Source organism: Shewanella septentrionalis (assembly GCF_025370265.1).
GTDB lineage: Bacteria > Pseudomonadota > Gammaproteobacteria > Enterobacterales > Shewanellaceae > Shewanella > Shewanella hafniensis.
The window spans coordinates 1-57,671 of record NZ_JAMTCC010000003.1; the positions used below are offsets into that span (position 1 = coordinate 1).

12 protein-coding genes (1 of these 12 running past the window's edge) are annotated in these 57,671 nt (G+C 46.9%); all 12 read right to left on the minus strand.

The window, feature by feature from the left end:
• Window positions 1–5,406: hypothetical protein (locus tag NE536_RS02170; protein ID WP_261271655.1), on the minus strand; the 5,406-nt coding region annotated here is incomplete at its 3' end.
• An 11-nt stretch (window positions 5,407–5,417) separates the two neighbouring features.
• Window positions 5,418–11,003, minus strand: a complete 5,586-nt coding sequence (locus NE536_RS22905; protein WP_342455067.1) for a thrombospondin type 3 repeat-containing protein — start codon at window positions 11,001–11,003, stop codon at window positions 5,418–5,420.
• Entirely contained in the window at window positions 10,990–11,841 is an 852-nt protein-coding gene (locus NE536_RS02180) for a peptidylprolyl isomerase (RefSeq protein ID WP_261271656.1), read from the minus strand. Before NE536_RS02180 ends, NE536_RS22905 begins: the two co-directional genes overlap by 14 nt.
• Window positions 11,838–12,656, minus strand: a complete 819-nt coding sequence (locus NE536_RS02185) for a peptidylprolyl isomerase (RefSeq protein ID WP_261271657.1) — start codon at window positions 12,654–12,656, stop codon at window positions 11,838–11,840. Before NE536_RS02185 ends, NE536_RS02180 begins: the two co-directional genes overlap by 4 nt.
• Window positions 12,657–12,706: 50 nt before the next feature.
• Complete coding sequence (locus NE536_RS02190) at window positions 12,707–49,828, minus strand: Ig-like domain-containing protein (RefSeq protein WP_261271658.1); 37,122 nt, start codon at window positions 49,826–49,828, stop codon at window positions 12,707–12,709.
• Window positions 49,829–50,296: 468 nt separating this feature from the next.
• Window positions 50,297–51,358: a type II toxin-antitoxin system antitoxin DNA ADP-ribosyl glycohydrolase DarG gene (gene darG / locus NE536_RS02195; protein ID WP_261271659.1), complete on the minus strand. Its 1,062-nt coding sequence runs from the start codon at window positions 51,356–51,358 to the stop codon at window positions 50,297–50,299.
• An 8-nt stretch (window positions 51,359–51,366) separates the two neighbouring features.
• Window positions 51,367–51,975: a type II toxin-antitoxin system toxin DNA ADP-ribosyl transferase DarT gene (gene darT / locus NE536_RS02200; protein ID WP_261271660.1), complete on the minus strand. Its 609-nt coding sequence runs from the start codon at window positions 51,973–51,975 to the stop codon at window positions 51,367–51,369.
• A 189-nt stretch (window positions 51,976–52,164) separates the two neighbouring features.
• A complete protein-coding gene (locus tag NE536_RS02205) occupies window positions 52,165–53,061 on the minus strand; it encodes a hypothetical protein (RefSeq protein WP_261271661.1) in 897 nt (298 codons plus the stop codon).
• A gap of 94 nt (window positions 53,062–53,155) precedes the next feature.
• Complete coding sequence (locus NE536_RS02210; RefSeq protein ID WP_261271662.1) at window positions 53,156–54,694, minus strand: class I SAM-dependent DNA methyltransferase; 1,539 nt, start codon at window positions 54,692–54,694, stop codon at window positions 53,156–53,158.
• 293 nt (window positions 54,695–54,987) lie between these two features.
• Window positions 54,988–56,046 carry a hypothetical protein gene (locus NE536_RS02215; RefSeq protein ID WP_261271663.1) on the minus strand — a complete coding sequence of 353 codons (1,059 nt, stop codon included), beginning with the start codon at window positions 56,044–56,046 and terminating at the stop codon, window positions 54,988–54,990.
• The gene (locus tag NE536_RS02220; protein WP_261271664.1) at window positions 56,046–57,656 is read right to left on the minus strand and encodes a restriction system-associated AAA family ATPase; all 1,611 of its coding nucleotides are present in this window, start codon (window positions 57,654–57,656) and stop codon (window positions 56,046–56,048) included. Before NE536_RS02220 ends, NE536_RS02215 begins: the two co-directional genes overlap by 1 nt.
• Window positions 57,653–57,671, minus strand: the 3' end of a protein-coding gene (locus tag NE536_RS02225; RefSeq protein ID WP_261271665.1) for a restriction endonuclease subunit S. The gene runs 1,739 nt beyond the window's last position; the window shows 19 of its 1,758 coding nt (coding positions 1,740–1,758); the start codon falls outside the window, past its right edge; the stop codon is at window positions 57,653–57,655. The genes NE536_RS02220 and NE536_RS02225 overlap by 4 nt, the downstream gene beginning before the upstream one ends.

Below are 57,671 nucleotides of genomic sequence, written 5' to 3' on the forward strand. Positions count from 1 at the left end.
GCCATCCAACAGTTTCCGAGCACGCTTGCTATCAAAGGTGAGCGACGCCGCATACGCTCGGGAGAATAATGACCAGTCAGCTTCTTGTGTGACAAGGTTTTCCGGTATGGTGGCCATGACACGGGCAATGTAGGCCGCCCAGCTTTCCAGGGTTTGCGGGTCGTTGATGGACGTGATCATGACCTCTTTCACTTGGGCAAACTCTTCGTGATAGAAAGCCACCATGGCCGTTACTTCTATCAAAGGTAGGATGTCGACCAATCGCTTGCCTATTGCATCAAAGTCGGTGAAGTCATCCTTGAGCACTTTATCATCAATATGGTCAGCGAAAGCCTCGATAAACTTGGTCGGCTTTCCATTGACCCTGAAAGCCTTGGGCAGCACCCTCATGACCGAAAACAGACCATCCGCTGCGGCACCGGCCCCCGAAGGCGTTATGAAAGTCCCCAATATCCCGAGCAAGGAAAATACATGGGTTACTTTATCGTATTTACCTTCTTCGTCGACAAAGTAGTAGGCACTTTGATATGCGAAATCCCTTATGTCACCTACAACAAACAGCCCAGAAATAAAATCACAGGTAAGGCCAACTTTAGAGCTATTGTTTCCCGTGAGTACCCCATCACGGCAATTCAACAGGGCAGCTAAGGAGTAACTGACCCCATGCAAAGCGCCATAAAGTGATGCATGCGCACCGTAATCAAGATAGGCTACTGTTGTTTCGTAATACCCCGATGCCGTTTCTACTCGGATCTTTGCCTGCTCAAGCCTTTGGAGCAACTTACAATCTATTAGTGCAGCTATCAGCTTCTCTCCAGCCGATATTTTATTATCAACTTCCCCAAAATCCGGGAGTTCAATCTCGCATTCAGAAAAGCCCGGTAAATTACTTCCTGCGGCATATGCCGATGGCATGGCATCTAGGAAAACTCTAACTGCAATAGGAAGAGCAACCATACGAATGGTTTCGTCGGCGACCCGCTTTAACAATACATGACGAGACTCACCATGATCATTCCGCTTCGCCTGAGCAATCTGGGGGTTTGGGGCGACAATTTGAAAACGTGCAAATCCATCTGCCGCCACCGATGCTTCGCCACTCGCGCTACCATCGGCCAACATGAGCTTTTTGTCTGCAATAGACCAGTCATAGACTTTGAAGTCCACCATTTGGCCAGAGAAATTGACTCCCAGCTTAAATGCTGGTCCACTTCGTTTTTCGAGTAACTTCCCCTGAAAGCTCTGTTTGTATTCCTTTTTTCCGACTGTTAAAACAAACTCCTGCTCCAGAACATGGGCACCAACTTCATGCCAGTCTCCGGCCGTGATAGGTGCTCTTATTTGATAGTCACCTTGATCGGTAGAAACTGTATAGACAAGACTTTCATCTTCAAAAGCCAACTTTTGCCCGCTGGAATCATAGTCAACCAAGTTACCTTGCAGAGACTCAGCTTTAAAGATCAGGGTAAAACCCAGATTGTCAGGTCTGTGAAGTTCTGGATAATTAAAACTGGAAACGTTCGCCTGGCCGTTAAAATTAAAGCTGGTGGAGTAGGGTTTGGTTGACTGAGCAGAAATAGTGACTCCCGATGCCTGACCGTTACGCTCAGAAACTCTGTCAGTAACCGCCATCCCAGCACTTAGGAACGTAAGCTCATAGTCGAGGATTGGTGCTACGTTTGGTGATAACCAATCTCCCAGCGTCAAGGTTACTGATTCGCCAACTGTACCAGGCACTCGAACTTCTGTAGTGTTGGTATATTGGATTACGGCCCCATTTACCTCGTAGCTGCCCGATGCCGCTGGCGCATTACGCACCAACATTTGATCAAGCACTATTACTTCGTTTTCTTTCTGTAACACTTCATAGTGATGGACAGCTACTGAACCGCCCATCTTGGCATAGAGTGAGCCGTAACCGGAAAAAGCTCCGGTATCGAGGGAGAAACTTGCGGAACCCGCAGCATCCAGAGCAATTTGATTCTTATCCAAACGGCCTCGATGGACTGATAAATCTACAGTTTCGCCGGCTAATGAACCATAAGAGCTGGTTGCAGTCACCACCCCGCTATAGTTTTCGTTGATAAGTGTTGATGTTGGAAAACTAAAAGATAGGTTGATGTTATGAACTGGAATGAAAAGCTCATTCATCGCTTCACCGGCGCTAATTAGCAAGGCGTGAGAGCCTGCATCAGATGCACCCGAGACAATAAGCCTTACCTTGCCATTTTCGGTTGCCAAGTCACCACTAACAAATAGCTTAGGCGCGTCAACAGAAACAGCAGTGCCATCTGACACAAGATTACCGTGCTTATCAGTTATAGTTATATCGAGAGTTACACCACCGATATTACTGATGGCTGTCTTTCCCTCTGTTTTAACTTCAATATGCTCTGGTTTACCCGGTGTAACCTTGAAAATTGCAAAATCTACTGACGATTGCCCACCATCTAAACTTGCACTGACCAGAACTTGGTTTCCAGAAATCGGTGCAATGCTTAAATTGGATGAAAAAATACCGTCTGAGTTTGTTTCTTTTTGCTTCGACAGGGAAGCTGTACCAGATTGGATATGCCAATCCAGGGTGTTTGGTTTATCCTGTCCAGCTGAAAGCAGTGCTGCAAATAAGGTATTTGGCTCTTCAAATGCCCTGTCGGCGGAAATATCAAGAACATCCGCTCCCCTCGCAGGTAATAAAAACAAACTCTCAAACGCGTACTCCCAGAGCACATTGTAGGGATCTGTGTTGTTGTAAAGACTCAGGGTGACAAAGTCTTCCACATCTAGGGAGGCAATATGGTCAAGATTCTCGAAAATCAGCTGATTACCCTCACCCATTGTGGCTTTCAGCTCGGTAGCACCCAGGGCGAATACCAGCTCCTGACCGGCACCGAGGAACTCCAGCGCCTGTTGGTCGCTCTCGATAAGGGTGTAGAGCAGCTTCACAGCACTGTCGTTGGTGCCAATGAGAGGCACTTCTTTGTCGAACAGACTGGAGGTTTGCCCTTCAGACTGACGGCGAATAATGTCTTTTACTTTTAAGTCATAGGAGCTGAACTGCAGTTCAGGGCGATAGGCCCAACGATAGACAGGCTCAGGTTTTTCCAGGCCTTCATCTTTACCTTCGTCTTTCAGCTTGCCGTAGAGGTACTCGTTTTCACGGGTTTTGGCCTCATCGATAAGCGGCACTTTGAAAGGCACATAATGCTTTGGACGTTGCGCCATTGGGCCGGATTCCGCAGCGCCGCTATCGGCGAATGAAGGGTTTTCATGCTTGGGCTTGCCGTTAACCTGCACGTAGAAGTGATCGGCAGCATTGGCCATGTCGGCCAGGCGGATTTGTTGGAGCTGTTTTCCGGGCCGGATGGCAAAGTTTGCCATCTCACCGCCGCTGGCCACCAGCACTCCCGGGCCAGCCACCTTGGCAAGTCGCCCGGTATAGCCATAATCAGATAAACCTTCCGGCAGGGGGCTACCGTCATGATCGTACCATTCAGTAGTGATGGTGAGCATTTCATCATCACCCATGGCGGAGCCTTCGTAGCCTATAAGCTGGGTTTGGGTTTCCGACGAGGCTGATAGCCCCTCTTTGATGGTGAAACGGCGCTCGGCACTTATCTTAAGATTAGGCGGCACCATCTGAATGTTGTTCAGCGCAAACTGCACCATGCCGCCGGAGTAACCCTGAACATAATGGGTTCTCTTGGTACCGATATAACCGGTTTTGCGGTTGATGAGCACCAGTCGCAGTGCTTCTCCTGGCTTGAGGTGGTCTGAATTTCGGGCATGCAAAGCCGGATTCATACTTGCCTGGGATTGGAACTTGTTAAAGCCAGCGTCACCAGTTCCTTTACCATGAAGCGAAAAGGCATTACCTACTGGGCCACGGATCATCATCTGAAACACAAAGGCATCAGCCTCAGTGCCATAGAAGCTACTGTTTACGGGTAGTTCGTTACCATTGAGCCCCTTTCGATGGGTAATCAACATGCCAGTGGATTCACGGAAGACCATGATATCGGTGTCCTTTAGATCCTGGAGAGAGATTTCCCCTACCAGCCCTTGAGGACCAAACTCACCTACGTTGTCCGCCAACCTGATTATATCCGGCTGTGATGCCTCAGGCTCTTCGTCGGTGCAATCGAGCATCAAGGCTTCTTGCCCTCGTGAACTTAAGAACACTCCCTGATATTCTGCGCTTTCAGCATCGGCTTTACAGACGAACTTACCTTCTTTGAGGCCACCCAAGAACACCTTGTCGAATATATGGTCACCATCAAAGTCTACATTATCCATGGCGATGGGTTTGAGATCTGGCTGTTTATAGACATAACTGGTCTTAGCACCAATTGGAGCCAATTTAGCAACCCCACTGATAAAGCCTGTATCTACATAGAAATTGGTTGGGTAAATTGGTGTAGAACTTGCTGCTTCGATACCCATGATAGTTATTTTGGTCATTGCAGAAACCAAATCAATGGGTTGAATCGCTTCAGAAATTCCTGAACAAAAGTCCGAACCTGGATAAATTTGTGCATCCATCAATGGACGTACACCATTCGCAGTAAACCCAGCATAACGGTACGTCATGATGATAGGCACGTTGTCATAAAAGAAGCTGAAACCCGGACAAGGCACTATATTGTAGGAAGCTGTAAATTTCCCCTCTTTGTCTGAAAAAGTTGCCCCGTCTATCCAAGCTTCGATCTCTGCGCCAGAAAATGGCGCATAGGCCTTGTAATCACGGAGATTTTCAAAAATCGGTGGTTGGTTTCCTTTGCCATCGGGGCCATCGAAAAACGCCGACTCAAACGCAATATTATTATCCGATGCATATATCAAACTGCCTTCGGCATCAAATAGTACTGAGCTTGCACTACTCGATAACACAGGAGGAACATTGAGATTAAAGCGACTTAATAGTAAGACATGGCTGTCAAAGGCATCCTTTACTGCCTCTGTAGATTTGACAACCACAGACTTATATACCGGCGATAGGTTAATCTTTTTGATCGGCTCGCCGAATCGTGACTTGAATTCACCAGCATTATAAGCCTCACGAGACAGAATGAGCAGCTTGTTGTTATGCTCAGTTTTTAACTCTTCTATCAACGTCATAGTGGCCCTGACCTGCTCAGCCGACATAACAAAGGCACCCTGGGCCGACGATAGTGGCTGCGCCCAACCACCAACTCGAGCACCTGTATCGTCGTACTCTACATAGGTGGGAAAACCGCTGTCATCAAGCACCATACCTCGCGCCAACACATGACCATATTTAACCCTATAAATATCCCAAGCTCCCCCACACCAAGCGGTGTGGGGACTGAATATCCCCAACAACAATACCATCAGGGTCACTAATGTGACTAAAGACCTCGTTGATACTTGTTTAACCCAATCCATGTTTCAATTCCCTAGGGCCTGATGCTTGCCTTGAGCTGCATAAGTGACAGCTCTCCATTAGCGTAATCGGCCAATACTTGCTGCTTGTTTTCTGCAGTTGTTGCAAAACCTATGTAATCAAGGTTTTCAAGCGCGGTAAAGCTGCGTGAGCGGATCCAAATACCATCACGCTGGCCAACACCTACAACATCCAATTCATTGGTACCTGCGCGACGGCCAACCAGTACCAAGTAACTTTTATCTGGGGGCAAATAGTGATAACTGCCCAGCAGGCTCGGAGCTTTAATGGCAATATCCACATGCCCAGACACAGCAATACCCTGTGGCTGTGACGAGTACACGAATAGAGCAGGAGCGATTTCCGAAACCTTCATTCCAATCTGGGTGACTTCCTGCAGCACAAACTGAGCACTCTCGTCTGCAGTCTGAGCGGCAAATTTGACGTTGGCGTTTGCAAAAGACAATGCCAGTTCCCCATTGGCATAATAGGTATTACCTTGGCCAGAACGCACTGGCACAAAAGGAACTTCGCGGTTGATAATAGGCAACAGAAAAACCCTGAGCTTATTACGCTCGCCAGCAACAATGTTGACCTGATGTATAAGGTTACCGAACTGTGGATTCTCTCTTCCTGGATTGATTTCCATGGTGTAGTCACCAGATGGAATAGTAAAAGCACCAGACTCGAGATAGCCAAAACTGAAGGTGCTATCCTGATCTGTTACTTCGTCCCTTGCCAGTTCCTTAATTCGGACCCTGATGCCCGGAATACTCTGATACAAGGTGTCTTTAACGTGGCCATCAATGAGTGTCGGTAGAGGTCTGACATTAAAGCTGAATCTGTGGATTTCCAACTCACCCAGACTGATGCTGACCCGTATATTCGCCCCATAACCAAAATCTCTTTCGGGGTAGAAGGCATAGCTGTGGTCACCTGGCAACGAGGCGATATTGCCGGGCACAACTTCATTGATACGGTTGACCTTAGCTTTGGCTTCCCCTGCAATCCCAAGCAAGCTGCTGCCTTGCTCACTAGACTCAAGATAGGTTTCACCGTGCAATGTTTCGGTTACCTTCACTTTTAACTGCCCGCGATCTACGGGACGATTAAAATAGAAGGCGATAAACTGATTCTGATCCACGTTTATCTGCCCCAATTCAGGGGTAGTCTTTATAATTTGAGTGGGCACGTCTTCCATGCGAACAATACTGAACTTTTGCTCGGAGGTTGCCAGCAGTTGACCATTGGCAGCAATCACCTGCAATTCAACTTTATGCAGGCCCGTGTTGGCTGTCATTTGCAGCACTTCATTAACTAAGCCATTTTGCACTAGCAGGTTTTGGAAGGGACCGCTATCTATCCGAGCTTGAGCGAAGGCGCCAGCTGGCAAGGGAGACAGTTCAGCAACTAACTGTAAATTGAAGTCTGACTCTTTGAGTACAAACTCTCGCTGTGCAGAGGGAGCAATGATTTCTGCCGTTACCGCTGCAGTGCTCTTGAGCAGGTATTCCTGCTGTAAACCATTACCTGCAGCATCTTTGGCCATGAAAACCAATTTGAAGACCTCGTCCCTTACAAGCGAAAGCGGGGTGGTAAACAAATATTGATTATTTGCATTACCCGGCTGGAGCGCCAGCGGTTTTCCATTGAGCGTCAAGGTGACAGCCTGCTCATCGCTGACCACTCCTTCGAGGTGCAGATATGACGACGGAACCTCATTAATATAAGGTGCCTGTTTCCATCCACTGAAAAGAGCGAGAGTCGGTGCAACAGTATCGAAATTAAACGATAGTACCTCGATATCAGTACCAGTGCTGTTGCTAGCCTGAATCCTCCACTGTGCCTGCTCACGCTTAGCGCTGTAACTGAACAGATATAGCCCTGATTGCTGCAAATAAGCCTGCACAGCTACGCCGTTGACTGAGATATTGGGCATCTCTGCAGAATGAACCACACCGCGCAGAATGAAGCTGTCGCTGTTAATCCAACTGCCGTTGAGTGGCTCGCTGATTTGGATTTCAGGTGCCGTAAGGCTACTGGGTTCGATGTATACCAGGGTTAAGTTACGCCTTACCACACCCTGGTTAGTTTGCACGACGAAGGAAAGCTCATTGTTCCCAAGCGCCAGACTGATAGACGGCCATTGGACCTGGTATTCGCCATTCTTCACGAATGACAGCGTGCCCGGAATCCCATTTACATATGCCCGAAGAGAGTCCTTCGCCAATTCGGTTTTGATAAGCGCCCTTAGTGCAACATCAGGTGAGTTGACCACCTGTCCTTGGGTATGACTGACGATACTAAGCTCAGGAAGCGATTCACCAGCACGCTCAACAACCACTATGACCGTTCCAGAATTACCATGTTTATCAACTGCTTTTATCTGGAATGTATTATTCCCCCACAGCAACGGCAGCTCACCGCTGAATTTGCCGTCAGCAGAAAACAAGAGGCCAAATTCGGTGCCTACAAAGCGGTCACTGGTCGCCGCAAGGCTTTCCAATTCGGTTGCGGCCAAGATACTGCCAGTCACAAAGTAGCGAGATGACTGAACGGTTGCCTGAGTCACATCCGGCACAACCACGACTTCCCCACTTCCCATATTAAACAGCAGCAACACATCCTGTGCGCCGTACTGAGTGCGCTCACCAACGGGTGCACTGAGCTTCACCTGCCAAACCTTATGCACTCTATCGACCGGCAGTTGCAAGCTGAATTCGCTGACAACGGTTTGCGAGAGAAATAGATTGCCTGAACTGAACTCAAGAGTCACTGGTCCCAGCGCTTCAGTCAGCGTGCCCGTCACTCTGACTGACTCACCGGAAGCCTTGACTCTTCTAACCCAGCGGTAGCTGTTACCTTCTGCTGCAGTAGCGTTAGTAAACGCTATCTGGATCCGAGGGAGCAGTGTCAGTGCCTGACTTTGGGTGTAATCACTGTCCAGTATCAAGTTTTCACCGTTAAGTGGATTGGTAACTGCCAATCTGGTTTTCGCCCTATATAGATACTCTTTTGCGGCATGAACCTGTTGGTCCAAAAACGAATTCAAATCGCTGCTGACAACAGCCAGCTCTCTCCAATCGGCGCCAGCTTGTTTACGCTCCAATACAACTGAGGCTGCTACCAACGAATTGTTCCACTTAATCTCAACACCCGGTTGAACTTCGGTTGCAGTGAGTCCAGTCAGCGGTGAGTTATTGTAAGCAACAAAATATGCCTGTACCGGAGAAGTGCCTATTTCCCGGCCGGTGCTATCAATAAGAGACAAGCGGTATCTTAAAACCTGAAAGTTACCAGGGTCTTGGTCACGCACCGATTGAACACTGGCAGCGAGCGTTCGCCATTTAATGAAACTGTTGTTACCACTGGCACGCCAAATGACCAATTGTTGTAAACGCTCATGACTGGGCAATTTCCAGCTTAAATCCAGATGTGGTAGTGCAGGACTGACGACCAGACTGGCAGCCAGCTCCAAGCGCCAACGGTTTGGGTCATCCGGAAAGTCATCTTCATCATTGAGATAGCCATCGCCATCCCGGTCGGGATCGCTGTTATCCCCGATACCATCGCCATCGAGGTCGCTCCACTCGTTGGGATTAGTTGGAAACACATCGTCCTCGTTCGCGACACCATCACCATCTTTATCCGGGTCACTGTTGTCACCAATACCATCTCCATCAAAATCACTCCACTCATTGGGATCATTGGGGAAGGCATCGATATTGTCAGGGTAACCATCACCATCGGTATCTATTGCATTCGGATCCTTTGTCCAGCGGGCAGGATCATCCGGATAAGCATCCTGTTCGTTGGCTACGCCATCACCGTCACGGTCCGGGTCGCTATTGTCCCCGATACCGTCACGATCAAGGTCACGCCACTCGTTGGGGTCCAGCGGAAAGGCGTCCTTTTCGTTGACCACGCCATCTCCATCGATATCCGGATCGGCATTGTCGCCAATACCATCACCATCGGTGTCACGCCATTCTGCAGGATCCCGCGGAAAGCGGTCTTGTTCGTTCGGAAATCCATCACCATCGATATCATCGTCACTGTTATCACCGATGCCATCACCATCGAGATCAGCCCACTCCGTCGGGTCTTGGGGAAACGAGTCATCTGGGTCCGGCACACCATCACCATCGTAATCTGCCAGGGGAACATCGGAGGGCGTAAAAAAGCTAAAATGGAATACTCCAGCCGCTCGCTTACCCGGGGCCGCAATTTCCATGCGGCTGAAATCTGTAGTGGACGCTGCCAACCAACGCAAAGAGTAATAACCCGCATTTAGACGGATACTAACAACCCTCTTTTCACCAACAGCAACCATTTGCTGTGCAGAAAATAGATGCTCGCCAACCGCCATCAGCGCCACCGTTTCAGGGACGTAAAAGCTATAAACGCCATCTTTTTCCGCTTTGAAGAATGTGGCGAGGTATAACCACGGAGAAGAAGGGTCCTGTGACAGAGTTTCTGCCAGATGGCTGAGTAACCCTGCTCTAACCGGCATCTCTGATTCGGCAACATCAAGTGCGACTGATGAGCGAAAACTCTTATAAATAGCACCTTGCTGCCAGTTGCCCTGCTTGTCGGTACCCTGGGCAGTGAGCAGTTGTTCAGTTTTCGAGGTGACAACCTCGGCACCCAACGGCACAAATTTTACTGAAGTCGAGTTTGCTTCATTATGAACAGCCCACTCCAGATTAACGAAGTCTCTATCATCTCTATGGGTCAGCAAGACGGTGACGGGATAGTGACCAGCTTCAAGCCAGTAGCTGCGAATCATGCTGTCGGCAAAAACAGGAGAGGATGAATGTATTTGAGTACCGGCTATTGTTAGCGTTGCCAGCAGTTCATTGGCGAGCCTGAAACTGTAGAGTCCCGAGTTATCTATCCGAATACTACCACTATATAGAGACATCGCTTGCTGGTCCCGATTACGCTCAGTGGGAGTTTGCACATATGCGACATTGGTATATTCAATGGAACGAATGTTGTTTAACAACTCAGAAGAAAGCTGGGGCCCTTCAAAAAAGTTGTAAGAAAATCCAGGACTTAATGGTTCTAATAGTGGTTCAGAAGCGGGAAGGGTTTCGACCTGTGATTTGGGAATAAACAGCTCACCAAGTGAAAGTTCTGTGCGAATTCCATCAATGTTGCTCATCCACAGTTGGGGCTGAATATCTTGGGTGCTAGGTTTCAATATCAGTGTAATTTTGTGGAATCCGGAGGACAAATACAGCAAATCAGTTTCAGTAATTAAAGTGTCATTTATGAATAGTTCCCCATCACCTTTCATATTTAAATCAAATGTATACTGGCCTTTATCTTGGATGTGGAGATAAGCATCAAACGTATACTGACCACTTTTTTGCAATCCAGGACCAAACAAGGACAATCGGTATAACGTCCCCTGCTGCGGCACTGATACGTCATCAGGAAAGTAGCGAAATGAAACAGCTCTGACAGGCTGTTCAAGCTCAGTGGCCTGTTGATATTCGGGCTCAGAGATCGGAGGTGTCCAGTCAGAACAACTAGCCAGAAACAGCAAACAGAAGGCAATCCCCCCTCTGAGTCCAAAATTAATCCAGGGCATAGCGCTCTATCTCCCTATTGCGCTTTAACAACTCAGCTTCCTTTTGAATCGCCTTTTTCAGTTGTATTGGAGCCAAAGATTTCCGAATGTCCGCCCGAACTTCATCCAAAGTTTTTGGTTCGATGATAACTTCGTCGGTCACTCTGATACGTACCATTGAGCCATTGATCAGATGTGTATCGGAAACCTTCCCCTTGGTAAGAGGAGACAGTACTTGCCGATACTCATCACTCAACCCTTGTTCGGCCGAGTTACCTGAAATAATTAACAGTTTACCTTGATCATTTTGGGCAAGAGCCCGCCAATCACTATGAGGCGTAAAAGCCTGTAATCTGAGACTCATCGCGTGATCAACCACTTCACTGCCTACGCTGGGAGCTCGAACCAAATCAAACACTTTATAGTTAACCTGACCGTATTTTTGGGGGTGTTTACGGTAGTAATCCGCCACCATTTCGTCTGATACAGGCTCAGCGACAACATTTTGTTGAATATAAGCTTTAGTGAGCAACTCTTCACGGTAGCTTTGTATCTTAAGCTCAAGCTCGCTCAAAGCTTCTGGCGACATGTCTTTTTCGTATGCTTGTGCCATCAGCTTACGCAAGATGATACTGTCCAGCACCTTATCTTTTACCTCTGCCGATGCTAAAAATATCCCCGAATCCCCTAGAGTTTGCTGCATCGCCAACTCTAATTCCGAGGCACTGATGCCCTCTCCATCAATACGTGCAACCCAATTATCAGCCAGTTCGGCATCTACAGACTTTACAGGTTCAGGCTGATTACAACCCGCCAACAGGGTTAAGGTAATACAAAGCAGGACGACTCTTGTAATCATGATTTTGTGACTTCCACAGTTTCACGAAGACGCTTGAGTTCAGCCTCTTTTGCCATAGCTCTGAGAATGCGTCTGATATCTCCATTCACTTTTTCAAAGGGGATCTTGGCAGTAGAAGGTGCTTGCTCCAATAAAATGATGTGGTAGCCAAAAGACGTCAGCACTGGAGATGAGAATTGCCCTTGCTGCAACTCGGAAAAAACTGTTTGGGAAAATTCGGGTGAAATTGTACCTTTGGTCATCCAACCAAGCTGCCCACCCTTAGCCGCCGATACCTTATCATTTGAATAAGTAACTGCCACATCTGCGAAGTTCTCACCCGCTTTTAGCCGGCTGTATGCTTCCAGTGCTTTACTAAATATAACCTGCCTTTCTTGTTCACTGATATTAGGTTCAACACGCAAAAGTATATGCGAAACTTTCGCTTTGGTTTCCTCATATTTACTTTGATTTTCGGCATAATAATTACGGACTGCCGTATCATTTACAGCCTGATCCAAATAGGTTAATAAATACTTATTAAGTAACAAATCTTTTTTCAGTTCGAATAATTCTGCTTCGAAAGCCTGTTCATTAAAGCTATCCTGCTTTTGAATAGCCTTCATTAAAACTAGATTATCTAGATAAATCTGTTGCCCCTTAGCCTTCATATCAGGGTTGAGTTTATTGATATTTTTGTAATCGAGGTACGAATCCAAAGCGACTGATAATACGGGTTCTCCGTCAATTTTGGCTATATATTCAGGACTATCGCTACAAGCGGATATATACATTGCAGATAAAATACTAAGCGAAACAAATACGATTTTTTTCATTGGACCGACTTCCCTATTAATCTCAAAAACGAGCGAATTCTATCTTTTTACTAATTCACTGTCCAAGTAACTTGCGCACCAGAAGCATTCAAAAATTCGATTAGCTCAGGATTAGCATTACCAAGCGATATGCTAATTGTTGCATCTATCTCAGATTCATCGACGTGCTCAACTTCAACCCTGTCCTGACCAAAATTAACTTGTGCAAAGTTATTAAGTTTTAATGCTCTTAGTAAATGTATTCCTTGGAATCTGCGGCCTGCAAAATCGGAAATATCAGAGCCTGTCTCAACAATTAGGCTATCACTGCCATTAGCAACAATTTTAACTTCCGCATTGGAATCATCGTCGATATCCAAGTCGACCCAATTTCCAACCAAACTCTTTTGTGTCTGCTCGGTGGAATCATTCCAAATGGACTGAGCCCCCAAGTTGCCACAACTGCCATCTATGGTCACTCGCCACAAACCCGTTCCAGCAGGTTCAACGCAACCAATAACTCCCAAACCGACTTCGCGAATATAGGTCGATGCACTGGGATAATTTGGGTAAGGGTTGTCGATAATGAGCTTTCTATGTTGCCCAGCCCTGTCAGATATAAATACGGTACCAGCACCGGCATTATAACGCTGGTTATAACCTGTTGCCCCAGGAGAGTATGCCGTTAGATAGCCATTGAAGGCGCTGGTGTCATCAATTGCAAAAACAATTCTGCCTGGTGCACCTTTGTCATAGCTCGTACTACCACCTTCTACGGTGACCCGACCTTCACCAGAAATGGAGTCAGCCTCAATGCGAATGCTGCCACCAGCAGTCTCCCAGTAACTATTTCCAAATCCTCTAGCTTCAATATTACCATCCAGAATCACTATCTTTGCGAAGAGATGCAGTACCCCTGCTCCTCGATAGCTGCCGTTCCCAAGTCCAGCGGTGTCTGCATGACGGTAGTTACCCAACTCACATCCAGCAACCGAACTCGTCGAGTGTCCACCATGGCAGCTATTACTATCAAACAAGGTACTCAATGCATAGCCAGTTTGATTCACTGAGATAGTGGCGTTTTGCGCAAGGGTCACTTGATTTACAACCTTCAGAGTCAACTTACCAAATTCCAACTGGCTATCCATATCGGTGATAAACCTACTGCTTTGACCCAATATAAGGTCATTACCTATATGAATAAGACCCGGCTTAACTCTGGACTCTTTATTGTCAGCTACCTGCCAAGTACCTCCGATAGATAACTCACGCGCATGCAAAGTAGCATTGCTGTTTTGAAACATTGCACCAACAATAGCAATCTTATTTGATATCAAATTCAAATAAGAATTGTTTGCCTGAGTTACTGACCCTTCTATCCTGATGGCGTCAGCCGTAGCACTAAACGATGCTCCTGACAATAGTTGAAGATTACCCCGCACTGTTAAAGTCTTCATTCTACCAAGTGAAAAGTCTGCGACTGCTGACTCTTTTAAAAGCAAATTACCAATAATTTCTACTTCAGCGCCATCGAACTGCCCGTGCCACTTAGCAAGATTTGCCAGGCTGACATCACCATAAATAGTGACCCTTCCCATAGACTGATTATTCAGAATAGCTCTGCTGCCAATATTCAATGCTCCGTTGATATCGATGATATTGGCGGCAACATTGAGCTGTACTGAATTGGGGATATTTAGTGCCGAATCATATTTTTTTTCAGGCATGTACAGTGTCACACCCCGGATTTGTAACCAAGATACTATCGATGGTTCCAGCTCACCAGCAAACAGGGTCACATTAGAGCCTACTGTCGAACCTGCGGTATTCAACACTCTCAGACGATCGACACCTATATCAAGTCTGGCTCCAGCACCGAGCAAAATTGTGTCAAACACGTGAACACCAATCAAACGACCGTGCTCAAAGGTCTTTATAGACTGAGAGCTTTCGACCACTAACCAGTCCTCACCGTGGTCTAGAATCTGCAAGCTCTGCAAACTCTGCGCATCTTTTTCCAGATCGATAAATTCGCCTGTGATGCTCATGCTTTGACCACTTAGCCAAGTTGCGCCATTGACCCAAATCTTCCAGCGGTTGTTTGCCATGGCCTCAATGGTGGTGATCTGACGATCACCTATTCCTGGCAGCTTAGTTCGTTGACTACTGCAGGGCAGTTGACAATTGCTGCCAGCACCTATTTCCAAGCGGCCATATGAGGCATTTTGGGTGGAAATATAACTGGTCCCCATAGCTGCAAAATACTGACTGCCTGTACTCTGATAAACATCTTTAACTGAGGTAGTGGTCAACTTACCAGTAAAACTATTGGCCTCCGCATCTATTGCAATTCGCCCAGCCCCGCCCAGTAGCACGTTGTTGTTCAGTGCCTGTGAGGCAGGCGCAGCAGATATTTCTCCGGCACCAGAGAACGCTTGAGTTTCAATCCAGACAGAGCCCGATGCTGGCAACATGAGGTAATCTGAATCTGGGTTACTGATACTTGGGGAGACATTAATTGTTCCATCCAACTGCACGCTACCTGCCTTGATGTAGATGGCACCACCAGAAGAGTTTCGATTGAGTGAATTTGTCATCACCGATCCACCGCCGGCGCTGATGGGGTGTTTGTAATCACCGAACACCTGACTACTGCTACTCAGGTTGGCTCTTGGCTGTGTAGCATGTACACCGTAACCCGTGGTATCAGCCCCCTCGGTATAGTTGAGGCTATTGTTACCAACATAGATTTTATTCAGATTACCACTCAGGTTTAGGGCGCCATCAACGATAATCCTCGACGTTAATGTGCCCAGACTGTCCGTGTTATATTCGTAGGGCCCCTGCAAGGACAATGTTGATTGGATCTCCGCATCGCCAAATACTCGGATTTCACCACCAGCTAGCATGTCTACACTATTTTTCACCCAAAAATCACCTTGGATAATGATATCTGTAGCAGAATAGACTGAGGCAATCCAATCCATCGTCAATCCAGAGTTAAAACTCACTTTATTGCCATAAATTTTGGCTTCATTTAAGGTTACCTCTTGGGTGAATTGAATGGACGCCGCTTCAATTCGTTTATCTTCTAGCAGTGTATGATCAACGACCAGATCACCTTTTATGTGCAATCCAGAATGTTCAGGTTCCAGCAATTGGCTTATCAACGTCTGAGGCAGAATGTAAGCCCAAACCTCAGCTTCGATGAGTCGTACCTCTTCAGCTTCAAATAAATCATCGCCAAAGAACGCACCACCAGAAATATCGGCTCGAGTAAAGCTATGTATCCCCTGTATCCAAGGCGAAGAAATAACAGACAGATCATTAGTACTTGTAACCTTCAGACTATCGGCGTCGTTGGCGATTACTCGAACCTGGATCTTGTCACCAAATTCACTGTAAACCAGAGCGTTGTAACCTTTAAGATTAGCGCGATTAGCCCAGGTTCCTTGTTCAGCAATAAGCAACCATTCTCCATTCCCCAGATCAACAACGGATTGAAGCGGCTGGTTGCCCAAATCCAGAATTTGAACTGTACTTTCAGAAGGCTGTGACACGAAGCGATGACTCTCACGTCTGACATCGGACACTCTTTGCAGTTGTTCCTGCTCTGCTTCAATATTAAACGCTGTCAAGCTTGCTACACTGTCATCAGCAGATCGTATTGGTGCCGCCATAGGTCCTCCAATAGGTCCGCCTTCTCCTCCAGTTGAAGAGCCACCAATCATCAGGTAATCAATGCCAGATTCAATGTTATTCACATAGAAGGTACCAGGACCATATACCCTGCTTCCAAGAGAAATCATGGTTGCTAATTCAGCGCCTTGCTCGGGAGATCGAGACATTGGAGCGACAGAAGGTAGTGGATAACCTTCATCTCCGCCTCCGCCTTCACCCAACACCTCTAGCTGTGCTGCATAAACAGCAACCCGACCAGAACTATTACCTTTTGCCCTAACAAACTCCGGCACATGTAAGAGTCTGATGCTGTCCGCCTCAACTAATGCACTGCCTGACGCTGATGGGTAGTCATTGGTATCTATAACCCAATTCCCCCCAATATTAAGCCAGGTGTACTCATCTTCAGGCAATTCAACCTCAATACGGTTAGCGTTGATATGGATAATTCCACCGCCTTCAGACCTATCTCCGCCCGCCCCTGCTTCAGTTGGCAACAAGTAGTTGCCATAGGGACAATCGCTCCTTATTGACTTTGCATGACTACCAAGACATTCACCCAATTTAAATCCACGACCATAGCCTTCGGGATAACCGGCAATTTCTGCACTGACGGTGGCGGTTGAACGATACAGCTGGCCAATCTGAAGTTGCAATGGGTATAACTGATTATTCTCGATATCTGCTTTCTGTGCGAACAGAGGAGCATTCTGGGTCAGATCTCCAGTAATTTTCCATGGTTCTAACAAGGCTAGTGTCAATCCTAATCCTTCGACACGGGCATCCCCAAAGCTGTTAACAGCCTGAGCCTCAAGAGTGCTTTCACCCGAAATAAGAGTATCACCAGCAACACTCAGCGATTGTTGCGGCAACAGGAGTTGGGTATGACCAAGAGTCAAGTTGGTACCGACTGATACTTGTGAGTCAGTGATAACCTTTACCTTAGTCTGCGGCAACTGCCCCGACGCAGACAAAGTGACATCTATGCCCTGTTCATCGACACCTTCATATTGCTTGATAAGCACATGGTAAGTTCCTGCCTCTGGATCAGTGATAAAACACCCGTTATCTGCATAATGGCATATATTGCCCGAGCCATAGATGTCCGGGGGCGTACTTTTCGCGACATATAAGCCTGGAGTATCTGTTCCTGGGTGCAACACATAAGAAACCTTGAACTCGTCTACCCCCTCGGGTATCTCAAACTCAAATCGAATACCAGCTTCTAATCCAGCAGGCAGCATCTGATCCTTATATTCAACCTCTTTGGCATAGACATATTCAGAGTTACCTATACGCATATCACCATCGATGGTCAATTCCGCTACAGTCAGTTGCAGCGTGGCACCAGGTTCAACAATCAAGTCATGACTAACAGACAGCGAGCCTTCAACAAAGACGGTGACATCTCCACGTACAGTAACGCTGTTGGCAAAGGCATCACCATAGAGTTCAACTGTCTCGTTTTCCCAAACTACGTCGCCAAGATCAATCGACTCTGATACAGTCAGTTCCGCAGAATCTGAATAAGCACCATAACTAACCTTCAGGGTCGTTTTACCTACTGATAAAGGAGTAAATCCCTGGAAGGAAGGAGCTGCAACCGAATGGTCTTCACTAGAAAACACAAGGTCAAAGTAACCTGGGTCAGAAACATCTACCAGATAGTTACGACTATTTAGGCTCACCAGCCCCTGAACTTTAAGTAATACATCACCAATCTGACTACCTAGATTGTACTTAACAACCTTGGGTGTAACCTGAATACCCTTAATTAATGCTGGATCAACGGCTCGACTATTCGAATCGAGAGGGTCTGCACCAGAGGCCAGCTCAACTGCATCACTGATGCCATCACCATCTGTATCTTCCTTGATGAGACTGGTCCCCAGTTCATATTCAAGTCCATCTGCCAAACCATCACCATCTGAATCTGCAGATTGCAGACTAGAACCCAAACTCAGCTCAAGAACATTGGATACACCATCTTTATCGTAGTCTTCCTGACCATCAGGCACTCCATTGCTATCAGAGTCTCTCTGAGTGGGGGCCAAACCCAACTCATGTTCAACAATATTTGGCAGGCCATCCCCATCATAATCCCCATTTTTAGACAATAGAGGCAAGTCAATGCTGTTTGCGGACGGAACATCTAGTACAAACCATGCACCAACCTCTTCATCTGGCTGGGGCGGCAAATAGATTTTCTTAGCAACTTTAATATCCAATTTCACCAGTTTGCCGTCATCAACTGGATCAACCGCTCCGACGACTACATACCGATCTGTCAAAGAAAAGTCCTGACTCTGTTCATCAAGCCAAATTTTACTGGAACTGATTTGGTTGATATCAAAGCCTTGGCCGATGTCCAGATCCAATTGCATCCGGTGATTCTCGAGCAGATATGGCTTTGTTTGTACGGCAAAGGCAAATGCAGCACTTCGGAAATCCAGCACTTGTGGCAACAGGGAGTCATTGACGGCAACACCAACCATGTCAGAGCTATTGGTAGATACACGATATGGTGCATACAAAGGGGTAGCTTGAGCTGGCGTAAATACCAATTTTGAACCATTATCTAGCTCCCAATAACCAACAACCTCTACACCATCAGGTGTCATAATCTGTGGATATCGTCCGGCATTTCCATACGTTACGGGCTCCGACATTTCAAACACTATCGGTGTAATAAGCGAGTTATGAGCGGTCTCGGTCCATATCGCTGAAATGGCTGGCAATCGTTTGGCAAAATGTAAATCAATCGCCGCATAGGTATCGATAGCCCAGTCACCTCCAACACCGGAAATTGACAAAGTTATGTTCTCAATTGACTCGTCTGAAACCAACACCTCACCCCAACCAGCGTCGAGGGTGATGACATCTGTATTAAGTGAAGCTTCACCATCCACACTCAAGAAAACCCTGATGTTGGCATCCTGACTTTCTCCTGAAGCAGACTTTATCCGGCTGGTTGGATTACCAAACTTATCGGATACTGCGATTCTGACCGCAGCAGTCTCATCCTGTTCGAGCACAGTTGCACGACCAAGCCTATGGTTAGTCATCCGAGCAACTGACAAGTCAATCTTAGCTGCATCGCCTGCCAACACTATGACCGGAATTAGCTCTGCAGGCCAATACGCATCCCTCGCTTGACGCTGGTACATGAGGCGATAAAGCCCGTCAGTAACTTCAGCTACGTTGAGTCCGTAGGCACCAGATATCTGCGGCGCTGATAGCTGAACCATGGCCTTACCCGCACGCAGCGTGACCGCGGCCGCTTCACCAATATATTGGCCCTGCTCGTCAAATCGGCGGCTGACCTGAATATTGTCGGCAAAGGCAAAGTGGAAATCAGGATTACCTGCAAGCAAGGTAATATCTGTCTCCGATGCATTAAACACTGGATTCAGAGCATCGTCGGTCAAAGCTAGGGCCATTGAGAGTGGCTCTCCTGCCGCAACAGGTTCGATGTAATCAACCACGATCTGTGAAGGTACGCCCGGCAACACGTCAACAGAGAATTGAGCTGATGCCAAATTAGGATACGCAGGTAAATGTGCTACCAGTTGGTATTGGCCAACTTTAAGACTTTCTGGATTAATTTCAATTTTTGCCAAACCAGACATATTACTTCTGGCGTTCCAGCGCCCAATCTGATTACCTTGGATATCCAGCATGGAGAAACGCACATCCTGAGAGTCTACTGGACGGTTTGCTATATCCAATACACGAACTTGGAAATTAGTAGTTTCTCCACTCTGCATTTCTTGCGGATTTATGTTGGCAAGTCCTGCATTGTCAAAAATAAGCAGGTTAGGCACCTGAGACAGCACAATAGGGAAGCTTTCGCTTATACTTTGCTGCCCTTTGGCATCGATAAGTCTAACCCGAACAAACATAATGTCGTCGACAACAGCAGTCACCGGAGCACTAAAGCCCGAACTGAAACTGTCATTGCAACGAGAATAGGAATTGGGCGAACACATCAGTCGCTGCTGTTTGACCTCACCATCATAAATCAATTGCAGTTCAGCAGTTAACCCCGTCGTCGCCATATCATCGGCCTGCTGCAACCCACTAACACTAACATTAAACCTACGCCCATAAATCGCACTCTGGGGATAGCTGATATCCAACTTACTGACATCGGGAGGTAAGTCAGGATTTATAGTCACCTCAACACTATCAGAACGTGTCTGCCCCATATCGTCAACTACATCGACAAACAGACGCTGGCGGATTTCTGTAGCCAAACGGCTTTCTCTGATATCTTTAACCCGGTAATCATTTTGTAAAGTCTTACCTGTCAATTGATAAGCGCGCTCATACCTCGGCCAATTAATGACCAGATTGTTCAGTTTGGCATCATCAGAAGCTCTAACTGAAACATTAAACTCCTGACCTTCTACAATTTTCTCAGGCGCCACAAGTGATAGCAACTGAGGATATTCATCTGCCACGACCTCAACTGACAGCGAAACTTGGGCACTGTTGCCAGCTTTATCTTTCGCTTCCAAACGGTAGGTATATCTGGTATCCAAATTATGCTCTGTCTCGACATAAACATGTTGGCCATCGGCCAGCCCAGCCCATACCAGAGTATCGTCACGATAAAGTAGTGCCTGTTCTATTCCGCTTTGAGGCTCATCAAGAGTCAAGTGCAACTCAAATGGGCGGCTATCCAATACCCGATTGACCTGACCGAGATCCGACGCCAAAGACAGGCTCAAGACAGGAGCAAAATGGTCCTGGTACCGGAAGAAAGGCAGCGCCTCAGATTCGGTAAAGTTACCATAAACATCAACGGCCCTAGCCTTGATGTAGCGGCCACTTTGTTCCAGACCAAAGTTAGAACGCACCACGAACTCTGGGCCATAGTGTTTTCTCAGCAGTGAATAAGGACCTTGTTGCTGTTCAGCCAAGTAAAACTCCACCTGACGCAACGGATGATCAGAATTGCGTACAAGAGCTTCTAGTCTTAACGGTCTAGGCACATAGCTGACTCTGTCCATCAAAAGCTCAACACTGAAGCCGTTGGCGGGTAAGCTCTCGCTTTGTAGCAACAAATCACGACTACGGCCTTGGTGAACCTTTCCATGAATGTCTTTCACTTGCGCACGAAGTGTGAAGCTCTGACCATTTTTAAGCTCTGTGGGCACGCCAATATCTAGGGTAAACGGATAGCTTGAATTAGATGCAACTAAGACATCATTAACGAAGTAATCTACCGAAGACACCTTGGACAAATCGCGTAGGCCTGCGATCAATCGCTCCCCAAGTTGATAACGAGTATTGGTGGAAGGATAACCCAACTCAGCACTGGCTTCCTGAGCGAACAAATCCAGCCACAACATCTCAACGCCCGCAATGCCCTTCGCCAACAGTAACTGATCACCGGACAGAGCAATATTCACTACATCGCTGTCTGCAACGTAGACTTGTTTGGCACTCTGCCCCCCCACAGGCATCTTATGAAGGCTGTTACCCATAGCGAACCAGAGCACACCTTTGTCCAATACCAATGCTGTTACAACACCGGGAGCGACTAGGCGTGTCTGCCCAGAAAGTTGCTCAAAAACAAATAGGCCTTCAGAGGTACTGAAGTAGAGGAAATCTCCCCAACTAAAGACCCTGTAGACTGGTGTCGCAGCTTGCAGAACCATGGTTTTCTCAACCATGAGTAGATCGATTGGCAGCGCACCAGGCTCAATTCGGAAAATCTCACCACCACGAGTAGATGCCCAGAGGGCACCATCGGGGTCCGCAGACAAACCAAGCAAGTCATTACCAACTGAAACTACCAGCTCGGAGGTCACTAATTCAGCACCCACAAACTTAATAGTATCTCCTGAGGCAACGGCCAAATTACCAGCGTAAGGCGCATAACTTTTTACTTGGGTCAAGCTAGCAAGTGCCTTGCCATCACTGAGATTACCCTGACTGAATTGCCATATTTTGCCACTTGATTCGTCGTAAGCGTAAAGGACACCATCAATATTTGTTATTTGCTGAACGTCTGCGCTATAGGGTGCTGGGAAGCTAAACTCTTTAGTTCCCTGAGGCAAATCCTGCTGGGAAAGGAGGCCATATCCCTGATTGGCAGACAGACTGAAGCCATTGAACAGCGCCACCTGGCGGCTAAGACCACGACGACGTTCTGTTTTATACAGTGAACGTGGAGACAGCTCATTCAGTTGAATTGCGTACCTGCCTCCATCGGCAAACCGCATCTGTCCTGCTAACAAGGCTGCCTCAGCTGTCACTGCCAACTTGTAGCGACCAATAACGTAGGGCACTGTAGCTTGAGTATCAACTAGGCTCATCAACTGCTTTTGTTCATCAAGCAGCCAAATTTTATCTGCCAGTAACCCTAACTTACCTTGAGTCGCTAACGAGGTTTGCTGTACTGGATTGCCAAATTTATCCAATTCAAGCAACTTTCCATTAGCTCCAGAGAGCCAGATGCTGTCGCCCCGCTGAATAAAGGAGTTCCAATCACCGCTAAGGAGCATTTGCGGCTGGGCATCAGCACTAGGCAACAGGAACAATCCTGTATCACTCAGTACCAGGCTTCCCTGAACCAAACCACCCAACTGACGTACTACGCCAAGACTGTGAGTCGTAATCAAGCTTAGTGCGTTACCTGAAGCTTCAAGCTGCAGCAGCTCTCCGAACTCATTGGCGGCCAACACCTGAGTTCCCTGGAACTGCAGATGCGTAAATTTGTCGATGGATGGGTATGCACCCAATACCTGGAATTGGTTGGCAGGATCGATAAACACTAATCCTGAACCTTCCTGCGCAACCAGCCAACGATCTGTCAGGGCAGTCACCGCCGTTACTGGTGCATCGAAACGGTGTACTAGGTTACCTTCTGTATCCATCAGTCGCTCATCGGCAAACAGGAAAACGCCCTGCACTGAATCTAAAAACAGATCGAAAGAAACCCCACTGGTTTTATGCTCTATTTGCAATGGATTACTGACGTCTACGTTACTGGTTTGCTGACGCTGATTGCCAAGGCCATCGTCCTGACTGCGGGTAATCTTCAACCCTTGGGTATCTGGTACTTGGAACTCGAGCGGCGCTTTACCCGACGCGACGACCAATCCTTCTTCAGTTTCGACCAGAATATCAACCTGAGCATCAGCCGACGCTACGGTCAATACCAAGTCGCTGCCGCTGTATACTTTCGGGCCCACCCCCTCAAGAGAGGTAACATTATTGTTTCGTTTCGGCTGCACCCGAATACCTATAGCATCCTCGACGTAATGATAGCTCTCACCAACATAAGCTCTGACAACCAATCGCAGGTTCTCTTGGGCATCTACCGCGGGCAACCTCATACTGACATGACCATTGCCATGATTGGTATAAAGCTGCCCCAGTTCGACACCGTTAAAGTCGCGCACACTTACGGACACATAGCGCAACTCTTGGTTACCACTATTGACTTCGAATAGCACCGGCAAGAATTCACCTTCGCTAAACTGACTGTTGTTGGCCGGAGCCAAAATGCTTACTGACGCATCTCCCGGGTCATTTTCGATCAGAGTGATACTGCCCGACGCAACTTCAATACCATTCACTTCGGGCACCATCTCAGCATCTGTGTCAAAGGTGTGCCAACTTATGGCTCGGTTGTCGACCCGGCTCCAGGATGATCCACCTCCAGTGACGGCCAAAATTCGATCGCTTTCGCTGAAGCTCAAACTCACTGGAATTCGGGTACCACCCGCTAGCTGCTGGGGCAGCTGCCAACTCATATCATTGATGCTGGTCAGGGGGGCATTTTCGATGGTTTCTGTTTGCAGCTCAGAATATCCCTGCACACCCCAAGTACCAGCCACAAGCATCGTATCCAATCGATCACGACTGATGGCCAAGGTCGTGTCATTCGCCCAGCGCCAGCTTAAGCTCTTACCTGTACCGTTTGTAATCAAGAGCTGCTTCTCTGCCAGTCCAACATCAACGCCCGTCAGCTGCACCTCTGTCGACGAAACCTCACAAACCATATTCTGAACAGCAGGCAGCGCAGTGAAATCGAACCGCTCAGCGTGCTGAGCACCAAATCGAATCAGCCCCTTAACTCCGACTCTCAAGTGCTGGGACCAAGGCAAGATGCCCTGAAGTTCACCTTTGTTGAAGGCTAACCACTGGGCTCCAAATTCCGGATGCAGCCCCTTCAACCACAGAATGTTACCATGGTGCTGCTGAGATTGAAGCTCGAGATCCAGTGGCATAACTTCACCAACCACCAGAGCATCATCCTGGGTCAGGGTAAAGTGTCTGAGTTCGCGCTTATTCCAGGTGTAGATGTGCTGACCGTTGACCGACAGCCCCTCGGCTTCCCCAACAAAGTAACTGGCGGTAGCCTCCAATGCATTGGACTCGGCATTCCATTGCAAACGATGCAGCTGTCCAGCCGACAGCACCCATAGACTGCTGCGCCACAGCGATGCTGCCGTTATCTCATCGGCCATCTGGAAACCAATGGCTGGGATTGCAACACCATCCAGAGAGAGACTGGATATCACACGTCCATGACGCTGCCACAACCTGCCCGCTCCTAGATCAATCAACTCTCCGCTCAGGGTAATATCTGCCATCGCCGGCTCAGCCGCCTGCCATGGAATATGGATAAGCTTCTGATCCCCCGATTGATTGACATGCGCATACAGCGTAGAGCCAGTTTGGATCAAACGGATGATAGTGCCTTCACCACGAACCACTTCTGCACCATCCAAAGTCACCACATAATTAGCGCTGGCATTCTGCATGGCTGCAACCAGTTTAACCCCATCTACTGAGGCAATTTCGGCCATATCCACTAGTTGCATCGAAGAGCCAGAAGTATCCAGAAGCGGGACTGAAGTTGAGCGTAAATACGCCTGCTTAATCAAGGTCATTGCGCCTTGTTTTTGATTCCCTGATAGATCTCTCAGGTCATAGTCCAGCCTCAACTGGCCATTGGCTTCTGTAGAAGCAAAAAGTTGGTCAAGCGGCGCCAGCGGAGCACTCCCCAGCTCCACGCCACTTTCTGAGAGATGGATTCTGGACTCAGGAGCGAAATCGTCCATTCCCTGTGGAATAGTACCTTTGACACGAACATAGGTTCCACCCAGCAAGGTCTGCGCAGGCATCAAAACCAGATTTGGTTCATGGGTAATTCCGTCATCCTGCTTCACATTCAAGAAGGCCCTAGCAATCAACTCGCCATCGGTAAACTCGAGAGCAACAACGATGTTCTCGCCAGTTTTAGGTAAGCTGATTTCGGTGCCAAAACGCTCTGGGTCGTCATCGGAGCGGCGCAGTACGACTGGTGATGGATTGCGGGCATCATCCGCTTTAGCTCCCACCAGAATATTGAGCTGCGCTTCGGTAACATTACGCATCAACAGGTCCAGACGAACCTTTTGCCCTTCAGCAAAATGACTGCCACTGGCCGGCGCAATAATCTTCAGCTCAGGCTCCCCTTTCTCTGGGTCAAAAGGTTTGATGGTAATGGTTTCGGAGTAACCGACGTTGCCATTGGGATCGGTAGCCCTTGCCTGCAAGGTGACCGGATCTTCAGATGTTGGCGTAAAGCGATACAGGTTAGTAGGAGTAATGGGCGCGAATGCCGCACCATTTAGGGCAAACTCAACATTCTCGATACCATATTTATCGAAGGATTGAATGACCACTTCAACCGGCTCACCCATCGGCAATTTGTCGCCATTTTTGGGCGAGGCGATTAGCACCGTTGGCGGTGTCGCATCTTTGTACAGCTGATAGCTGAAATCCTGCTCTTTTACGCTACCAAAGCCGTAATAGACCCGTGTTTTACCCTCCATCAGCTCTGGTGTTGTCAGCTCAGCCAGTTTCGGATGGAAATAATTCAGAGAAGCACTGACAGTGCTACCATCTAAATGCCAGTTAGCATGGTGCCAACGCCCCATGAGTTGAATATCTACCCCCGTGACCAGATCGGCATCACCTGTTACCCGCTGGTTGAGGATAGCGGACGATAGCTCTTCCACTTTTTCGGGCGAGGTACTCAGCGGCAAAATATCGATTATCGGGTCGACTATGGCGGCCTCAAAGGTCTTCTCAGCGATATTTCCGGAGGCATCCACAGCTTTTACTCTGATAAGCAGACGGCTGAAATCCTGTTCAATCCGCAGCGTCAAAGTCCCATTGGCAAGTGATTGATATGCGCCAAAAGCCAGACCATCGCTGGAGTATCGTGCGTACAATTTCGGTGCCGCGTCCATATTGTCTCGGGCACTGGCTGCAAATGTGTAGCTTCTGCCCCGAACCAGCGACATAGCGAGATCAACCGGCTTACTGTCCGCGCTTCTAAGCAGCGCTAACTCAATGGGTGATAGACGATCGGCCGTCTTCATCAGATAACTGAAATTGCCATTGCTCAGGTAAGAGCCATTGTTTATAGCCTTATTACCAGCGGCATCGGTAACACCACTGAGTAGGAATCGATACTGACCATTGTGTTCCAGTACCTTGCCTGTGCGCAGGCCTACACGGATCTGATTACCGACCAGAGTCAGTTTGAAGTGCTGAGTAACATCTTGTTCCACGCCCGCTCGGTAATCCAATGGCACAAAACTTACCTGCATCACTGGCAAGCCTGCGGCTTCGGAAAGGTAAAGCACCAAGTCTTGGCTATAACCTGGGATATCGAAATGGGTCAGCCTTGGATGTGTATCATCGATACCACTGAGCAATATGCTGGATGCAACTGTCTCATCAGTTTCAGGCTTATGAATAACCACCTGGTACGCGGCACCCGGAACAACATTGGGACTATCAAACTGGATGGCATCCTTCACCAATCTAAAGTTTACAGCTTTTTCAGGACTGATTTTATCTCCCAATTCAGCTGCCAGTAGGTACACCTGCATGTTACCGCTGAAACCCTCACCTAACACCGTCACTGTGTCACCGCCTGAATCGGACAGGAATGTATGTCCTCGGGCATTGGATGAACTGACTCCGGTAAGATCCAGTGCTTGGGCTACGACAACGGCTGCTATCTGGGTTTGCTTAAATTCCTGCTGACGCAGTGTCAGGTTCAACACGCCCGAAGCGGCGAAGCTAGCACTGAAAGTCAATGAACTTCCGGTTTCATCTACGATGAAATCACCAACGTTCAATAGTAGATCGCCAATGTTTATTCCGGTCAATTCACGCAGATTTAGTCCCTTCACCACAAACTGTGTTTCTCTGCCAGTAATTGTGGTGCTAGGAATAATGCTATGAAACTCAGGTACATTCTTACCAAACAGAGGGTGGCTTCCAATCAGGTTGGGCAGATCGAAATGCACCACAGGTCCAGAAATCTTACTGTTCGGCGATCCTTGAATACTGGCTGCGTAACTTTGGCCCAGTTCAAAGCCTGGATCGGCTGGAGTAAACAGTAACTCGGTATCAAAGGACGAGACATAACCTGCTACCTTGTCACCATCCCGTCGAACCTCAACGAAAGCCGTGCGCCATTCTTCAGGCACCAATCGGGTATCTAGTCGAATAGGAGCATTCGCGTGTTCCAATGCCAACTGACTCAATCCCAACAAGTTGGTCAAAGGCAATGTTAAACTGTACCAGCTACTATTTGACTCGATCCAACTAACACTAGCACCGTTAAAGGCTACAGAGCTGGGCGGTGTGGAATTCCAGATATCCACCAAAGGTTCAAACTGCAATTGCTCCTGTTGCAATTTTATATCGAACAAGCTCAAGCGCCCGCCATGGGCGATCAAGGCTAGCTCCCCTTCGAACGCCACTTGGGAGGTCAGTGAAGGCAGGATACCACTTGCCAATACTTGCAACTCACCCTTGGAAGATAACTTGTGCAAATCAATAAGTGAGAGCAGATTGCCATTACGGACAAAGAGGCGATTACCATTACTATGCAGCTGAGTGGCTGCAATCTGCAGCTCCGTAATAACTCTGAGGTCATCCGCACCATAGGTCTTTAACTTGCCCTCTGCAACAACCAACAGCACATTCTCATACGCAAGTGCATCTTCTACATTCTCTGCAGCCAAGAGCCAATCACCACCTCTGACATCAGTGATCCAAAGCTTGCCTTGACTCAACGCAAGTAATCGCTGTCCGCTCAGACGCAAGCGGGTATCAGAAGTCAATTCACGGTTAAAGAGTCTGTTACTGACAACCGGCTCACCAGGCATGGATACATCGTACACAGTAACGGCTGTGGATTCGTCCAGCACTGCCAACTGCGTTTTACCTAGGGCCATAGCAACAAGCTGCTTATCCAGCTTGGTTTTGACCAATGGAAGTAAGTTAAATCCCTGCTTAATCTTCACCTCAAGTGACTTGTTGTAAGAGGTGAAGCTTGCCAGCAGTGTTTCAGTTTCAGCACTTAGATTGACCGAGGCACTTACATCCCGTCTCAGTACAATCATCAACTCATTGTTGGTCACGAACGCACTGTCACCCAGCCCACTCTCTACCCGCATATTCAGCTGGCCCAGCGTATCTTCCGGCATAGCCATACTGATGATATCCACGGCTTCCCAGCGGACATCCGACGCTACAGTGCCATTGATAAAGATTTGGGTATAAGGGCTGAAACCAGCCCCCTTGATGGCCAAGCGCACCGGTTCGTTAAGATAAAACTCTTTGCGACTGCCCAGTATCCCATTTTGCGGATCCCAGTTCCCTATTGCCTGAATTTGCGGATCTGCTACGTAGGTAAAGATTCCGGGAGCTGTAGCAGACGTGCCCGACTGGAGCAGCTTGATACCTACGAGGCGATTCTGTGCAACACTCTCATCAAGCGCCGGAGTAATAAACGACAGCTTATGCTCGCTGTGAAGCCTGATATCGGTTTGAGCAACCTCTTTGTCACCCAACCAAATGCGCATGCCCTGACTAAAGCCACTTCCATACACCATGACTTCAGTGCCACCACGCCAAGAGCCGTAAACTGGCTCAGCATCATCAAACACGGGACGCTTCGCCGCGCTGGTCTGGAAGCGGTAACGATAGTCGCTGGACAACAGCTCTCCATTAATTGATGCGATCGACCCCTTAGCCTGAACCTGGTACTCTCTGCCAGCCTCAAGGGACTGCTGAGGGAAAAATTGCACCAGACTGCCAATATGATTGGTCTCTTTACGCCATTCACCGGCAATAGGTGTTCCCATAAAGCTTAGCTGCAACAGATTTTGTCCATGATCAATAAACTGCTGATGATCTATCAATTTGTTGAATTGGAGTTCCACTAATTCATCTAAGGCTAGCACAGCATTCGATTGGGGATGTTGGTCAACAACACCAAAACCATTCAGTTCATACCCGAGAACAGCACCACCCAACTGAGCATAGCCGTTAGCTGAATCGACCGGACTCTGAGTGGCGTAGCCTCCGGCATTTCTCACAAATACAGTGCCGGAAAACACCATATTCTCTCCCAGAGAAATGGCGTTAATATCACCTGTGGCCGCATAAAATTGGTTGAGCTCGGGCTGCTTATTGAAGACACCTCTGAACCAAGCTCCGATGTCGAATATCTGCAGGTCCCCCGGTCCCGCAGCCACTGCCAGGTAGTTCCCCCGGTGCAACATTTGTCCTGCTGACAGATCACCATTTCGCAGTAGGTAAGCCAGTTTCAAGGATCCCAGATGATCGCCGGAGTCTTTATCAAATGCCTCGACAGTTGCTCTGCTACCAGTGCTGATCATCAGCAGATTTTGCGCCAGCAATATTTTGTTACCACCAATACGCTCAGCACCCTTCATTAGCGGGATTTCAGCAACTTGCTCAAACCCACCACTAAGCAAATTGATGGCGATTGCACGACTCTTTTGAGATTGCAACAGCCATAGACGATCGCCATCAAGCGCCATATCAGCCACCCAGGAGCCAAGAACCTTGGTTGTGAGCTTGGTGAGGTTTCTTAGTGAGGCATCCTCCAACTTGAAGATCTGTAGTCCGCCCAGACCACCGACATAAAGCAGGTCTCTCTCACCTTTGAGCACTTTAATCTGAGAGTCGAGCACATATTCTCTGACAAACTCAGGTTCTGCCGGACGAGTCAAATCGAACTGAACTAATTGGTTACCACCGCCGATGAACAGCTGGTTGCCAATCTTGACCATGGAGCCAAAACCAGTGGGCGTGATCTGAGTTTGGAAGTGGAATGGGCGCTCGACCCCGGCCAGTGTCTTATTGATGACCCGTGGGGCAACCGGATCACTGATATCCAATACCGACAGCTGCGCCATCTTAGTGGTCATTACTTTTAGCAGCTTGCCATCAGCATTGCTGAGGACATACTGGCCACCAGTAATCGCGTAGGCGAGACTATCATTCACCAAAATGCCACTGACAGGATTCTCCCCATCAGGATCCAGATCAGCCAGCCCCATCTCTGAGCCAGTGTAGAAATAATCCTCACTGGCAATGGCCTGCTCATCGGGGAATTGAGGATTTACCGCGGCAATGGATGCATACCCGAAAGCACCGGCTGGCATCATTACTTCAGCCCGATAGGCCGAGAGGACCTTAATATGATTGACTGGCTTGCCGCCCACACGCACCTGTGTTGCTGGTGTAAAGCCGAAGCCTCGAAGCTGAACTTTATTGCCACCCTGAGGTGGTCCGGTCTTGGGATGTATATCTTGCAGATCCAGCTTGGGCATCACTATCAAGGCACCGTTGAGGCGTTCCGACAAGCCAGTTCGTGCAATTTCCAACGACAGAGCTGCCACCGGCGAAGACGGGTATATCTTGGGTAGCCTGAAGCGAATCTCATTCGATTTCAGTTCAACAATGGAGTCGGCAGCAATTGCCACTCCCGACACAGCAATACCAAGCTGCGCCGCATCATCACCAAAACCTTTACCCAACACCTGCACAATTTCTGTGCCATCAGCATGGAAGTAATGACCTTTGGCCTGCCCCTGCGGATCCAAGCGATTCACTGCAGCTATCACAGGACGTACACCGCGGTTAACTGTGTATTGCCATCTCTGCTCTTGCCCCAAAGACTGGCCATTCAGATTGCGCAGACCTTGCTTCAGTGTCAATGTCAGAGACTCGCCATCCGAGAGTACTGTGAGGTCAGGCAGTATTTCGATTATGCCACCTTCGAGGGTATTGATGGCTGTAACCTCTGCAGCCACATCACCAGCTGCGTTTTGCAGGGACAGATTTTCTTTTACGTGCTCAACATCTGTATTCAGCAAAGCGTCAAACTCAAGCTTGATTGACTCGCCACTGGCAATCACCGACTCATCCACCGGAGATATTGATACCAGCGAGATACCGTTATTAACCAGTTGTACTAGGCCATCAGGGGTAGACAGGTAAGACATACCGCCGAGATTAACCAGACTTCCACCACCACTTAGATCTTCCCAATAGCTAGTCAGGAATACACCCGATGCAGACTCAGTCATTCTAATCAGCTGATCTTTTGTAGTTATAGTAACCCCGTTAGAGTTCACCGACAGCCCCAGCTTGCCTCCTTCGTAGCGCAGACGTTCAACGGCAGACACCTTATATGAAGGCGAATCACCAAAGCTTGAGAAGACCGCAAGATAGAGCTGTTCATCACGGCTAAAGACCACATGTAATTTACCTTGGAACCACTTAATTTGCAGTGGTTCACCCGCCAATTCTCCCTGACCGAAGATCAGGTTGGAATATCCAACTGGGGTGGCAAACTCATGGCTATCGGTACTGATAAAGCGAATGAAACCATCACTAAAACCACTGCCAGCTGCCAGCGCTATGATGCCGGTGTCAGGGCGAATATCGATACTGTTGGCTCGGTAGCCATTCAGAGGTTGCTCCATCACGACATAGGGGCGTGACAGATCATGTACGTCCACAACAACAAGCCCCTGTGAAGCTACGCTCAGGAATGCCAATGCACCATCGGTGACTATGCCGGTAACACTGTCCGCAAGTGGCAGCTGAGCGCGTCTGATCGGTTGCTGCGCCAAGGAAACATCATAAACTTCCAAGCCAAATGGCATCAGATATGGCTGTTTAAGGGTCGGCTCGGCACCCAGCTCAATCCCAACCAACAAGTGATTATCCAAAGAGGCCACAGCCCCTATAGTCATAGGAGGGTAATTGGGTAAATCTATTGATGCTCCGCGAGCCATTCGATAAGAGAATTTGCCCAGAAGCTGCCGTTGCCCCTGATGCTCCAACATGATATCGACCACCTGAGGTTGCAATACTGCTGGCATCACCATAGAGAAACGGAACTGGGTAATAACGTCGTCATCGAGATCAACCAAGAAACTGCCATTGTCAGCAGTTTCGGTTCGGAACTCTTTACCAGTAGCATCGACGATTATGGCCTTGGAACCGGGCAAGAACACCGGTTTATCCGAAATAACTTCAAGCCTGTATCCACCCGACATAGGGCCAGACTGCTTGTCAAAGCGGATGCTGGCATCCTGCCAGGCATCAGCAATAACCAAGCCGCCAAGAAGCGCATCTTTGCCCCTGATATTCTCGGTGCGGATCGAATGCAGCCCGGATTGAATAGGGAGAAGGTCGAGGGCGGCACCAGAGATGACCAATGCGTCGTCTTCGAATAGTGCTGGCACTTCAAAGCTATCGATAAACACCTGACTATCTGCAGTCAACTGCGTACCGTGGACGCGGATTCGCTCATCCTGTCCGATACGGTGGTAACCATTTTCCACCCAGAGAAGATCCGGCAGCATCCCCCTGTCAGTCGAAGTGAAACGACGAACAAATGGCGCAAACATCCCTTCACCTCTGGTTGAAGTCAGCTCATTGATGCTGAGTTCATACACATGACCCGCACGGCGCGAAAATATGATATCTACGGTATCACTGGCAGCTTCTGTTGCTTCAATAGTGATGGAGACATCTTCTCCCGTGGACAGATCTTTCAGCTTGGCTTGCTGAGAACCAAGCAGATCGGCGACAACAATGGCCTCGTTGAATGTCAGAGTCAGGGGTGCCGTTTCATCCAGCGTACCCCATGGAGCAACGCTGCTGTCAGTGACCAAAACACCGGGTAAATTCAAGAAACCTATGCCTTCCCCCCCCTTGGCAATCACTAGCTTATCTTTGAAATAATCCATGCCAAATACTGATTGCATGGTACCCGCAGAGATAAGCTTTGGCGCCTCGATACTACTGATGTCATATATTGCAATACCGCCATTGGCTTGAGAAACGAACAGGGTCGAGCCATAGATATTCAGCTTCACAGCCCGGGCATGCGACGATTGAATACTGCCATCAACCTTCAGCCAGATGGGCTCGATTTCCGCTTCCGGCTTCATCAGGGCAACACCAGCATCCCCCATCGCGAGCACTAACCAGTCACCATACTGCAGGTGGTCGTACAAGTTCCCCGCCAACCTTAACTCACGGTGCTGCAAAGGGTCATAAAGATTATCGAGATACAGACTGCTTTCACCTTCCAGAGTGCCCCCTGTGGTGTATATGTCTTGGAATGGGCAACTCCCATCCGGCGCCCAGACCCTCCCCTCAGCATTACCGCCATGGAGCAGCAAGCCATCATGGCCGATCGACAAGCTGAGGGTACCGGCCTTATCCAAACTCTGGGGGACAGCAAATTGCACTGGATCGGAAGGCTCTCCTAGATGCAGATAGGACAATCTCGTGTTTTCAAGGCCGCTATCAACACTGCTACAGGGAGAAATATTACTCTCAGGCAATTTGACATTGCTGCTGGCCGCAACCGCCAGATAGTCTGCACCGGCTACTGCCAAGGTCACGTCTCCACCGGTGACTTTGGTCAAGGTTTCTCTGGCGATGAATGGGAAACTTGCAGTATCGTTCAGCTCAAGAACATCTACACCACCGGAGCCTGTCGCTGTGAGTACCACAGAACGGGCCGCAGACTCGCCGCTTGCTGGCAGCTTAACAACCGCCATATTATTACTGTCGAGGCTGTAACCTCTTGGCTTAGGTTGGTGCAACTCTAGGAAACGCTTATCTTCCTCGGTCAAACTGCCACCGAAGATATCCTTCGCAAGAATTTGCGCGACAGCAATCGCCTCTAACAGATTTTCCATCGCCTTTTCAGACTCATCAATCGCAGAGCGAACTCCCGCTAAAACTGGACGATTGGCTTCGTTCACATCCAGCTTAAGAGCAAGACTGCGGTCAGATATGGGAGCACCTAACAACGTACGGAGCGAGGTGGACGAATTCTTATGCGGCCCTGTGTTGGCAATGGCTACACCAGTATCCCTGAACACCTGAATTTCAGTGGGAGCAGTATCGACCGCCGAACCAGTACCACGCTGTACCAATCCATAACCCAAAGCATTTTCAGTAATAAAGGCAGTACCGTTACGATCGAGAATTTTTACCGCCTTGAGACCACTGCTATTGGGAGGTGCGATGAACTTGAGTCGGGTTGATGACAACACTCTCACCTTGGGTGAAATAGCATTCCCCACCCAAACCTGAGTACCGTCAGTGACGCTGGTGCCAGGCTCGAAACCTTTGCCCTGAATTTCAATCCACTCGCCTCCACGAGCATCAGTCCACTGTGGAATAATGTCATCGAACTCAATCGCAGCTTCTACCACAAAGCCGCCACGCAGCAGTGCTCGCTGACGCCCTTGGCCATAGCGAGCTTCAAGTTCTACGTCATACAAGCCGGGGTTAGTAAATACAGGGGAATCAAATTGTAGCAAAGTGGCTCCCTGTTGCTCGGAGCTGGCAGAAACTGTGATGCCAGTGACCAGCTCGCCCCCCATGAAAAGCTCGATGGAATCGAAACTGCCAAGCCCTGTTGCGGTCAACGTTATCGGCGCAGAGGAGCCGACTCTCAAGGTATTGGGGACGAGATTGTGCAACTTGATGTCAGTGACCGGATAAGGCACATAAACCAAGTCAAATTCGTACTCATTTCTGGTTTCATAAAGCGTCTTGAATTGGCCATTGGCAAATGGCTTAACGCTCTTGATTCCTGAGGCCAGACGGAGTGAATAGTTATGCTCAGCCGTCAGATTTACAGAAGCAGCTCGCAGATTCAGGTCATTGTTTTCCAGAGAAATACTGGCAGGAATCAAGTTTCCAGTTCGAGTGCGCAACTGCATCTTCTGAGTATTCTTATCCCAAAGGTCAATTGCCTTGTTAAAGCTAGCCTTAACCAGCACATTACCGTCATTGGCTGGCGTCATGATGCCATTTGTCGGCTGCAATCGTATGAGCTTCAGGGCTGTATCATTAAAGCTGGATACGGTTCCTTTACCGTTCGCAAAGGAAGTTGCAAAAACAGAATAATTGCTGACTAAAAGTAATTCGGCATTAGCATTCACCGGAATACTGGCGCCGAGATATTCTGGCGTTTGCGGTTTGGAAATATCAAATGCAGCGATGCCCTTTTCGCCAAGTGCCAAATACAAAATATTACCACTGACAGCTACATCAAAAACATGACCTTGATTATCTATGCGCCCAACAACTTTTGGCTGTTGTGGCACAGAGATATCGACTATAACCGCCCCCAAGTCTCCAGAAGCCAGATAAGCATATTGCCCAGAGGAAACAACATGAGACGCTGGAAGATTCAGGCTTCCTATCGTCTTGATCCCAGTGCGGGCATTGTTATCGACAACATAAAAACCACCGGAACCAGGCTCACTGGAACTAAGGGTGTTGATGTTGAAGTCAAACTTGCCAGTTACGACGAGCCATAACCCCTGCCTATCATTAGTTTCCACAGGAGCCAGATCCAACGCAGTTTGAGCGTTGAGCATGGGCTCAGAATCTGTCAAGTAAAGTTTGTTGTGGAGTCTGCCATTGACCATGCCAAGACCCGCTTGTGCCATGGCTGTTGCGGCAAGCTGATTTTTGACCACGATCCCTTTAGCGAAGTCTGAACCCAGCGGCAAGGCATCAACCAGAATATAATCACTGATATCGAAACTATTGATAGCCAATACAAAAAGCATTGCTGAGCCAGTTTCAGGCTTCAACGTCTTAGCATCCAATTTAGCAGCTGTTACAAACAGTCGGTCATTGGACTGTTCAAAGTATGCATCGATCCCCAGAGCACAATAATCGTCAGGCAATGTGTAGAGGCCCTTGGTATCGCTTTCTCCAGCTTGGGCTGCACTCAGATCTTTTAGCCAAACGCCCGCGCAACCAGCAGCAACAAACAAATAATTACCTGAAGGATCCAGCACGGCATCCAGTGCACGCCCGTCAAAATCGCTGCTGAAGTTTTGTGGGTTCTGATATTCGTAGCCGTTCGCCAACAAGGCAGTGCGACCATCGGTATAAGACACACTGACATCGACCTTACCTAGGCGTCCCTGTGGAGTCTTTATCTGAAGATGTTGACTATCCAACACCTTAAGTTCTGTTGCTTCAATCCCATCGAACAGTACTTGCAAACGCTCAATTCCAGGTTCAAAACCATTCCCAGTAATGACAACCTTGCTACCTCCAGCTGCGGAGCCAAATGCTGGAGCAACCGAAGCAAGCGTCAGTGGAGCGACATAATTAACCGCACCCAACATCATGGCGCGTTGATCGTGGTGGTCGATGACCTCAAGCCCTGCCGTACCAGGATCATTCCCCGGCAGCTGAATACGGAATACTTTGCCGGCATCTTCTGTTGCCGCTACAGCAGCGGCCTTACCGGCTACGTAGAAAGAAGGCGAACTTGCTGGAGCCGACAAGCGAACCACGACTTCCCCACCATCAACCGAAACTGTATGCGGAGAAACAGATTCAATGCTGAAGGGCTGAGTAACTGACTCAGCAGTAGTGAACTCATAGCCAAAGTTTACCAAGCCCTCAGTCCTGTAACTCAGAGGCTCTGAACTCAACGCCACCCGATAACCAGTTTTTGGCTTGAGAGAGGTTCTTGGCCTGATTTCCAGAGTCGGCTGGTGGCCCGGGACCCATTGATAGTCGACTTCCACCGAGCTACCGGATTCCGAACCATCCTTTTCCAACAGACGCGCATAACGAGAGAAAAACTCCTGTTCCTTGCCTTGTTCAAACACGGGAGTATCGGTGAAGCGGATGGAAACCGCTGCTTCGATGGACACACCAGCGCTGTTAGGAACAGGCGACAATGACTGAATATCTAACGTATGCAGATCGACAATTTGCAACTGGTTGAAACGTAGGTCTTCTTTAGCCACAGCAAATGCCAACAAACCATCCTGCGTCGCTGCCAATTGAGAAACTCCGCACCCCTTGTCACACAACGACAAGGCATCGTGGATCCTGATGTCATTGTCATCCTGACCATCATAAATCACCAGGCTGGAGCTATACTCCCAAGGCCAGTCCTTTCCCAGTCGCTCTTCCATGAGGGAGGCTGGCAAGGTCAAAGAACCGCCAAACTCCTTCACGCCACCTTTAAGCTGGAAACCATATTCCTTATATTTACGTCTCTCGACGAATCGCTGGCCGCTTCCACGTCGCCACTCTTTCAGATAGGGATTGGCCGTGACTAGGTTAGATGACAATTCATTAGCATTAAAATAAGCCAGCAAAGACTGACGGCTAAGCTGAGGCACACCTGGAGTCGCAAGATCGAAGGTCACTAAATAGACTTCGTCACCTTGCTTGGTCGTCAGTAATAACTCATCTCCAAGAATTTCGACGGCCTGAATATTGAGTGGTGATCTCGTGTCTGAAACGTTAAATCCTGTAATGGTTTTACTAACAAAGGGGGTCGTAGGTGAGGAAATATCGAGAATAACCACTTTGTTTCTGGTAGCCGCGACAAGCAGTTGGTCCTTCACCAAAAGGTATTCGGCAGCTTCCGTCAGTGGCACGGCAACAGACGCAGTAATGGCACGATTAACCTGATCTTCTTCACTGGGCAGCGACATCACTCTATCCATGACCAGCAGCCATGACTCACCTTCGTAAGGAAGCGAAATATAGGGGAAGTCAGGCGCCGCTGCTGACACATACAGGTGGTTGGTGGCAAGAGTCATTTGGCGCGGGATCAACTGTTGGGGTAAGTCATAGTATCCCAGCCCATGCATGGGAGCAGCGTCTGCCACGGCTTTTCGATCGTAGTGCACTATCGACAGCCAGCCCGGAGCATAGTACTTGTTCACATAGTCATTTTCGGTGATTTGGTTTGACCCCAACACATCTCTGGCATTCACACCCCTACCGAGAACATAGAAAAGTCCGAGAGCTTCATCGACATCTACGGCAGCGATGCTACCGGGGGGCAGAGATAGGGGTTCAATGAAATCTGGCGCTACTTCCAATGCGTATTTAGACAGGGGGACTGCTACTTCCAGGGTTCTGTCCACGACCAAACCACCATAGAACAAAGCTCTTGGAAGTAAGGCCTTGCGCCCTCTATCATCGGTTACTTCTATGTCAATAAATCCTCTGTAAGCTTCACCAAAATCGGGAACGCGCCAAGCGAGACGCTCAGCACTATACAGCGATAGCTCACCAGTCTTAACCGATTGATAAACGGGCTCACCCTTACCATCAACACGGGCCGCCTTAAGGCTAACTGATGGAGAAAAACCATGACCAGTAAGTGTAACAACCTGATTGGCACCTTGCTGCCGTACGTTTACGAAGGCAGGCGAAGCGTGAGAAAGCCGCAATTGATCAACGTACACGAAAGCACCGGGTACAGTGAGGGTATGACCACCGGGATTCGTCATACTTAATGCTGCCGGTCCGGCATAATTAGGTGGGGTGGTGGCGGTAATTAAGCTGATCTCGGGGTCTGTGTCGCTCACCGAAAGCTGTTCAACCGTTAATGGCAAACCACCCAAGGTTAATTCGATACCGTTACTGAATCCCTTACCTGTAATGTGTATCTGGGTACCACCTGCGATATCACCAAAGGAAGGCTGAAGTGATAATAGCTCTGGACGCTGTCCGGAAATGTTATCTATGGTCTTGAATCCAAAAAGGTAATCAGCAGATAGTGCATATCCGGTTAACGGTCTTAGTCCGTTTTTGACGATAACGAAATATTGGGTACTCGCCTGCAGCTGCCAACCCTCTTTTAACGATGCCTGCACGCTGCGACGTGAGGACGGTTCCTCTCCAGCGGTTACGAATCGCCAATCGAAGCGTTCACTGACATCTTTGCCGATTTGTGGATGATCTTGGCGGATAACAAAGTAACTTTGCCAATTTTCATCACCCAACAGAGGCACAGAGAAATGGATCTGGATATCCGGAGCCGCGGTGTCGACCTGAACCATATCCCGCGAAGGTGAATGGCTAACAACGGTCAGATTCTGGAAGTCCAATTCCTGGATCCCACCTTTCCCCGATGCCAGTTGTACTCGTCCCATGGCAGGCACTATATCTGTGACCAGAAAATCATTTTCCAGCACTGGACGATGCGAAATAACCGGGCGGGTACGATCTTCATCTGCCAGTTCGATAACCTCTACCAGGCCCTCTTTTATACGACCTTCCTGATCGAGTGAGTAAGTACTGACATATGCCTTGCCACCAATGACAGAAACATCAAAGGCGCCTGCGCTCGCGTAGTCGTCCCTGCGGGAAGGCAACAGATAGGTCCGCTCAAGTTTGGGATTTACCGCGTCAGTGACATCAACCGCATGCAGAGCGCCGGCTCCCTGCCAAAGCCCCATATCAGTCACATACAAGGTATTACCGACCAGCTCCAGTTGATTGGCAATGCCTGCCGTATCCAAGGTGGCAATGATCGGCATATCCGGCCGGGAAATATCAGCGACAGCGACACCTTCGTAGGATGCCGCGATAAAGGCATATTGCCCTAGAACAGCGACATCTCTAACTTCACCGCTGGGCTTAATCACACCAATATGATAAGGCGCACTCAGATCATGAATATCGATAACCTGAACTCCACCAGCACCGTTGGCTGCAAATATCAGGTCTCCCACTTGTTTAATTCCATGCATCTGGTTGTATGGCATCTCAATCGAACCAGCCAGCAGATAAGGAATACCAAATTGTTCATCTTCATTGCGTTTGTTGAAAATAAGAATCTCTGGCGCAGTATTGTTGTAGACCTTACCTGTCTCAGGGAATTGTTCGATTTCCGATTTCAGCAAGCTTACAAACGGACTAACCTCGGAGCAGCTAGTACAGTTTTCACCCGCTTTAGCGGCAATGACCAGATTGTCAGATGCGTGAAGGTCGGTAATAGTGCCGCGGAATATTTCGGCAGCCCCATTCATCAAACTGGAATAGAGCCAACGTTTGCCATCTTCCGTTGGTTGCTGCACATCGAAGAAATCAGCAAGGAACAGACCAGTATGAGCCTGAAGTTCTTCTTGCTTAGGATCCGAGAGCGACTCAGGGAACGAACCGGGCAGGTTGCCCTGTAACGCTTGATAAGGCTGGGTAGACCAAGATGCGGCCAAGCTCTGCAGTTTATTGTCAGCACTGTATTGAGCTAATTGGCCGTAGTAGACCTGCTGACTTAATGACACTGCGTCACTGTTTCTCTCCCTGTCTGCTGGCAACCAGAATTTCTGTTCGCCCACGGGGATTGACACTACATGGGTAGTGGTTGAATCAGCAGTGTGAGCAGAAGTGACCACCCGGCTCTCAATCCTCACCCTTTCTTTACGGTTGTTCTGGCTTTGCAGGATCTCGCCGCTGCTGAATTGTGTCCAATACAGATAGGTGTGTTGCTTTGAGTCGCCCGGTCTGAGCCCCACTGCCAAAGCAGCCGCATCGTTGTGTAATAACTCCCGTTCTTGCACGCTGAGTAGCTGCCACTCACCCTGGTCATTCAAAAACTCTCTGTTCCAAGTCTGGAATACCTTACGTTGTTTTGGTGAGCCTATGTCTCTGAGCAACACGGTACCCATAACCGTCTTGCCACCTTCGAGAATGTCGCCATTCTCCGGAGTCGCTCCACGGATTTCAGGTGCAAGGGTATCGGCTACCACACCAACTCTGACAAGATCCGATACGCCAAGCTGATTGAGTTTGTCGTAAGCAACTACCTGAAGAACCAAGCCTGTGGCATCTTTAGGAGGCAGCACACTTGTCCGGAACCAATTGTTGATTCCTGATGCACCATCTTCATCATAAGGAGCAGTAACCGTTGCTACGATTTGATCGTTGATCAGGAAAACGACCCGAGCGATCCCCTCAGGCCCAAGGTCATCCGTCACTTCTGCAATAATCTCAAGCGGTTCACCCGAAACGATTGCGCTCTCACTTCCAAAAGGTTTGATTATGCTGGCAAGAGGCGCCTTATCAGCCGTAATCTTATAGATGACTGCTGTTGAAAGTTCGGAGGTAAAGCCGTCAACATCAGTTGCAATAGCTCTGTATGCTAAGTGGTCGCCAACCTTGAGACCTCTGGTATCTTGATTGAAGCTAAATGGCGCAACGCCATCGACACCAACCTCTAAATAATCGTTATCGGACTGAGGATTAACAGCCCTGAATAACTTGATGCTATCAATGCCTTTTTCGAGATCGGATGCCTGAACATCGACAACAATTTCACGGCCCAGAGTAATTTCATTACCCGACAGTCTCTCGCCACGATTGTCAAGTACACCAATGCTTTCAACGACGGGGGCTGAATTCTTGCGCAACGTGACTGGGACACTGGTTTCGGCCTGATTTCCTGCACCGTCAATCGCAATCACGTGCATCTGCATGGCCATTTGGGCCTGTTTAGTAGCTTGCCCTTGATAATCCGCGAGCGCTCTTAACTGCAACGAGCCTGAATATGGAGGTGTTAACAGATACTGCTGAGCAACAGCTTCATTTGCATCCAAATGTCCGGACGAATCCTTGTCCGCAAACAAAGTCAGTTTAAGGCTGCTTATCTCCACATTATCAGTCGCATCTATGGAGTAACTCAGGATACCCTTTTCGGAGTAATACGCCCCAGCTATTGGAGAATTCACACTTAGAACTGGTACCGTTGTATCTTCATTAACGCGTACGGTCACAGGAGCAGAAAGAACCGTTTTACCATCACCTGAATATCTCGACTCAGTCGCTGCGGCAGTTAATTCAATATTCTGCCCTTTCTGACCATAAGGGACTTTAATGAAAAACTCAAAGGGGTAACTGGCATCGATTAAATTCAGATTTCCACTAACCAAACCTTTGACAGTTAAACTGATATTTTCAATGCCAATATCATCAGTAGCGTTCACCTGAACCAAAAGATGTTGTCCCTCAAGCACTTGGCTGTCACGAGCAGGATGACCAATGGCAACCACTGGAGGTTCGTCAGACTTGACTCTTAGAGTCAGCGTTTCAGAGGCAAGGTGTCTATCTGGATCGGAATAAGTCGCACCGTAGCTATCCAGGGCTTCGGCGATGAAAACCACATCCGAACCGGCCACAACACTGCTGGGAAGATCGAAACTGAAGCTATAAGGGCCGGTACGTCTGCGTTGTTGAAAGATCTCCTTACCTTGGCTTAGAACCCTCAGTAAAACATTATCAATACCCACATCATCATAAGCGTGTATAAGTACTGAGATTCTGCCTCCTTCTACGAGCAGGTCATTGATGGCGGGCCTTACAATGTCAATAACAGGACGTTCGTCAACTCTAATGGCATATGAGCGTTCAAGGGTATAGTCATTGCCAGCATGATCATAAGCAACCAGCTTCACCCAGGCATCAAACTTAGTATTGGGCTCTAACGCTGCAAGATTAAAACGCTCCAACAGGGATGCCATGGTTGGAATTGCAATTGCCCGGGTGTAAACCGGGGTGTCTATGTTATTGGTGGTTGCGGTAACAAAGTCTTCAGTTGGAATAGAGTCAACATGTGCAACAGCAAGACCATAGTCAAGTTTGCTGTACCCATTTGTAGTCTGCATGCCAAAACCACTGAACACCTTTATTCCAGCGACTTTAACATTATCAAAAGCACGGAATTGCAAGTCAACAGTGCTAGCTTCGGTGACAAAGAGTGACTCGCTGGGACTCAGTAGCGCCAGTGCAGGCTTAATCTTGTCTCCTATGGTTTGCATCAGGACAACATCAGAAGCAACTAATCCTTCATCATCCCGATACTGAGCCTCAACGCTAATGGATTTACCTTCTTTGATAAAGTCAGCTGGCAGCTTCAGCGCAAACTCATAAGCTTTTACATAAGGACTGTTTGCCCTGGCAAAGGCCTCAGCAGTTTCTCTGCCATAAATACGTTCATACTGGTCGTATATTTCGTCTAATTTATCCAGTTCAGTTGCCGCCAACGTTGTGGGAGATGCGTTGAAAACACCGACTTCGACCCCATCAACCAACACTTTCAGATTATTGAAAGTCAGTGACCTGTCATCAGCAAGAACCAGCCGACCGTTTAGGTTAAAAGAGCCGGCGACAATGGACTGCCCTTCTGTAGGCGATACAACACGCACTTCCGGCGACACATTTGCCAATGGGTGGATAAAGAATTGATGGCTCGCCGTATTCCCAAGATTATCGGTCAGTACTAACTCGAACTCTTCAGTCCCTCCACCTTGAGGGCGATAACCAACCTGCTGCTTCTTAAAGAGTACGGGCATGGTGCCACAGGCCACACTATAGTCCTGTGCCCATACCGAGCTGCGACTGCCATCAGCATTGAGCTTGAACAGCTGTGCACCTGCAAGGCCGGTGTCATCGGTAAAAGTGTAATTAAAACGGAACTCATCCCCTCGTCTTAACCAAAACTCACCATATGCGAGTCTGGCGGGGTCCTCGATGGTTCGGTGAGAAACAAACGAATCAATGGATAATTTAGGAGCGTCATTATTGACGATGGGCAACACCTTGGTGATCTGCGAGATCAACCCAGAGTTATCCTCTATCTGAGCACGAAGATACATCTCCTGCCCTACAGGTAAATCGTTCGGCAACGCCACAAGAAGTGATTTAGCAGGTTGGAACAACTCACCACCATGATCAGAGACTTTCCTGTCATTGAGATAGATTGACATCTGCCGATAGGTAAGAGAATTGTCTGCCACCGGAGCCAATACTTGCAGAACCTGTCCCGGCGCCACTTGAGCAACATCTGTTGGCGAAGTCAGGGTAACTTCAGGCTCTTCGGTGTCCGCTGACAACACCAGTCGCTTACTCGGCAATATTGCAATTTTTTGTTCGGCCTTCAGACGTCTGTCGGCAGCAAAGGCATAAACACTCAACTCGAGCTGCTCTTTAAATGCTGGCAATATCCCCAAGGTGTTGGAGCGATAACTTACGCTGCCCGTGCCCGAACTCTGCTGATAATCATTCAACTGCAGCCACGAACGCCCCGCGGGGCTTGAGTCATCTCGTAAAGTGACCGATACACGAAGACTGACCGGAGCAAGCGGGTACAATTGCCCATCAAAGGCGACCGAGTTCAACCGACTTTGGTTTGCCATATCCAGTCTGATTTCTTCGATGAACGGATGCGGCTCACCTGTTAGCAATTCAGGATAAATCAATGCGTAAGCGGCATCCGAAGGAACCACATCACTCAGATTAATTGTATTTGATTCAATGAGTTTAGATTGCCAAATTTCAGGACATTGACTTGAAGACAAGTACTTTACGTTAAACCTGACCGCTTGCTCTCCAGTAACTTTCATTTTGGAGTTCAAAGTAATACGCGTTTTGGCTATTTGCACCTTACCATCAACAATGGAAAGTACATCTCGCTCATCGAACGTTAATAGCCATGGTGCGCTTGCCTCCGGATAATCAAATTCAACCATAGGCTGTTCGTTGTCTTTTTTCCGAACCAAACTAAAGTTTCGTTGTTCATCAAACGTGGTAACAAACTCACCGGAAAACACAGGCTCGTCCGCACTTGCATAATCATCTTCTATAAGGGTTTCAAAATAAAACACGCCCCCTTTTATGGGGACAATGGGACTTAGCTGTTGCAGATGGTTCGTAGCTGGAGCATCTTTTAGGACTTTTAAAGGTCTGAACATCCTCACGCTGTTTGCGTTGTGATCCCATGCCTCAACCCAAATACCAAATGAATCTGTGTAATGTTCTGCCGCCAATATGTCAAACTCAAGGGCCGCAGCAGCAGACGAATTGAGCAATACTCTGGACTCTCTTAAGTTGTCAGCACTAGCGAGCGGTTCTGATTCTTGTCCAGTTAAATAGACTTTATAGCCTTTAACGGCAACGTTGTCTCGAATCTCGAGAGAAATGGAAAGCTTTTGATTCTCAACGACTTCCTCTTTTGGAGAGTTAAAGTTAACAACAGGTTTTACCTTATCTGCCAAGGCTGTGAATGACAATGGCAGGCTCTGAGTTTCATTGACCCCATTATCTGTCGCTAACAGGACCAGTTGGTAATGCTGATTCTCTTTGCCCCAAATAGACTCCGGAAGTTGCAGCGAACCTTCAAACTCAGCTTTAACAAACTCTTTGACGACTGTAGTACCTATGGAATCTGGATTAGGTACGCGTATTTTTTCAAATGACTCACGTTTGGCTAACGACTGCCAATCCAGATCCAACCTATTACCATCTTTATCTAACACAAATGCTTTAAGCCCTGCGATAAACAAATCGTCGGTGACTACAGCCTTAACGTCGATGCCTTCACCGGGAAGTACGGCCAAACCATTTTCAGGCGCTGAAACCGTCAATAATGGTGGGGTTGAATCGTCCAATACGCCTAAAGGAATGATTGTTGTGCCCACCCCTCCATGGATATCTATAGCTTCAACCTGCAGCAAAAGCTCACTGCCTGAACTGATGTTAGGCATCACCATGGCAAGAGAGTAAAGCTGCCCGTTCTCCAGACCTTCAAGCACGCGTTCTGACTTCACCATGTGATTGTCCACAATCTTAAATCGCACAACCTGAATAGCGTCAGCGTCTGTGACTACTGCAGATGCTGTAAACCTCTCACCTTCATATTTTTTGGTACCAGCAGCAGGCTCAACGATATCTACTCGAGGAGGCTGATTTGCTCCCACTGTGAACTCAGCACGTTGCTCAGCCTTATTGCCAAAAACGTCCTCAGCAACCAATACAATCTGCAGTTTATCAACCTTGTTGACCTTATACTTAACGCTATGGGTCAACTTATTGGCTAAAGGCTTGGTAGCAGAGTAGACTTTATCGCCATTAACCCGAAGCTCTACAGAACCGAGTGCTGACGAATCCGCAACAGCAACCGAAATAGGGAACTCAATTCCCTCTAGCAGAATACTTGACGTTACAGGCTGGAGTATCTCAATAATAGGTTTGTCTTTGTCGGCTTTAACTTTTAGCACCCGAGCCAACACATCTGATTGCTGCCCCTGCGAATCGACCGCCAAGATAGTAAAAGAAAGATCCTGAGTTTCATTGGTTAAGGAAAGCTCAGACAAAGGCAACTCAAATTGAAAACTGGTTCGCTTTGCAACGTTCAATCCATTATCAGAATTTATTTTTTTCTGGATTGAGCGACCGTTCGCCGTAGACAAGTTCACTCGAATCTCTTTTACCGCCACATCATCTTCTGCATAGACGTTAAGTGTAAGAGTATCTAAAACGTGTACTTCTGCGCGGATTTCATCAATTTTAAGTGTCGGTACCAAGTCTTGCACAATAGCGAGCATTATCTGAGCAGATGTCGTATTCCCAGCTTTATCCTTAATATTAGCCGTCAGTTGATACTGGTTATTGGCATTCTGTCCTGCATATGCAGGTAAGCTAGCCAAAAAAGCCAAAGAAAACGCATTACCCGTCCCAGGAACTTGCTGTAGCCTGACATCATCAGAGCTAACTGTATCGTTGGAGTTACCCGTTACAAAATAGCGACCAGCGACTTTTGATACTCCATGAATGACTGCAGAATCTACTCCAACATTATCGTAACCCGTCAATTTAACCATGGTGTCAGTACCCGAAACCAGCTCCGCTATTGCCTGCCCTGCGGCGGAAGCAGTTACTGTTGGCGATACGAACTGAACAACTGGAGCTTGGGAGTCCTTTGACAGGGTGACCCTAACTTGTTGGGATTTGGATTGCTGTTCGCCGATGTCTGACGCTACTGCATAAATAGTTAACGCTTGAGGCTCTGGAACAGACTCTGGAGGCGTATATAAGGCACTGTACGGTGGGGTGTTGTCTGTGCCAATTTTGATATCGTTCACATAAAAACTAACCGACTGTAAACCGGTATCATCCGTAGCAGACGCCAGCAGCTCAACAGGAACTCCAGCCGTTAAATTGCTACCCTCTATAGGAGAAGAAATGGCAACTGTTGGAGGCTGATCCCGAACAACAATAACTTCGACTGGCTCACTAAATACTTCTGCCCCGTGAAAATCTTTGGCGTGAATGATCAGCCGTTTTGTGCGCCCTAATTCGGATTCAGGCACATTAATTGGAATTTGCAAAGGATAAGGCGAGCTAACTAATTCATTGTTATATTGTTTATCTTTATCAAATATATGCTTGGTTGCCACTTCGATGTCATCAAGAGTAACTTTGACAGTAGTACCCTTGTATAAAGTATCATCAGCGACCGTAGCCAGCAGTTGCAGTTCTTGGCCTGCTACAACCTGAGTCCCCGTCGTGGGAGCCATAAAAGAAATGAGCGGGGCCTTGTTTTTCACGACACGCAAGCCAATACTTGGCAGGTCTTTAAACCTCTCATTTCGATAAACTCTGAATCCAAGCGCAATACTGTCTTCCGTTAATGAAGTATCAGGTGTGGTTAAGGTCGCCTCCCAAATCTCATAAAGATATTCCTCAAAACGCCCGGTTGCTGTGAGCTTAGGACGCTTTTCCACCACAGGCCGTCTAATGACCTCCTGCAAATGTCCATCAAGCAAATATTCAATTTTAGATATGCTTGGCAGTCGTATTTCGTGGGCGACGGCAATATGGCCAATTTCTCGGACAACTTTCACCTTGAAGGGAGAAGATGCAATCAACTTCTGGCCATTGACAGGCATTTCTACGATCAAACCAGTTAAATCAACTTCAACAGGTTTTTCAATTCTAATCTCACGATTGTCGATGTTCGAGACTTGGCCTGCAGTATCGATGGAATAAGCACCTACTTTGAGCGCTTGTCCATAATAGCTCTCAGGCACTGGCATGCTCATCTCAAAAGGCGATTGGGTTACTTCGCTTATTTTCTTTCCATCCAACAAGAATACCACTTTGCTAACACCCACATCATCTGATACCTGCGCACTAATTGTGACTTGCTCTCCAACACTTACCGAGCTAGGTGAAATTAATTTTGCAGTTGGATTGGCATCCTTGGCTGAAATTCGAAGCTCCCCCTTCACCTCAGGAGCTGTCGCTAAATTAGCCTTTAGCAAGAAACTTCTATCCGCTAGGGTGGCCTGTCTGGCAATAATTTCGTTATTCTTAAGCGCAAAAATGCCTTCTGAAGAAGGCTCTAAAGACAAGTCAATTTCAAATTGTTCAGAAATATCGATCACTGTACCGTCTTCGAAAACGGCTTGGATCGGAGGCAAAGGATAAAACTGATTAAGGGAACCTAGCTGTAAGCTGTTATCTGAGACGCCTTTAAATTGGAGGTGGCTTAAATGCTTATTGAAATTAATCTCCACTGGTATCGAGATGTCATTCAAACCAGCGTAAGAAGCAATAACCTCTGTGTTTTGCCCATTGGCAGCTGGCTCGGTATAAATGACACCACCGCTGCTGACATGGACTGCATCAGGCGATGCTGTTCGATACCTTACCCCGGTACCAGCACCAGCCATTAACGTCTCCCCTCGAAACTCAAACTGAACGACAGGTAAAAGTGCTACTGTATCAAAGGGGCTAGTCAGGACAATTTTCTCTGGTATTACAGACCAAGAAATAGCCTTCTCTTCAATAGAGCCTTGTAAAGTTTCAATACTGGATACTGTTTTCTGATTTCCCGAAGCATCTACAGCGATAGCATTCACCAACAAAAGTGTATCTCTTGATAAATCTGCGCTGGTGACTCCGGAATCAAGTTTCAAATTGAAGTTAAATACATCTTGAGAGTCCGTCGTTGGGAAATCGCGAATATAGCCGCCTGTAGAGGCCAAAGGAGATTTACGAACCTCATCAACAACCCCACCCACGCTTCTAAGTGCTGACGCTCTAAAGACCAACACATCTGCGGCTACATAGCTGATATCTGTGTCATCTGAAGCGGAAAACTCAACTGAAATATAGCGATGGCCATCAGACTCAGAAAGACTAACTGTATCAATTGAAATATGTGGCTGCAGTTGTTCCTGAACAAAAGTTTCAGAAAATTGTTGCTGGCTCCCATTTTGAAAAATAAGCGATAAAGAAGGGTTAAAGCGTTGTTCATTTTCCAAAGTTAAAGAAATTAGGCAACTATGATCATCATTGAAGGTAATTGGCAATAGCACTGCAGAAGACTGTCCTTGGCGTTCAGCACGCTCAACTTTAGTACAGTCTGAATAATAAAAAGCATAACTCTGGGTGTTTGATGCCCCTAGTTTAGAAATTGCTCTGAAGTCATAGGACTCAGTTGCGTAGCAGAGCGCTGTAATAGTGAAATATACCATTACAGAATAAAGTACTCTTAGCAAATCCATTGCTCCCTGATACTACTATTCCTTAGATAAAGGATGCTATTTTGTAAATATGTTTAAATACTGCAGCGGATGCTATTAAATGAATTGTTAATTGTCAAACAGTAACGTTAATAATTCTGTATCATTTCACTAAAATAGAATAAATATTTAGGTTTGATATATCTCGTTTGTAAAACAACCGCCTGTACCGCATAAGTACTCAGCCGTAGTTAATGATTAACTTTAGCCAAATCCAATAAGGGCAAATACAATCGTAGGTAAGGCCTTACTCAACCTCTGCAACATATTTCCACTCACCAGGGGTTTTATCCTGCCCGAAAGGTACACCTAATTTCATGTTTACCATCCTTGTTTAAATCAGACCTGTCCAGTATCGCTGCTCTCAAAAAAAACTTTTCATCAATATATGTAAAATGCATAAAAAAGCCTTAACAAAGAGGCTTATTAGGTAACGTCAACGAAAAATCGTTAGACTTCTGCTTTTAACTGCAACCAGCCTTGTTCACTTAAGCGTTCCCAAGCTGCAAGAATATGAGCGGGTTTCATTGTAGCCTTTCTCGCATTCCAGCTGTGAACCCGCTGAACCAACTCTTCAGCAGACAGTGCAGGATTTGACTCTTGTGTCACAACCCAATGAACCGTTGACAGTAGTTCCATGCCGTTCTGAGACTCATACCCTTCAATTAGCTTAGCGACTTTATCAAAACGTTGCTTAGTGTCAGGGTGTTGCGCTAAGAAACCTAAAGCCTCTTTGGCGGCATCATCTTTGAGATCAATAGGTGTTTCTGGCTTATTCAAACCATCGGCATAACCCGAAATAAAGTGACCTTCCATCTTATCGAGTACGTGACGGAGTACATCAGCGTAAGGCCCATAATGATGCTTTTTAAAAACAACTTTATTTAATGGCTCGCCCACCACAGTCAAAAAGTAAACTAACTTTTGCACTTCAAGCAATGACAATCTGTAGCCAAAACCGGTAGATACATAGCGGTCGATCAAACCTAGAACAGCTGCTCTACCAATAGTCATACGTGGGCGTCGAGTTTGATTGGGCATAAGCTCAGCACTAGGTGCTGTTTGTGGTGGATAAATGCGCCAATCAACATCAGGCAACTCAGCGAGTGAAGTCTGTATTACTTGCTCAACCTCATGCCAGGGCAAACCACCCAATCCACTGCCTAGGGCCGGAATAGCCACTGATTTTAGGCCAAGACGGCGAACTTCAGCTTTAAGGCTCTCCAAACCTGACTCTATGTATTCGAGCTTAGATTGGCCCTTCCAGTGCGCTTTAGTAGGGAAATTGATGATATAAAAAGGTGAATTTATTGAATCAAGTGAAACGGGAAGCACAGTACCTGTCACCAAAGACTTATCGTCACAGGCTTTTTTGTATACTTTGAAGTTGTCAGGAAAGGCTTTTTTAAATTGCAACGCCAAGCCCTTACCCATCACCCCTACTGTGTTAACAGTATTGATGATTGCATCAGCTTGATCATGCAATATATTGCCTTTGTGATAAGTAATCATTTTAACCTCTAGCAATACCACTTTGGCCGTACAATAACCTCAGGCTTATGCTGTACAGCTTGTAGTAATACGCTCACTTCTTCTGCTACCGCTTGGGTTTTTACCCCGATTTGTCGGATAGTGTGCCATGCCACAGATTCGAATGCCAAAAATTCGGCCTGCTTCTCCTCTTTAAAGTCTGACCAATAGCGTTCATTAATGATCCGCTCTAAGTCCAATTCATTAATACGAGTGAAATCATCTATTTGTTCGGCATAATCCAAATCTGCATGTATATCGGTAAAAAAGCAATTATCGTTAGTCAATCGAATGGTGTCGATATCACTGATCAAATGTAATACACGTTCTTGTCCACCTTGATAGTCATCATGGCCTTTATGGATCACAAATAGCATCACGGAGCGAGGGCAAAAATTAAACGGCACATATTGCCCAATAGTCCCACCAGTCGCCACGTTCACAGGGCGAACTAAACGACGCTGTTTAATGTGGCTATAGCCAATATTCTGGTTAACTAAACCAAGTTCAATGCGCTTATGATCGGACCACAAGCATCCTTGGGTGAGAATACTGATCAGATTATCAATGTGAGTGATATGAGATACTTTGACTGTCATTTTTACCTGCAAATCAATTCATTGGCGTAAAAAAGCACTCTTGCCTTATTTATAAGTCAGCTTACTTGGATTTGCTCATTAGCCCAAGACCTAATTAAGTACAACATCCTCAGAAGCTATTCGACAACCTAAATTGGTGAATGTGTCATGTTTGTGATTCGAGAGGCGAGACTTCTAGCCTTTAATCCTCTATGTTAAAGACTTAAGTGCCTCTTCGAATTTCAACACTATACGAGAATGCTCCGTGTGACTTCGGGTACGCATTTGGTCTGCCATGCTCAACCACAGATCTATGGCTTCACGGTGCCCAAATTTGTCAGTTTCAGGATCGACACCCTCCAAATATTTCTCAGGGTTGGAAATTAACTCTTCAATTGAAACACGACCTCTTACCTTCAGTCGGAAAGCGTCTTGTGACCCATAATCGTAAACTGGCAATCTTTGCCCTTGTGCAACTGGTTCAAGCACTTTTGCTGCTACGTAAGATCCATAAACGATCGCATAATTTCTCAGCATGGATGCCAAATTTGCGGCCAAATAACCTCTACAATGCCAATAACAAACGCAACTGTAATGGACCAATTCAAAACGATATATAGTTCGTTGATTAACCTCTCCCACAGGAACAGATATCACCAACACCCCAGAGTCATCAGGATAAAATAAGTTATTGCTGGTGGGCATGTACAAGGTTGCCCGCAAAGGTAGATGCGATTCAAGTGCAAGACTTTTTAGGTAGACATCAAATCCTTGAGGATTTTTATAAAAGGAATGCGGTTCGTAAACCACATCACTAGCGCAATCCAACCAATCTCTATTGATACCAAAAAACTGCGCCGCTTTTTCCATCAGATCAGAAGTTAACACCTTAGTAAGTGATTCTGCAGAGTGACAATCGGCAATACTTAGGCCGTGCCCAAAAAAATCAGGAATTTGACTTGGCTTTACGCCATGGGCATCAAACAAGGCGAGGAAACGGCTGGCGGGTGTCTCTGGTTCAGGTTGCTTTAAAAACTTTTTGACGTAATGAGCAATCTTTTCAGCAAATTGGAAACCGCTTAATAATTCACCGATCCCTATCGCCATCATCACTCCCTGATTTAGAAAGATTTAGTACAAAAAGCCTTCGCATATGCGAAGGCTAAGAAACTACTGATATGTTACAAGGCCGTAAAAAGCCTTACTTTTTGTCACTTAATCCAGCTGCAACATCTTTGAACGCTGCTAACGCAGCTTCTAAATGATCAATTATCTCTTGTTGCAATATTGCTGGTGCTGGCAGATTGTCGAGATTATCCAAGCTGTCATCTTTAAGCCAAAACACATCAAGACTGGCTTTATCTCGATTTATTAACTGATCATAACTGTAATATTTGAATCGCTCGGTTTCTTTGCGTTCAAAGCGATTGTCAGGATTGTAGCACTGAATAAAATCCTTAAGATCGCTCAACACCATCGGGCGTTGTTTAAGCGTGAAATGCATATTAGTTCTTAAATCATAAAACCAAATACCTTTAGTGTGCACTTTTTCATCACGTGGAGCGTTATCAAAGAACACTACGTTCGCTTTCACACCATTGGCATAAAAGATCCCTGTAGGTAGACGTAAAATAGTGTGAACATCACAGTTATTTAGCCATTTACGGCGAATACGTTCACCTGCGCCACCTTCAAACAAAACGTTATCAGGTAATACAACGGCGGCTTTACCAGTATCTTTGAGACTCGAGACAATATGCTGTAAAAAATTAAGCTGTTTGTTGGTCGTGGTCGCCCAAAAGTCTTGGCGCTCATAGGTTAAGGCTTCTTTGTCTTCACCACCTTCAGCATTGGTAATTGTCATACTGCTTTTTTTACCAAATGGTGGGTTGGCTAAAACGTAATCAACCTTATCTTCGCCTTTGATTGCCATCAATAAGGCATCCGCGCGTTCCACTTTCGGCTCACCATCAATGCTACCGATGTTGTGTAAAAACAAATTCATTAAACACATGCGGCGAGTTGAAGGCACAATCTCATTACCAAAGAAGGTTTCATCACGTAAAAACTTCACTTGGTCTTTATTGAGCTTGGATTTAGCAATCGTGCTGGCGTTATCTTTAGCAGGGTTCCAGTGGCTCATACCTTTTTCAATCCACTGACTATCACCATAAGTGATCCAATCACTGGCACTCAAAAAGAAGCCGCCCGTACCACAGGCAGGATCTAAAATCGTTTTCTTAGGCTCAGGGCGCACACACGCAAGCATGGCATCAATTAATGGACGTGGAGTAAAGTACTGGCCTGCGCCACTTTTGGTATCTTCGGCGTTCTTTTGCAGCAAGCCCTCGTATAAATCGCCTTTGGCATCTGCATCCAGGCTGATCCAGCTCTCTTCATCAATCATTTTAACAATGCGCGACAACTTAGCTGGGTCGGGGATTTTGTTTTCAGACTTATAAAAAATAGCGCCCAGCATGCCTGGGGCATCTGCAAGTTTTTTTAATACTCTACGGTATTGATCTTCCAGCGCTTCTCCGGTCAGGCCTGTTAATGAATCCCAGTTATAGTTACTCGGTACTTTGGTATCGCGTGAATAAGGCGGCTGTGAGTATTCATGTGCCATCTTGAGAAACAGTAAAAAAGTTAACTGCTCTAAGTAATCACCATAGCCAACACCATCATCACGTAAGGTATGACAATAATTCCAAACTTTTTGTACTAATGCGGGAGCATTCATTTCTACTATCCAAAGCGACTAACGGACAGCACTAGGGATTACTGCTGTCTAAAGGGGCAAGATTATACCGATTTTTGGCAGAATTGGTTGTCTCTTTTCGCTGTTCGGCTGCATGAACACAGAACAGACTGAATGTTATACTCAGTAAATACAAATTTCGTTGCTCAGACAGTTGCTCATTCTGCGGCAGTATGTAAACGACGTTGAACTTGCCCTAACCCTTGCATAATTTACGCGTTACTTATGTGGGTTTAGCTGCCGTTAATCAGAGCCTGCTCCTTAGTAAATATACATTAAGCAGCCTCTCTTTGTGGTAGAGCATCTCTAATTAAAGCAACAACTAGAGCGTTATCAGATTCAAAATGAAATCTTAACATCCCAACTACCTTATCTTTAAGATATCCAAGACCCTGTTCCGGATTTCTTTTTTTGTAATTTTCAAATTTCACTAGCCCTTCTAGCACTTGAACATCGGAACTATTGCGATCTAAATTTAAGTTTTGTAAAAAATCACCAACCTCTCTTAATACTGCTTCATAGTTCGGTGAAAGCACAGTCTCTTTAAGGCGCTTTTCAATTGAGAAAACTTCATTCCACGTTCTTGTCTCTTCAATATCAGGGGAAATGGTAATATTCCAATTTGGTTTGTTATCTAGCAATGTAATTGGTGTTGTATTAATTAAGCTAATTTCCGCCTTGACAGTCCCATAGGGATTTAGTGCTTTTCTTCTTATGTTATTTTTGAAAAGTAAATCCTGTTGTAACTTATAACTCTTATTACACTTACCACCCATAGGAACCAAATTAAATAAATTTGCAGCAGACGCTATATATTGATCTCTTAATAAATAATGGTCTTCATCTTCTCTTTTTAAACCAGGGGCTTCAAAAGGTTCATAGCCACAAAACGGACAAGTCTTACTTATTAATGAATTGTAAATGTCATTATAATGGCTATCTCGTGATTTCGTTCCGGTTAATAGTTTAAAACCTTCAATAAATATTCGTTCAAAACAATCTATAAATAATCCAATATCAGCATCTACGACGGTTAGGTCTGTTGTCCCATCTAACAATCCATTGATATCATTTTGACAATCAATAAAAGCTAATGCTTTATTTCGTTGCGCTATCGAAAGCGGGGTTGCTATATTTTCAAGCTCCACTAATAAATCACGTATTTTCCTGCGATTGCTTAATTTAGTTCTATGCCTTTGTGGTAACACGTGCGGCCAAAGAGGTACAGCAACTCCATTATTAAGATTATTAAAGATCAGTGTTATAGCTTCATAGATACTCTCATAAACAAAATTATTATTTTGCGCAGCATCGATAGGATAATTAACGAACATTAATTCTCCTCGCTCGAAATTAATGCTAACTTGGCAGCCAATTTCATTCGTTCTGTTGATTCACCCAAGTTCGCTATCGCATCTTGGAGCTGACTCTTTGTACCATTCACCATTAATTCTTTAATCTGATCTCTTGGTAATCCTGAGATTTGTGGTGAAATATCAAAACACTCTGCAAGAATGGCATCAAATTTACTACCATAAGTCTGGATTCTTGGATTTCTTGATTCAATCTCACCTTTTTCATTTTTACTAAAAATAAGAACATTATTCCTGTCCATATCAGAAGGAACAAATGGTGAATGAGTTGTTATTAAGCAGTCTTGTATTGCAGCTAGTGATTTTTCTGAGCGTTTCCCCTCGTTCTCACATTGCGATTTGCTCGCTGTAGGTAGATTCATGATCTTGGAAATAAATTCCACTCGCCATTTAGGATTAAAGTGGCTTTCAGGTTCATCAAGTAAAAATAAAACGTTAGGAAATGATGCCATACAAATAGTACCTAACAATTGCGTTAATTGATGCTCCCCATCTGATAGCGATACATAATCTACAGGCTCTTCACTTTTTTGTGAAATAAACTCAACACGCTCAAAACGAAATACTTTCTGCCGTTCCATAGGTTCTGGTAATCGGGATGCAAACCGTCGTTGCTCAACCCCTTTTTTGAAGGCCTCTCTATCTTGTTTGGGAATAATGAGGTCATTAAGCATTGCGAGCTTATGGAAGCAAGAATATAGTTCTAAAGCACCTGACTTCCAATAGTATTCAAAGGCTTGATAGGTCGCATCTTGAACGAGAAAATCAAAAGTGTAGGTTAGGTTTTTAGCATCGTAATCAAAGCTAGTAGCTGAACGTTTTAAATACTCAACATACTTTTGAAGCTCTTTTGTCAGTTGAACTTTGCTCTTTGCAGACGAGCCATATTTTAGTTGCACAACACAGCGAAAAGATCGCAGCTTTTTAAGGTTCGGTTCATGTATTAAATGTTCACGCACATTTTCGGGGTTCAATAATAAGTTCGCAATTAACACTTCTAGATTAGTACTGTAATCAATTAGCAGCATTCGTGAGTCTAAAATAGGCAAGGCTGATTTATCTTTATCTAACGCATTTTGGCTGACCTGTTTAGCATAACCTGCGCGACTGACAAAAAAGGGAATGCTTAGCGTTTCATTATCACCAGACGTATAACCTATTACCTTTGATGGTAATAGAGTTTCAATTTCACTTATGTTAGTCACCAAAGTCCAATCGTCATCTACAAATTTTTCAATGGCAATATCCATTTTTTTGCTCGCCATTTTTCGACGATAAAGCTTGACCTTCTTTACTTCCCCATCAGATACCAGCGAGTACTCTAGCTCAAATTGAATTTGACTATTGGGCGTACCTTGCTCTTCATCTGGCAAATATTTTTCAAATACGGCTTGAAATATTTCGGCAATAATTTGTAAAACTTGTGATTTTCCTGTGCCATTTGGACCAATTAAACACAATGGTGAAAAAGCATCTGTTTCAACCAAACCATTACGAAAATTTATTATCACGCCATTCAATAAGCCGCCGCAAGTATCGGCATCAATTATGTTTAATCGGATAAGTTTCATTTATCTTCCTTGATA

Bases quoted from the DNA above. Each gene is read 5' to 3' on its own strand.
- NE536_RS22905 (WP_342455067.1), bottom strand. From the start codon at position 11,003: ATGCCCTGGATTAATTTTGGACTCAGAGGGGGGATTGCCTTCTGTTTG.
- NE536_RS02180 (WP_261271656.1), bottom strand. From the start codon at position 11,841: ATGATTACAAGAGTCGTCCTGCTTTGTATTACCTTAACCCTGTTGGCG.
- NE536_RS02185 (WP_261271657.1), bottom strand. From the start codon at position 12,656: ATGAAAAAAATCGTATTTGTTTCGCTTAGTATTTTATCTGCAATGTAT.
- NE536_RS02190 (WP_261271658.1), bottom strand. From the start codon at position 49,828: ATGGATTTGCTAAGAGTACTTTATTCTGTAATGGTATATTTCACTATT.
- darG (WP_261271659.1), bottom strand. From the start codon at position 51,358: ATGATTACTTATCACAAAGGCAATATATTGCATGATCAAGCTGATGCA.
- darT (WP_261271660.1), bottom strand. From the start codon at position 51,975: ATGACAGTCAAAGTATCTCATATCACTCACATTGATAATCTGATCAGT.
- NE536_RS02205 (WP_261271661.1), bottom strand. From the start codon at position 53,061: ATGGCGATAGGGATCGGTGAATTATTAAGCGGTTTCCAATTTGCTGAA.
- NE536_RS02210 (WP_261271662.1), bottom strand. From the start codon at position 54,694: ATGAATGCTCCCGCATTAGTACAAAAAGTTTGGAATTATTGTCATACC.
- NE536_RS02215 (WP_261271663.1), bottom strand. From the start codon at position 56,046: ATGTTCGTTAATTATCCTATCGATGCTGCGCAAAATAATAATTTTGTT.
- NE536_RS02220 (WP_261271664.1), bottom strand. From the start codon at position 57,656: ATGAAACTTATCCGATTAAACATAATTGATGCCGATACTTGCGGCGGC.